This is a genomic window from Pseudomonas sp. SORGH_AS_0199 (genome assembly GCF_031453735.1).
GTDB classification, from domain to species: domain Bacteria; phylum Pseudomonadota; class Gammaproteobacteria; order Pseudomonadales; family Pseudomonadaceae; genus Chryseomonas; species Chryseomonas aestiva.
Genome location: NZ_JAVJAE010000001.1, coordinates 2433746 through 2488919 on the forward strand (window position 1 = coordinate 2433746; position 55174 = coordinate 2488919).

A 55174-nucleotide genomic window follows, 5' to 3' on the forward strand; every position below is an offset into this window, starting at 1 on the left:
CTCCTGGGGCGCGAAGTCGGTGACCCAGGTGGCGCCGTCGTCCAGCAGAAGGCGTTCGGCACTGGCCTCCAGACGTCCGCAGTGGGCGATCAGCACCTGGACGCCGAGTTGGCGACAGGCCTGGGCGATGCGGCGGAACAGCGGTAGCCGGCCACCCTGCAGGGTGCCGAAGGAGGCGAAGACGAAGGGCTGGCGCGGATCGATCTCCAGTTCCAGCCGTTGCTCACGCACCGCCGGCGAACGCAGCGGCCCGACCTCGTGAAAGTGCGGCGGCGGGGCATGACGCGGAAAGTCGAAGCCCGGCAGGCACTGGCTCAGCTGCAGATACGGCGAGAAGCAGTCGTCGAGCGTCCGTCGCTCGCCGAGGCCGAAGGCCTGGGCCTGGCGCTGGATGACCTTGCCCTGGCCGCGCATCATCAGGTCGAACACCTGGGTGGCGCCCTGGACAATCTGCCGCTCCCGCTCGGTGCCAGGATAGGCGAAGGGCAGGGTGGGCAGCGGCAGGTGGGGCTCGCGATTCATCGGCACGGCGCAGGCCAGTGATGCATAGGGCAGGCCCAGGTGGTCGCCGAGCAGTCCGCCGGCCGGTTCCATCTGGTCGGCGATCAGGCAGTCGACCCTGAGGTCACGCAAGGCGGCCGGGCCTTCGCGGCAGAACAGTTCGGTATTGCGCGCCATGTCGGCGATCACGCCAAATACCGACCAGGGCTTGTTGCTGGCGGTCCGCGCCAGCAGGGGCGCCAGGCTGCCACGTGGATGGCTGGTCGCGCCCAGGGCCTGGAACTGGATGCCTGCTGGCAGCGCCCGATCGCCCACTTCCACCTGGTGCAGCAGGGTGACCCGGTGGCCGAGCGCGACCAGCGCCTCGCCCAGCACCAGATGGGTGGACAGGTGGCTCGGCAGCGGCGGCGAGATCAGGGCGACATGCATGGCGGCGTCCGGTCGGGTGTCGGCCACTATGGGCACCGCCGCGGCGCGGCGTCCAGCAGCTCGGCCTGGCGCAAGCCGGCCAGATCCGCCGAGCCGGTACAGAAGCAGGCGATGCGCAGCTGTTCGATCACCACCTGGAAATGCGCGATCACCGCCTCGGTGGATTCAGTGGCGCCAGGCAGGGCCGCAGCGGCCTGGCCGGCCAGGTCCGCACCAAGGCGGATGGCCTTGGCCACGTCGATACCGTCGCGGATGCCGCCCGAGGCGATCACCGTCGCCCGGGGGCAGGCGGCGCGCACCTGGCGCAGGCTCTCGGCGGTGGGGATGCCCCAGTCGGTGAAGGCGCGGGCGATGGCGCGCTGCTGCTCGTCACGGGCGCGTTCGGCTTCCACCGCCGCCCAACTGGTGCCACCGGTTCCGGCGACATCCAGCACCGCCACGCCAGCCTCCAGCAGTTGCGTGGCGACCCGGCCCGACAGGCCGGCGCCGACTTCCTTGACGACCACCGGCACGGACAGTTGTGTAACCAGATTTTCCAGGGCTGCCAGAATGCCGCGCCAGCGGCGATCGCCACCGGCCTGCACGGCTTCCTGCAAGGGATTGAGATGCACGATCAGGGCGTCTGCCTCGATCATCTCCACCGCGCGCCGGGCCTCGTCGAGGCCGTAGCCGGCCACCAGCTGCGCGGCGCCGAAATTGGCCAGCAGCGGCACGTCCGGCGCCAGGCGGCGCAATTCGCCGGTCAGGCCCTGATCGCCACCCTGCTGCAGGGCGATGCGCTGGGAGCCGACTGCCAGGGCGATGCCCAGGGTCTGGGCCGCCTCGGCGAGGTGGCGATTGATCAGCGCGGCCCGCTCTGGCCCGCCGGTCATGGAGCTGATCAGCAGCGGCGCGGCCAGGGGACGACCGAACAGGCGGGTGCCCAGGTCGACCTCGTCGAGATTGAGCTCGGGCAGGGCGCAATGCGTGAAGCGATAGGCGTCGAAGCCCGTGGTGACGGCGCTACGGGCCTTGTGGGGATCCAGCACGATGTCCAGATGATCGTTCTTGCGGCTTGCCAGTTCCCAATCCACCATGTCTTCTAGAGTCCGCCCTGAATGACCTTTCGTCGGTCGTTGTGGTCTGGTAGGGGACGACGGGTTCGCTTTGCGAAGACCTAATCCACCGAGGTGCGACCGTTCGTCGGTTCCACATATGGAGTATCTCGACTCATGGCGACCGTATTAGTGCCGAACGCGACAGACAATTTTGCCGCTTCGCTGCAATGGCAGCGTACCCGTATCGACGAGCGTCTGGCAGAGCTATTGCCGGCCGGGACCGATCCGGTCGCCGCCGCCATCCGCAGTGGGGTCATGGCCCCGGGCAAGCGACTGCGTCCGCTGCTGATGGTGCTGGCCGCCGAGGATCTGGGTCAGTCCGACGAAGCCGTCCTCGATCTGGGTTGCGCCGTGGAAATGGTCCATGCCGCCTCGTTGTTCCTCGATGACATGCCCTGCATGGACGATGCTCGTCTGCGTCGCGGTCGGCCAACGCTGCACGTCGAATTCGGCGAAGACGTCGCCATGCTGGCCGCGGTGGCCCTGCTCAGCCATGCCCTGCGCCTGGTCGCGGGCCTCTCCGGCGTACCGGCGGAAACCCGTACCCAGATGGTCTGCCAACTGGCCGATGCGGTCGGCACCGCCGGTCTGGTCTGCGGCCAGTACCATGACCTGCACGGCGGTCGCCAGACGCGTCCGGCCGATGCCATCGCCCTGACCAACCAGCTCAAGACCGGTGCGCTGTTTTCCGCGGCCATGGGCATGGCCAGTGTCACCCTGGTTACCACCGCCACGCAGCGCGAAGCCTTCCAGGTGTTCGCCTGCCAGCTCGGCCTGGCCTTCCAGTTGCTCGACGATCTCGACGACGGCAAGGGCCTGGGCAAGGACGCCGGCAAGGATGGCGATAAGTCCACGCTGGTCAGCCTGCTCGGCCGCGACCATGCTCAACGCCAGTTACAAAGTCACCTCAGGCAGGCCCGCGAGGCTCTGGCCCAGGCCGATTGCGCCGAGGGCGCCCTCGCCGGCTTGCTGGATATCGTCTTTCGTCCGCGTTAGGGCGAATTACTGGGCATTCGGCCCTCTAATCTCTCGATAACCCTGTTTCCGTGCGAGGAGTCCTGAGATGTCGAAGTGGAAAATTGCTTATAGCAACGTTGACGGCAATACCTCGGTGGTCACCACCGACGCTGACCAAAAGCCGGACATGGAGCGGGTCGCCCAGATCGTCCGTGACGATGCCCTGGAAGAGTACGACGACAGTGAGGTGCCACGGGACTACGACGAACCCACGGTGGCCCTGCTGGAGCGCCATGGCATCACCATCACCGGGATCACCGAAGAAGGCTGATCTCCTGGGTATCTGGCTCTAGGACTTGTTTGATGGGTAGCCGAGCGAAGGTCAGACAAGACAAAAATCAACGAGGAAGCGGAGTTTACGAGTGGTAAATGAGCATTCCGAGTTGATTTTTAACGCAGTATGACTGAGCGCAGGCCCCTTTCAGACAAGGCCTAGCGCAGGGGCCAGATGCCGCCATCTCCCACCACGAAGATCCGCCGCGCCGGATCGGGTGCCAGCAGGTGCCCGCCAGTGAAATCGCCGAAGGCCGGCAGGATCAGCACCTCGCCATTTTCCAGGCAGAAGCAGGGCAGGCGCAGCGCCTGGCGCCCACGGCCCTGCAGCCGAAAGGCCGGATGGATATGCCCGGCCAACACCGGCAGTCTCGGGTGCGGATCGGGTTCGTGCTGCAACGACAGGCCATCCAGCTCCAGCGGTTCGCCCACCACGTCGATGCCCAGGGCGGTGGGCGGATCTCCCGCGCGACGATCGTGGTTGCCGCGGATCAACAGCAGGCGCAGATGGGCCTGGTGTTCCCGCCAGCGCTCCAGGGTGTCCAGGGTCAGGGGCGCGCGGGATTCCGGGGCGTGCAGGAAGTCACCGAGAAAGATGATCTCCTGGCAGTCGTAGCGCGCCAGCAGGCTGTCCAGCCGGGCGATGTTGCCCGCAGTGGTGCCGTGGGGTACCGGTTGGCCCAGGGCCCGGAAGGCCGCCGCCTTGCCGAAATGGATGTCCGCCACCAGCAACGCCCGGCGTGCCGGCCAATAGATGGCCTTTTCCGCGAGCAGCCAGAGTTCGACATCGGCGAGGATGAGGGAGTGATAGGCAGGCATGGGGTCTCCGGAAAGCGCTTCCTGCTCTGATGGCGGCCAGGTGTCAGGGTTCAGGCCTGTTGCAGGGTAGGCCTGTTGGCTAGCGCCCGCTCCCTGGGTGAGAAGGGCGACCCTGACCCGAATTCTTCAGTGGAAAAGGCCAGGCCGTTTTCTACGCTACGGGATACGCACCCGCGTAGGTTGGGTTGAGCGCAGCGAAGCCCAACAGCCCAATCCGGCATCGCCAACTCTGGGCTTCGAGCCAAACACAACCTATGGCCACCATTGAGTCAGGCCAGGTGCGCCGTCGCCGGCAGCCCGGTAAACTGGCGGATCACTAGAGTCCGGAGCGACCCATGTCGACATCCTTCGCCCAGATGCTGGAAAACATCACCCCCGATATCTACGAGGGCCTGAAGCTGGCCGTGGAGATCGGCAAGTGGCCGGACGGCCGCAAGCTCAGTCGCGACCAGGTCGAGCTCTGTCTTCAGGCAGTGATCGCCTACGAGGCCAAGCACCTGCCCGAAGATCAGCGGACCGGCTACATGGGGCCCCAGGAGTGCGCCTCCAAGTCGGTACCCATCGAGAACATCCTGTTCAAGTCCGACGCCATCCACTGACTGTCCGCGCCTTACCCCGACGAGGTGCCCTTCGGCGACGAAGAGGCACCTCGCGTCTTTTAGAAATCGAGAAATTTCTACCGTGATGACCGAACTGGGCCGTGGCGCCCTGCGCAAGATGGCCGTGACCCTGGCCGACCCCGTCAACTATGCCTTTCGCCTCGATGAGCGCGAGGTGCCGGTCAATCCGCTGATCGGCCGTCGCGTGCGGCTCGAGTACCTGGGTGCCATCCATTGCACCCATTGCGGACGCAAGACCCGCAAGAGCTTCAGCCAGGGCTACTGCTATCCCTGCTTCACCGCCCTGGCCCAGTGCGACAGCTGCATCGTCAGCCCAGAGAAGTGCCACTACGAGCACGGCACCTGCCGCCAGCCGGAGTGGGGCGAGGCCCATTGCATGGTGCCCCACATCGTCTACCTGGCCAATTCCTCGGGCCTCAAGGTCGGCATCACCCGCGCCACCCAGCTGCCCACCCGCTGGATCGACCAGGGCGCCTACCAGGCGCTGCCGATCCTGAGGGTGGCCACCCGCCAGCAATCCGGTCTGGTGGAAGATGTGCTGCGCAGCCAGGTAGGCGATCGCACCAACTGGCGGGCCATGCTCAAGGGCGTGGCCGCGCCGGAAGACTTGGTCGCGGTGCGCGAGCGGATCTTCGATGCCTGCGCCCAGGGCCTGGACGATCTCCAGGGTCGCTTCGGCCTGCAGGCGATCCAGCCGGTGGTCGACATGGCGCCCATCGAGATCCATTATCCGGTCACGGTCTATCCCACCAAGGTGGTCAGCCACGACCTGGAAAAGACCCCCGTGGTGGAAGGCACGCTGCTGGGCATCAAGGGTCAATACCTGATGTTCGACACCGGCGTGATCAACATTCGCAAGTACACGGCCTATCAGCTGGCCGTGTCCGCCTCCGCAGCAGAGATGTAAGGACGTAAGCCATGCGCACCGACCAGCCCCAGACCATCTACCTGAAGGACTACCAGGCGCCCGAGTACCTCATCGAGGAAACCCGCCTCCGCTTCGAGCTGCATGACGACCAGACCCTGGTGCATGCCGAGCTGCGCCTGCAGCGCAACCCGACGCGTGGCGCGGGCTTGCCGCCGCTGGTGTTGCACGGGGAGGAACTGGAACTGCTGGCGGTGGCGCTGGACGACCAGACCCTGGCGGCGGGCGACTACCAGGTCGAGGCGGGCAGCCTGACCCTGCAGCCGCAGGGCGAGGCCTTCGTGCTCAAGACCTCGGTACGCATCCATCCGGAAAGCAATACCGCCCTCGAAGGACTGTACGTCTCCGGCACCATGTTCTGCACCCAGTGCGAGGCCGAGGGCTTCCGCAAGATCACCTACTACCTGGACCGGCCGGACGTGATGAGCGTCTTCACCACCACGGTGGAGGCCGACAGGGGCAAGTACCCGATCCTGCTCTCCAACGGCAATCCCGTGGCCAGTGGCGATGCCGAGGGCGGACGTCACTGGGCCACCTGGGAAGATCCTTTCCCCAAGCCGGCCTATCTGTTCGCCCTGGTGGCCGGTGACCTCCGGTCCGTGGAAGACAGCTATCGCACCGGCAGCGGTCGCGACGTGACCCTGCGCATCTACGTCGAACCGGAAAACATCGGCAAGCTGCAGCACGCCATGGACAGCCTGAAGAAGTCCATGCGCTGGGACGAGGAGGTCTACGGCCGCGAATACGATCTGGACATCTTCATGATCGTGGCGGTGAACGACTTCAATATGGGCGCCATGGAGAACAAGGGGCTCAACATCTTCAACTCCAGCGCCGTGCTGGCCAGTCCGCGCACCGCCACCGACGCCGCTCACCAGCGCGTCGAGGCCATCGTCGCCCACGAGTACTTCCACAACTGGTCGGGCAACCGCGTGACCTGCCGCGACTGGTTCCAGCTGTCGCTCAAGGAAGGCTTCACCGTGTTCCGCGACGCCGGCTTCAGCTCCGACATGAATTCGCCCACGGTCAAGCGCATCGAGGACGTAGCCTTCCTGCGCACCAACCAGTTCGCCGAGGACGCCGGCCCCATGGCCCCACCCGGTGCGCCCGGATCACTTCATCGAGATCTCCAACTTCTACACCCTGACGGTGTACGAGAAGGGCGCCGAGGTGGTGCGGATGCTGCACACCCTGCTGGGGCCGGAGGGCTTCCGCAAGGGCACCGATCTCTACTTCGAGCGCCACGATGGCCAGGCCGTGACTTGCGACGACTTCATCAGGGCCCTGGAAGACGCCAACGGCGCCGATTTCAGCCAGTTCAAGCGCTGGTACAGCCAGTCCGGCACGCCACGCCTGGCGGTCAGCGAGCAGTACGATGCGGCGGCCAGGACCTATCGCCTGACCTTCCGTCAGAGCTGCCCGCCCACCCCGGGTCAGCCGACCAAGGAACCCTTCGTCATCCCGGTCCAGCTGGGGCTGCTGGACGGCCAGGGCCGCGACCTGCCGCTGCGCCTGGAAGGCGAGAGCGCGGCCCAGGGCAGCGACCGGGTGCTGTCGGTCACCCAGGCCGAGCAGACCTTCACCTTCGTCGACGTACCCGAGCAACCGCTGCCTTCGCTGCTGCGGGGCTTCTCCGCCCCGGTCAAGCTCAGCTTCCCCTACAGTCGCGAGCAGCTGACCTTCCTCATGCAGCACGACAGCGACGGCTTCAATCGCTGGGACGCCGGCCAGCAGCTGGCCGTTCAGGTGCTGCAGGGCATGATCGCTGGCGAGCCGCTGGACACCCGGCTGGTGGAGGCCCTGCGTACCGTGGCCGCGGACGAGTCCCTCGATCCGGCCATGGTCGCCGAGATGCTGTCGCTGCCGTCCGAAGCCTATCTGGTGGAGCTGTCCGAGCAGGCCGATCCGGGTGCCATCCATGGTGCTCGTCGCCAGGCGCGCCGGGCCATCGCCGAGTCCCTGCGCGACGTGCTCTGGCAGCGTTACCGCAGTGCCCGTGAAGCCTCGCGCGCCACGCCCTACCAGGCCAGCGCCGACCATATCGCCCGCCGCAGCCTGCAGAACGCCGCCCTCGGCTACCTGATGCTGCTGGAAGAGCCGGAGGCGCGCGATGCCGCCCTGGAGCAATTCGAGCACGCCGACAACATGACCGAGCGCCTGGCCGCACTGAGCGCCCTGGTCAATTCCGGCTTCGAGCAGGAAAAGGCCGAGGTGCTGGCGCGCTTCTTCGAGGAATTCAAGGCCGATCCGCTGGTGATGGACACCTGGCTCAGCGTCCAGGCCTCCAGTCCCTTGCCGGGCGGCCTGGCGCGCGTCCAGGCACTCATGCAGAACCCGGTCTTCACCCTGAAGAACCCCAACAAGGTGCGGGCGCTGATCGGTGCCTTCGCCAACGCCAACCTGGTCAACTTCCACGCCGAGGACGGCAGCGGCTATCGCTTCCTGGCCGACCAGATCATCACCCTCAACCGCCTCAATCCGCAGATCGCCTCGCGCCTGCTCACGCCCCTGACCCGCTGGAAGAAGTACGGTCCCGCGCGCCAGGCCCTCATGCGTGCCGAGCTGGAGCGGGTTCTGGCCAGCGGCGAGCTGTCCAGCGACGTCTACGAGGTGGTGAGCAAGAGTCTGGCGTAGGGCCATCCACAGGTTGGGTTGAGCTCCGCGAAGCCCGACCTCGCCCGCCTCTGCAAAGCCTGACGCCCAGCGTCAGGCTTTTTTTCGCCCAGCTTTTCTCCGCAGCCAAGGCTTCTGGCTCAGCCCGCGGACCGGCAGCGCATGCCCGTGCCCGGCAACTCGTCTCCGCTCTGGCGCCGCTGGGCTGATAGAAATGCTTTAGGCTGGCAGCTGTATTCAAATCAGCTGCAGAACGAGGCACCGCCGCCGACAGGGTGGGCAGGGTGTATCGAACGGCACCCAGGCCCTAATCACCGGAAGAGAGCGGAGCGGCAGATGAGTCATGCACAGCTGATGGATTGGGGATTCGTCCTGATAACCCTGTGCAACATCCTGCTGATCGCCCTGGTGGTGTTTCTCCTGTGGCAGCGCTATGTCGCCAGCGACGCGTCGGCCAAGGCCGAGGGTGCCAGCGAGGAGCAGCCGTTGCCGGTTCCCGAAGTGCTCGAGAGCCCGCCTGCCGATACCCCGCCGCCGCCGCTCCCCGCCAGCAGCGGCCCGGCGGTGAACCGTAACGTCGATCTCTTCGACGAGGGCCCGGAAGAGGTGTACGACGCCAACTATCCCGAGTGGAAGAAGAGCGACGACCCCTACGTCGAGGAATTGCTGTCGCACCGCGAAGCCCTGGAGCTCAAGGTGGACAACATGGTCATGCGGCTGACCCGGGCGCACAAGGTGGTGACCGGCCTGCGCGCGCAGAATCGCGAACTGCGCGCTTCGGAGGCCCACGCCCAGCGCCTGCAGGAAGAGCTGACCCGCACCCAGACCAGCCTTGCCCAGCTGCGCCAGGAGCGTGACGCCCTGCTGGCCGAGCTGCAGCCCGGTCGCAAGGCGGACTCGGCGCCCCGGCATCCGACCGACACGGGCGCGCCTTCCTCGTCCTGAACGGTGGTGTGCGGCGCCTGATTCGCCAGCCATCCCCTCAACCGTCGCATCCGTCGCGCTGCGCAACCGTTGGCGTGGCGTGCCCCTAGACTGGGGCTTCTCAGCACCTTCAAGGACGATTCGATGAAACTGCTGCTCCTGCTGGCTGCCCTGGTCGCCCTCGTCCTGTTCGCGATCAGCCTCTACAACGCCCTGATCACGGCGCGCAACGCCTATCGCAACGCCTTCGCCCAGATCGATGTTCAGCTCAATCGCCGATACGACCTCATCCCCAATCTGGTGGAAGCGGTGAAGGGCTATCTGCAGCACGAGCGCGAGACACTGCAGGCGGTGATGGCGGCGCGGCAGCAGGCGCAATCCGGTCTGCACCAGGCCAAGACCCGACCGGAGGATCCCGTCGCGCGGGCCGCCTTGGAGCAGGGCGAGCAGCGCCTCGGCAGCGCCCTCGGACGGCTGTTCGCCGTCAGCGAAGCCTATCCTGAGCTCAAGGCCAACGAGACCGTCCTGCAGCTGATGGAAGAGCTGAGCTCCACGGAGAATCGCCTGGCCTATGCGCGCCAGGCCCATAACGACGCGGTGATGGACTACAACAATCGCTGCGAGACCTTTCCCGGCTCGCTGGTCGCCAGGCGCTTCGGCTTCCGCCTGGCGCAGCCGCTGGCCCTGCCGGACGCAGACGCGCGTCAGGCACCGCGGATCAGCCTGAGCTGAGCGCGTGCGTTTCCTCGAGGACCAGGCCGCGGCGCGCCGGCGCACCCGGCTTTGTCTCGTCTTGCTGGCCCTGGTGGTGCTGGTCATGGCGCTGGCCAGCGCCGGCCTGGCCCTGGTGTTCCTGCCGCGGAAGGTGATCGACTATCTGGGCGGGCGCGAGGCGACGCTGGTGAAGACCGGCCTGACGTTCACCGGCGTCATCGCCGCGGCCTCCTGCTGGAAGGTCCGGCAACTCGCCCGCCTAGGTGGAGAGGCCGTGGTCAGGCGGCTGGGCGCGCTGCCCCTGGACGATCAGGCCGACCCCACGACGCGCCAGTTGCACAACGTGGTGGCAGAGATGGCCCTGGCCGCCGGCATCCCGGTGCCGCGCCTCTACCTGCTGCCGGACGAACCGGCCATCAATGCCTTCATCAGCGGCTACGGACCGGCCGATGCGACCCTGTGCCTGACTCGCGGCGCCCTTCACCAGCTGACCCGCGATGAATTGCAGGGGGTGGTCGCCCACGAATTCAGTCATCTGCTCAATGGCGACATGCGCCTGAATCTGCGTCTGCTGGGCTGGCTGCATGGCATCAGCCTGATCGCCGACCTGGGGCGGGAACTGTTCTTCGATCGCAGCTCGACCACCGGCCGGGGCAGTGGCAGCCCCCTGCTGGGCGGGTTGCTGGGCACCCTGCTGCTGGTGATCGGCGGCTGCGGACTGTTCTTCGCTAATCTGATCCAGGCCGCGGCGGCGCGCTCGCGCGAGCGCCTGGCGGATGCCTCCGCCGTGCAGTTCACCCGCCAGCCCCAGGGACTGGCCAATGCCCTTAAGAAGATCGCCGCCCATCCGCTGCAGGGGCGGCTATATCACCGCCGGGCACGTAGCGTCGCCCACATGGTGCTGGGCGATTCGGGCGCCTCCTGGTTCGCCACCCATCCCCCGGTGCTGGAGCGTATCCAGCAGCTGGAACCGGACTTTGACGAGTGGCAGCTCGAGCGACTCCGGGCCGAGGCCCTGCTGCCCATGGGCGTTGCCCATGTCGCGGGCAATCCGGCATTCGCTGCGCCGCCGCCGGTGTCCGGCGCGCCCCCGCTCGCGGCGGTAGCTACCCCCGCGCCCTGGCGGGACATTCCCGCGACCCTGCAGGCTTTCGTGCGGCAACCCCGGCAGGCGGCGGAGCTGCTGCTGGCGCTGGCCGCCAGTCCGTCGGCAGCCGACGGCGGGGCAGGGCAGCGCTGTGCCGACAGCCTGCATCCGTCGCTGCGCCTGCCGGTTGCCCAGCTGACCTTTCCGGCCATCCGCCAACTGCCGCGGCCGGTCCTACGCCAGCTGCTCGTCGACCTCAAGACAGGCTTCGCCGCTACGCCTGAGCTGGATCTCTCGCGCTACTGTCTGGCGCGCATCATCCAGCGCTAGCTGATCGGCAGTCTGGCGCCCGGGCGTCAGCGACTGTCGGGGCGGGGAACGCTGGCCCAGGCCCGGGTCGCGGTGCTCACCCTCTATGCGGTGGCCGCCGAACAGAATCACCGGGACGTCCAGGCCGCTCGGCGGGCCTTTCTGCTGGCCGTCGTCAGCACCTTTCCCGGCCTGCATTGTGCCTATGAGCCCCCGCACCCCTGGCGTCCGGCGCTGGACGGCGCCCTGGCGCGACTTGGCCTGCTGAGCATCGCGGCGCGCACCCTGGTGCTGGAGGGCCTGCTGTGCCTGGTCAAGGCGGACGAGCGCGTCCAAACCTCCGAGCTAGAGCTGCTAAGGTTATATTGTACGGTGCTCGAATTGCCGTATCCTGCGTTGGACGAATACCTTTCAGTTACCGATGACAAACTGTCGCAAAAAGGTCGCCGTTCAGCTGATACTGGCCATGTGATATCTGATGTGTGATCCATACTGGCGCCCGAGGCGAGTAATCGCCGAGGGATAACGCGGCGTTCATAATTCAGGGATGGAACATGAAGTTCCTCGTGGTAGACGACAGTCGAGCGGTCCAGACCATCATCAAGCGGATTCTGGCGAATACCGGCTACAGGGATATCGAATTGCGCGTGGCGTCCACCGGCGAGGAAGCCGTGGCGCTGCTGGAGACCTGGACCCCCAACCTGGTGCTCACCGACTGGCACATGCCTGGGATGACCGGTCTGGAATTGCTCCAGGCGATCCGCCAGCGGGTGGGCGCCGATATCCATGTGGGCTTTGTCACCACCGAGTCCTCGGCGCGCAACATCGAGGCGGCCTACCGCAACGGCGCGGCCTTCGTCGTGACCAAGCCCTTCGTCCAGGAGACCCTGCAGCAGGCGGTGCTCACCGTGCTGCAGGACGGCGCCAGTGCCGAACAGGCCATCGAATCCTCAGGTCGCGAGAGCCTGCTGATCCCGACCCGCTTCAATCCCGATCCACAGCGTATTCGCCAGTTGCTCGGTCTGTCCTCCATCGTCTGCCAGATCGAGCCCATGGCGCCGATCCCGGTCGATCGACTGGCCTTGCCCTATGTGATCGGCATCTATGGCCACCCGCAGAGCAAGGCGCTGGAAGCCGTCTGCCTGCTGGACCTCAATGCGGCCTGCATTCTCGGTGGCGCTCTGGCCGGGCTCTCGCCCGCCGCCATCCATGCGGCCATCGCCAGTGCGACCCTGAGCCGCGAGATCTACGAGAACGCCACCGCCTTCCTCGCCGACCTCAGCGGCATGATCTCCACCGGCAAGGGCGGGGCGCCGCTGGTGCTGAGCACCAGTCACCTGGTGCAGAAGCCCTTCGAAAAGCTCTACAGCCTCTGGCGACAGAACAATGGGCGCGCCGACTTCAGCCTGTCCTTTCCCGGGCTCGGCGACGGTTTCATCGCCTTCCTGTTGAGCTAGGGAATGAACGACTCGCGCTTCGTCGAATGGGGTTTCCTGCTGGTCACCCTGTCCAACGTGCTGCTCATCGCCCTGGTCCTGACGCTGCTCTGGCAGCGGCTCTTTCCGCGCCCTGAAGCGGCTGGCGAGAAAAGCGAGACTCCCGAGCCCGGTGAGCCGCAGTCGCTCACCAGCCAGGCCGAGACCGCGGCCGGCCTGATCGACGCGGCGCGGCAGGCGGATGTCGAGCCCCTGGGTCAGGCCATGAGCGACAGCCTGGACCTGGTGGGCCGTCTCGACGGGGTCGAGGGCGACGACTATCCGGACTGGAAAAAGACCAACCAACCCTATATCGACGACCTGCTGGCCCACCGCGAGAATCTCGAATTCAAGCTGGACGATCTCAAGTCCAAACTGGACCGGGCGCACAAGCTGGTCACCAATCTGCACGTGCAGAATCGCGAGATGCGCGGCGCCGAGGCGAAGCTGCAGCGCCTGAGTCTCGAGCATGACCGGGTCCAGGGCACCCTGCTGGAAATGCGTCGCGAGCGCGATCAGCTCAAGGCGACGGTCCAGCGACTCGGCGAAGACCTGCTGCGGCTGCGACAGCAGCCGACGACCCCGGCCGTTGCGGCCTCGCCGGAACTGGATGGGCACCTGCAGGAGGAGCTGGAGACCCTGCGCGAAAGCCTCGAAGCAGAACGGGCGAAGCTGTCGCGGACCCTGGTGGAAAAGGAATTCATCGAGCAGGTGTTCATCGATACCGATGCCGTGACCGACAGCTACCAGGCCCTGCAGCACGAGCATGCCGCGCTGCAGGAGCAGTTGCAGGCGCTCCAGGCCCGCCTGGAGTCCGCTCAGTCGCGGTAGAGGGCGGCGAGGATGGCCTCCGGGAAGGGCCCGCTCATGCCGGCGATCGCGGTGTTGGTCAGGATCACCACGCTGAGCTCCCGCGCCGGATCGATGAACCAGGCATTGCCGTAGACGCCGCCCCACTGCAGGGTGCCGGGCGCCTGCGGGGTCCTGGCCAGCCGGGCATCGCGCAGTACCGCCGCGCCCAGGCTGAAACCCCAGCCCGGCGCATCGTCGCGTTGCAGCCCCGGGATCTGGTCTTCCATGATCAGGCGCTGGCTGGCCGGCGTGAGCAGCCTACCCTGGCGGAGTGCCTCCAGAAAGGCGAGATAGTCGCCCGCGCTGCCCTGCATGCCACCGCCGCCCGAGGCGAAGGCCTGCGTCGAAAGGGCGCGCGCCGGCGAATAGAGGATGCCGCCCTTGGGCATCGGCAGCAGATAGGGCTCGCTCATGGGTTCGGGGCGCGGATAGCCGTCGCGATAGGCGGTGGCCAGGCGCTCGGCGTCGCTGACGTGGAAGCTCAGGTCGTGCAGGCCCAGCGGTGCGGCCACCTGCTGCTGGACGACCTCGGGCAGGGGCTGCCCGGTCGCGGCCGCCAGCACGCCGCCCATCACGTCCAGCCCGAGGGAGTAGCGCCACTGGGTGCCCGGTTTGAAGTCCAGCGGCACACCCGCCAGGCGCCGCAGATTCTCTTCCAGGGTCAGCGGAGCCCCATCCAGGCCGTCGGATACCCCGGCGCGATGATAGGGTCCGTTCGAATCTTCGCCGAAGCCGTAGTGCAGGCCGGCGGTATGACTGAGAAGCTGCGCCAGGGTGGGTACGGCCAGGGTGCCGTCGGCCAGCTGCGGGGTGAAGTAGGGCAGGTAGCGACTGACCGGGGCCTGCAGATCCAGGCGACCCTGGTCCGCCAGACGCAAGGCCGCCACGGCTACCAGCGGCTTGGTCAGGGAGGCGAAGCGAAACAGCTGATCTTCGCGCATCGGCCGCTGGACTTCGCGATCGGCGAAACCGGCCGCGCGCTGGTACACAACCCGGCCTTGGCGGGCGACCATGACCACCGTGCCAACGATGCGCTGCTGGGCGACGGCGCGTTCCAGGATCGGATCCAGGCGGGCGGCGAGGGTGGCGTCCTCGGCCTGGGCGAGGTTTGTACTCAGGCCGAGGCCGAGTGCGCTGGCGAGCAGTAGGGAAGACATCTGGTTTAAGCTCCTGGCGAAACGCCGGCGGCTGGACCGGCCAAAGGGAGGAATCCTCGCATGATTCGTGACATTTTGAAGATGGGCGATCCGCGCCTGCTGCGGGTGGCGCCGCCGGTAGCGGCAGAGCGCTTCGGCTCGGCCGAGCTGCACGGCCTTATCCAGGATATGTTCGACACCATGGCCACCGCCGGTGGCGTGGGCCTCGCGGCGCCCCAGATCGGCGAAGATCTGCAGCTGATGGTCTTTGGCTTCGAGCGCAATGCCCGCTATCCCGAGGCGGCGCCGGTGCCGCTGCAGGTGCTGATCAATCCGCGGATCGAGGTGCTGGACGCCCGCGAAGAACTCGGCTGGGAAGGCTGTCTGTCGATCCCCGGACTGCGCGGCGAGGTGCCGCGGCCACGGCGGATCCGCTACCGCGGCGTGGATGGCGATGGCCGCGCCGTCGACCAGGAAGCCGAGGGTTTTCACGCACGGGTGGTCCTGCACGAATACGATCACCTCATCGGCCGCCTCTATCCTTCGCGGATCCAGGATTTCGCCCGTTTCGGCTTTACCGAGGTGCTGTTCCCCGAGCTGACGCCGGACGCCCAGCGCTAGGCGCCGGCCGTCTCCAGCTGCGCCCTGACGGCCGCCGCCAACTGGGCGAAGGGCACCGCGCCATCCAGTGCCCGAGCCGCTTCGACGGGCGCCCCGGCGGAGCGCAGCAGCAGCGTCGGCACGGCGGTGATGCCCAGGGCTTCGGCGCGATCCTCGGCATGCAGCACCAGATCGGTGTGATCGCCACGGGCGAGACTGGCTTTCAGCGCCTCGCTGTCCAGACCCGTGCGCCGCGCCAGCTCCAGCAGCACGTCCAGCTCACCGATATCCCGACCCTCTTCGAAGAAGGCCTGGAAAACCGCCAGATGGAAGGCGTCGAAGCGATCGTGCTCGCGGGCGAATTCCGCCGCCTCTAGCGCCAGGCGACTGCGCGGTTGTACCGGCGGTAGGCGCAGCACCATGCCGTACTCCGCCGCCATGGGATAGACGGCGCGATCCCAGGTCCGGCGCAGGTAATCGCCGGCAGGATCGAGGGTAGGGGTGGGCTCGGGACGCAATTCGAAGGCATGCCACTCGATGGCCAGCTGGTCGCCGAATTCCTCCTGCAGACGCGCCAGCTGGGGCAGCTCCAGATAGCAGAAGGGGCAGACGTAATCGCTCCAGACATCCAGACGAACGCGCGGGGTGGCGGTCATGGCAGTGCTCCGGAAGGGCATGGTGTCCGTCGGACCGCACCTGGGCGCAGATGTTCGGTAAAGCTGCCGGTATCCCTGGGCAATCTGGTACCCGGTCAGCTCCTGTGGTCGCGAAGAGCCGCAGCCTGCGACCGGACAGCTCTTCATATCTGGAAATGGAATTGCCACCGGTCAATTGCGTGAAGTGGGCGGCGATCCGCGCTCCAGACGCTTGCCTTGAACCTGTTTCCGACCCCAGGTTCCTATGGCGGCACCCCTTCTTTCACGCGCTAAGGACTATCACCGTGGGCTATTTCCACCGCATCCTGACATTCCTTCGGCAAACCTTCACCTACGTCGGCTGGTCGGTTTTCTGGCTGCTGCTGTGGGACATCGCCGTTACCGCTGACTATATGCTGCTGGTGGAGAAACGGGCGGAGCTGCCCAATATCCCCCTGACGCTGATCGGCTCGGCGCTGATCGTGCTGACCAGTTTCCGCAATACCAGCGCCTACCAGCGCTGGTGGGAGGCGCGCACCCTCTGGGGTGGCATGGTCAACAGCTCGCGCAGCTTCACTCGCCAGGTGCTGACGCTCATCGACGACGGTGACGAGCATTTCAATGCGATCAAGACGGTGCTCATCGAGCGCCATCTCGCCTATGTGCGCTGCCTGGCCTGCCAGCTCAGCGGCGATCCCCTACCCAAGGAGGTGCGTACCTACCTGGGCAAGGAGGAGTGGTCGATGCGCAAGGAGACCAACAACTTCGCCAATGCCATCCTCAGTGGCTCCTCTAGCCTGATCGCCCTGGAATACCGCGCCGGCCGCCTGGACAGCATCCGCCTGGAGCGACTCGAAGCCACCTTCGTCGACATGTCCAACTGGCAGGGTGGCATGGAGCGCATCGCCAATACGCCCTTGCCCTATCCCTACGTGAACTTCCCGCGGCTGTTCATCTTCCTGTTCTGCGTGCTCATGCCCATCGGTCTGGTGGAAAGCCTGCAGTGGTACACACCGCTGGCCTCCACCGTGGTGGGCTTCATCTTCCTGGCGATGGAGAAGGTCGGTACCGATCTGCAGAATCCCTTCCAGCGCAGTCGGCACCAGATCACCATGGGCACCATCTGCAACACCATCGAAGGTAACCTGCGGACAATGTTGCGCGATGCGCGCGGGGGCTACGCCTCGGTCAGCGATATCGTCCGGGATTCGCGACTGACTTCACCGGAGCGGGATTCCGTCTGAGCAGCGCCCGGTGCCTGGCGGTCGCCGGCACCGGGCACGCGCTTCATTTGAAATCCCACTGCATCTGCGCCGGGATGCTGATGTCCCGCGAGGAATGCACGCAGACATCCAGGTAGTCGGTGAAGCGCGGCGGAGCGGCGATGCCTTCGTCGAGCAGACGCTGGTTGTCGAACAGGTAGTTCAGATCGGCGAAGCCGCCGTACAGCTTGAGCGCCCGCAGCACCAGGCGCGGATTGGCCGGGCCGATGCGCTCGTTGAAGTCGGCGGCCAGCTCTTTGAGGTCGGCGCTGTCCACCTGGCGATAGCGCTCGCCGACCGGGGCGTCGCCCATGGCGCCGGCATAGGCCTCGTCGATTTCGCCGAAGGTGCAGGCGCCGGCGTTACCCGCGGAGATGTGGTACAGGCTGTAGTTCAGCTTGGGCTTGAGCGCCAGTTCCACCAGGGCTTCGGCGCAGTAGTCCACCGGGATGACATCGATCTGCTCATCGAGGCCGCAGGTGAAGCGTTCCAGAGCGAAGCCCATGCGGAACACCCAGAAGATGCTGCCCGACGCCTTGCAACCCGAACGACGATGACCCACCACGATGGAGGGGCGCGCCACCACCAGCGGCAGCAGCGGCAACTCGTTGCGCAGCTTGAGTTCGATGGCGGCCTTGGAGGCGGTGTAATCCACCAGTTGCTGGTCCGGTTCGGGGAAATCCCAGGTTTCTGCGACCGGCGATTGGCGCTGCGGGCCGCAGGCCATGGCGGTGCTGACGTGCAGGAAGCGCTTCAGGCGCCGCGACTGGGCGCACGCCTCGGCAAGGGCGAAGGTGCCTTCGACGTTGACCGGCCAGATTTTCGGATTGCGCGAGAAGGAGGCCACCGCCGCGCAGTTGATGACCTCGTCCAGGGTCTGCAGGAGCGGCTTGGCGGCGTCGATCCAGTGGGTGTCGAGCAGGTCGCCACAGAGAATCTGTTCGGGCTTGAGCAGGGCCGCCAGGCGCTCGTCGATGTCATGGACGCGCAGATTCTGCAGCAGGCGCTCCAGGCCTTCCGCCGGGGTGGCGGCACGGACCAGGAATCGCAGCCCTTCGACATGGCCAAGCTCCAGCAGACGCAGGGTGACGGCACCGCCGAGAAAGCCGGTGGCACCGGTAACGAGGATGCGGCGCGGCGCGGCGGTAAATTGAATGGAAGAGACGGGAAGCGACATGGCAGAGGCCCTGGTTGGCGGAACGTGGGCGTACCTTAAGGCTCGTCGCTGAAGGATTTATTAAGGCAGGGGAACCCCTCAAGGCTGGCGTCTTTCTAGATACCTGAGCGTAACGACCGATAACTGCCTGGAGACTCCCATGGAACTTCCCGTTCACGACCTGACGACCCTCTTCGAGCAACTGGGCCTGGACTCCGATCCGGCTGCCATCGACGACTTCATCGCCAGCCATTCCCCGCTGCCGGACGCGGTCAAGGTATCCGAGGCCGAGTTCTGGTCGCCGGCGCAGAAGGCCTTTCTCAAGGACGAAATAATGGGCGACGCCGACTGGGCACCGATCGTCGACGAGCTGAACGTCCGTCTGCACAGTCATGACTAAACCTACAGGGCTGGAAGCATTCAGCCCTGCAGACCCTTCCCTGTCCGGAGACTTGCCATGAATGCCGTCCATGCCCAGCAGCAGCCCAACGATCCGCCCGTCGCCGACGATGAAGACGAGGTAAGCGAAGAGCAGCTCGACGAATCCGTCGAGGAAACCTTTCCCGCAAGTGATCCCATTTCGCCCTGATGGTTTCTTGGCGCCGCTTCGGCGGCGCTGACCCTACCCCTGATCCGCCTTTCTTGCACACTCGTCGTACCGTTTTCCGCCGTTGACCAGCCTTTCCCGCCGCGACTGCTAAGGTAATTGCGTCGCGCACGCACCGCGACCGGGGTCGCACGGGCGATCCGATGGATCGTTCAACGCAGGGAATCCCATGATCAAGACCTTCTTCGCCACCGTGGCCGGCTCGCTCCTTGCTCTGGCCGTGCCCCTTGCCGTGGCCGAGCCCATCGTCATCAAGTTCGCCCATGTGGTGACGGACGATACCCCCAAGGGCCGTGGAGCCCTGCAGGTACAGAAGCTGGTGCAGGAGCGGCTGGCCGGCAAGGTCAGGCTCGAGGTCTATCCCAACTCCAGCCTGGTGGGCGATGCCGACGAGCTGGAGGCCCTGCGCAGCAATCGGGTCCAGCTGCTGGCGCCCTCGGTTTCCAAGCTCAACGCCCTGGCCAAGCCGCTCAGGGTCTACGATCTGCCCTTTCTGTTCGACAACATCGAGGCGGTCAAGCGCTTCCAGCGCCGCGACAAGAGCCGCGAACTGCTGGGCAGCCTGGTCCCCCACGGCATCACCGGGCTGGCGTACTGGAACAACGGTGGCCGGCAGCTCTCGGCCACGCGGGAAATCCACGTCCCCGCCGACCTCAAGGGTCTGACCTTCCGCGTCGAGTCCTCCGATGTGCTGGCGGCCTACTACCAGCAACTGGGCGCCCAGGCGGTCAAGCTGCCCTTCGCCCAGGTCTACGACGCCTTGCGCACCGGCAAGGTCCAGGGCGCAGAGAATTCCTGGTCGAATCTGCTGGGGCAGAAGATCAACACCGTGCAGCCCTATATCGTCGAGGACAACCACAGCTTCCTCACCTATATGCTTATCACCAACACCACGTTCTGGAACGGGCTGCCCTTCGAGATCCGCAGCGAGCTGGAGGCCATCCTCGAAGAGGTGTCCCAAGGGGTGAATCGCGATGCCGAAGCCATCAACGCCAAAGCACGCGAGCGGGTGGTGGCGGCCAATACCAGCAAGATCCTGGTGCCGACGGCTGCCGAGCGCGATGCCTGGCGCGCGGCGGTGGCGCCTCTGATCAAACGGTATGAAAGCGAAGTGGGCAGCGACGTCCTGCGCGCCGCCGAGGCCGCCAATCGGCGCTGAGATTGCACGGGCGTCCACCCCGGATTTGCGGCAAACTGGCACGGCGTCATCCTGACAACAAGAGGAATAGCCGTGCAGCACGCGGTCATCAGCGGTAGTGGGCTCTATACGCCGCCCGAAAGCATTTCCAACGACGAGCTGGTTGCGTCCTTCAACCAGTGGGCTGGCCAGTGGAATGCCGAGCATGCCGAAGCCATCGCCCAGGGCAGCCTGGCGCCCCAGCCGGAATCCAGCGCCGCCTTCATCGAGAAGGCCTCCGGCATCCGCAGCCGTCATGTAGTCGACAAGGCCGGCATCCTCGATCCGGCGCGCATGGTGCCGCAGATCCCCGAGCGCTCCAACGACGAGCCCTCGATCCTCTGCGAGATGGGGACCGCCGCCGCGCGCGAGGCCCTGCAACGCGCCGGGCGGACGGCCGCCGACATCGATGGCGTCATCGTCGCCTGTTCCAACCTGCAGCGCCCTTATCCGGCGGTAGCCATCGAGGTCCAGGCCGCATTGGGCATCCAGGGCTACGGCTTCGACATGAACGTCGCCTGCTCCTCGGCGACCTTCGGTCTGCAGGCCGCGGCCAACGCCGTCCAACTGGGCCAGGCGCGGGCGGTACTGGTGATAGATCCGGAGATCTGCACCGGCCATTTGAATTTCCGCGACCGCGACAGCCATTTCATCTTTGGCGATGCCGCCACCGCCTTGGTGGTGGAGCGCGCCGACCAGGCGACCTCGGCGCACCGCTTCGAGATCCTCGGGACCCGGCTGTTCACCCAGTTCTCCAACAACATCCGCAACAACTTCGGCTTCCTCAACCGCGCGGCGGAGGAGGGCATGACCCACCCGGACAAGCTGTTCGTCCAGGAAGGGCGCAAGGTGTTCAAGGAGGTCTGCCCGCTGGTGGCCGAATTGATCGCCAATCACCTCGCCGAACTGGATATTCCCGTCGCACGGGTCTCGCGCTTCTGGCTGCATCAGGCCAACCTGGCGATGAATCAGCTCATCGTCAAACGCCTGCTGGGCCGCGAACCCGAGTCCGGCGAGGCGCCGGTCATCCTCGACACCTACGGCAACACCAGCTCGGCCGGTTCGGTCATTGCCCTGCATCTGCACCACGAGGATCTGGCCAGTGGCAGTCTGGGCGTGCTCAGCTCCTTTGGCGCCGGCTATTCCATCGGCAGTGTGGTGCTGCGCAAGGTCTGATCGACGGCAGGAGTCTTCCCGGGAGGACCGTTGTCGGACCTGGGAAGACCTCTCGAGAAAGGAAGACCCCGTGTCGCCAGGAAGCCTGCTCCGGGTGCAATTGCGCCAGCTGCGCCCCACCCAGCCCGCGATCGGCCATGACCAGGTGCTGTACAAGCTTGGCAAGTACGCCTGCGACCGGCGCAAGCTGTTCGACGACTACTGCGAAGCCAACGGCCAGCACCTGAGTGGCGGCGTCCAGCCGAGCACCAGTCTGCGCTCGGCCGGTGACGCCCTCGGTGTGCGGCCGCCCGGTACCTGTCCGGATGAGATGAAGACCGTGGTCATCGGCCCGGGACGGCAGCTCTATCTCACCGATGGCCACCACACCTTTTCAGCCTTCTGGGAACACCCCGGCGGTGGTCCGGACACCTCGGTATGGGTCAGGGTCACCGACGACTTCAGTGGCGCTGCCAGCATGGCGGAATTCTGGATTCGCCTGCTCGACGAGCGCAAGGCCTGGCTCAAGGACCCCCAGGGCCGCCCGATCCTCCCCGAGCAGCTCCCGGAAACCCTGGGGCTCACCGCCATGGCCGACGATCCCTACCGTGCGCTGGTGTATTTCACCCGCCAGATCGGCTACGACAAGCCGCGTACCCCGGACGGTCGGGTGCTGCCGTCGGAATTCCTCGAGTTCTACTGGGCCGAGTGGCTGCGCATGCTGCTGCCCCTGCAGGGCTACGATCTCGACGATCGCAAGAGCTACGCCAAGGCCGTGGAGCAAGCCGCCCGTCTGATGGTGGCCAATCCCGGCATGCTGATCGGCAGTTCGGGGCGCACAGCGCTGGAGATGGGTGGCTATCGTGCCCTGGACAAGAAGGTCCTGCGCAAGCTCTCTGCCAGCGACGGCAAGTTCACCTACCTGCTGGCGGCCCGCGCCCAGCGTGCGGCCCTGTCCCGGGCGATCTAGCCGTTTTCCAGCTTAAGTGTCTGTTACTAGCAGGTTTTTTTCTTATTGGTGTTGACAGGGGGGGCCGGGCCTCTTAACATGCGCCCCGTCCTGACCGACGGGGCTATAGCTCAGCTGGGAGAGCGCTTGCATGGCATGCAAGAGGTCGACGGTTCGATCCCGTCTAGCTCCACCAAATTTCGGTTTCGCCTGCGGGGGAAATCGGTAGAAGGTTTCGTCCCCTTCGTCTAGTGGCCTAGGACACCGCCCTTTCACGGCGGTAACAGGGGTTCGAGTCCCCTAGGGGACGCCATATCAGTCACGTATCCCAGACGTGGCGAATGTTGTACGCGGGGCTATAGCTCAGCTGGGAGAGCGCTTGCATGGCATGCAAGAGGTCGACGGTTCGATCCCGTCTAGCTCCACCAAATTCGTGATCCGCAAGGGTCGCACCAGGGTAACGTCCCCTTCGTCTAGTGGCCTAGGACACCGCCCTTTCACGGCGGTAACAGGGGTTCGAGTCCCCTAGGGGACGCCATATCGGTCACGCAGCCCAGGCGTGGCAGGATGCTGTACTTGGGGCTATAGCTCAGCTGGGAGAGCGCTTGCATGGCATGCAAGAGGTCGACGGTTCGATCCCGTCTAGCTCCACCAAATTCGTGATCCGCAGGGATCGCACCAGGGTAACGTCCCCTTCGTCTAGTGGCCTAGGACACCGCCCTTTCACGGCGGTAACAGGGGTTCGAGTCCCCTAGGGGACGCCACACTCGAAAGAAACCGCCTCACGGCGGTTTTTTTTCGTCCGCACGAAAGCCCGCCGCCAGAGTCTTTCACAGGTGCCCGTCCGGGTACTCATCTGTGTTAGACCTGTAGGCCGAGTCCAAGCAAGGGGAGTGGGATGATCGTCGAGTATCTCTACAGCCTGGCCCAGGTGCCTGCCGCCGCGTGGAACGCGCTGCTGGTGGACGACCAGCCCTTTCTGCGGCATGAATTCCTTGCCACCCTGGAAGACAGTGGCAGCCTGGGGCAGGGGACCGGCTGGCAGCCGGCGCACCAGATCCTCAAGGATGACCAGGGGCATCTACGAGCCGCGATGCCGGCCTATCTGAAGATGCATTCCTATGGCGAATACGTCTTCGACTGGGCCTGGGCCGATGCCTGCCGCCGTGCCGGGATCGACTACTATCCCAAGCTGCTGGCCGCGGTGCCCTTTTCACCGGTGCAGGGCGCGCGCCTGCTGGGTGATCCGGCTGCCTGCGCGACCCTGCTCGACGCCACCACGAGCAGCCTGGCCGATCTGGAGCTCTCCAGCCTGCATGTGAACTTCACCGATCCCAAGGCCGATGCCCTGCTCCAGGATCGCGAGGGCTGGCTGGCGCGGCTTGGCTGCCAGTTCCACTGGCATAACCGCGGCTATCGCGACTATGGCGACTTCCTCGCCGCCCTGACCTCGCGCAAGCGCAAGCAGCTGCGCAAGGAACGCGACCAGGTTGCCGGCCTGGGCGTGGGTTTCGAGTGGCGTAAGGGCGATGAGCTGAGCGAGGCGGAGTGGGACTTCGTCTATGCCTGCTACGCCAACACCTACGAGGTGCGTGGCCAGGATCCCTATCTGACCCGCGCCTTCTTCAGTCTGCTGGCCGAACGGCTGCCCGAGGCGATTCGGGTGGTGCTGGTCCGCCAGGGCAGTCGGCCGGTGGCCATGGCCTTCTATCTCAAGGACGGTGACACCCTCTATGGCCGTTACTGGGGTTGCCTGCAGGAATTCGACCAGCTGCATTTCGAGACCTGTTTCTACCAGGGCATCGAATACGCCATCGCCGAAGGGCTGCAGCGCTTCGACGCCGGCGCCCAGGGCGAACACAAGCTGATTCGCGGCTTCGAACCGACCCTGACCCGTTCCTGGCACTATCTGGTGCATCCAGGCCTGAGAGCGGCGGTGGCGGAGTTTCTCGACCAGGAGCGCGATGGCGTCCAGGCCTATGCGCAGCGAGCCGCCGAGGCCTTGCCCTATCGCCAGGAAGACGGCGCGGCGCCATGCTGAACTATCTCTGGTTCCTGCTGGCGGCGCTGTTCGAGATCGCCGGCTGCTATGCCTTCTGGCTCTGGCTACGGCTGGATCGCAGTCCCTGGTGGATAGCGCCCGGGCTTGCCAGCCTGGTGCTCTTCGCCCTGTTGCTGACGCGTATCGAGTCGGCCTACGCCGGGCGGGCCTATGCGGCCTATGGCGGCATCTATGTGGTGGCCTCGCTGGGCTGGCTGGCGCTGGTCGAGCGCACCCGGCCGACCTGGACGGATCTGGCGGGCGGTCTGCTGTGCGTGGCCGGGGCGCTGGTGATCCTGCTGGCGCCGCGCGGCAGTGCCTGACAGGCGCGAGATGCGCTAGTCGTTCAGCAGTTCGGGCGGCACGTCGCGGCGCAGCACCAGTTGGCACAGCGCACTGTCCGGATCAAAGAGGATGACGGCCTCGCCGGTTTCCAGGGCGCGGCGAGCGCGCTGGGTACGGGTCGCCAGGGGTGTCTCGTCACCGTTGTCGGTGCCGTCGCGGGTGACGAAGTCTTCAAGCAGGTTGTCCAGGGTGGCGGCAGCGAGCTGGTCGTGGGGGATGATCATCGAGAGGTGCCTGGAAAAAGGCGCCCAGGATACCCCAGGCGCTTGGTTCGAACGCTATTTGCTGCCGTCGCCGACGACCTCCTCCAGCGGCGGCAGGTGCGTCTGGTTGTCCATCTGGGTGTCTTCCGGTAGCAGCTGATGACCGAAGCGATCCAGCGAGCTGTCGGCCGGCTGCGCATCGCTGTCGAACACCGGCGGGCTGAGCATGTACCCGGTCAGCAGCTGGCTGAGCGCCGCCAGGCTGACGATATGGGTGCGCTCGTAGCCATGGGTGGCGTCGCAGCCGAATGCCAGCAGGGCGACCCGCACGTCCTGGCCGGAACTGATCGCCGAGTGGGCGTCGCTGTAGTAGTAGCGGAACAGGTCGCGGCGCACCGGGATGTCGTTGCGCTGCGCCAGGCGCAGCAGGTGCCGTGACAGGTGATAGTCGTAGGGACCAGCGGAGTCCTGCATGGCCACGCTGACGCGGTGCTCGTCGGAGCGCTGTCCGGGCGCCACGGGGGCGATGTCGATGCCGACGAATTCGCTGACGTCCCAGGGCAGGGCACCGGCGGCGCCCGAGCCCACCTCCTCGGTGATGGTGAACAGCGGGTGGCAGTCGATCGGTGGGGTCTGGCCGGTTTCCTTGAGCATCTTCAAGGCGGTGAGCAGGGCGGCGACGCCAGCCTTGTCGTCCAGATGGCGCGAACTGATGTAGCCGCTGTCGGTGAACTCCGGCAACGGATCGAAGGCGACGAAGTCGCCGACCTGCACGCCCAGTTGCTCGGTCTCGTGGCGACTCTTAGTCACGGCGTCCAGGCGCAATTCGATGTGGTCCCAGGTCACCGGCATCTTGTCGATTTCGGTGTTGAAGGCGTGGCCGGAGGCCAGCAGCGGCAGCACGCTGCCTCTCAGGGTACCGTCATCGGTGAACAGGCTGACGCGGCTGCCTTCGGCGAAGCGGCTCGACCAGTGGCCCACGGCCGCCAGGCCCAGACGGCCGTTGTCCTTGATCTCGCGGACGATGGCGCCAATGGTGTCCAGATGCGCGGAGACGGCGCGATCCGGACTCTCCTTGTGGCCCTTGATGGTGGCGCGAATGGTGCCGCGGCGGGTCAGCTCGAAGGGGATGTCCAGTTCGTTGAGCCGTTCGGCGACGTACATGACGATGGTGTCGGTGAAGCCCGTGGGGCTGGGGATCGCCAGCATGTCCAGCAGGACCTTGCGCAGGTAATCCAGATCGGGCTCGGGCAAGCGATTCATAGCGGAACCTCCCGGGACAGCGGGAACAGCAGGTCGATGAAGCGTTCGGCGGTGGGCCGCGGCTCGTGGTTGGCCAGGCCCGGTCGCTCGTTGGCTTCGATGATGACGTAGTCAGGTGAATCGGCGGCTGGGACCAGCAGGTCCATGCCGGTGACGGGGATGTCCAGAGCGCGCGCTGCCTGGATGGCCGCGTCGGCGAGCACCGGATGCAGACTGTCGGTGACATCCTCCAGGATGCCGCCGGTGTGCAGGTTGGCCGTCTTGCGTACGGGCAGGTGGGTGCCGGCGGGCAGCACGCTGTCCCAGTCGTGACCGGCACCGCGGATGGCGCGTTCGGTTTCCTCGTCCATCGGGATGCGCGACTCGCCGCCGGTAGCGGCCTGACGGCGGCGGCTCTGGGCTTCGATCAGGTCCCGGACGCTGTGCTGGCCATCGCCGACGATTTCCGCCGGCCGGCGAATGGCCGCGGCCACCACCTCGTGACCAATGACCACCACCCGCAGATCGAGGCCCTGGTGAAAGCTTTCCAGCAGCACACGATCGTCATGGCGCCGCGCCGCCTGGATGGCGGTGGCAAGGTGCTCGGCGTCGCGGATGTCCACGGCCACGCCCTTGCCCTGTTCGCCATTGACCGGCTTGACCACCAGGGCGCCATGCTTCTCCAGAAAGGCGGTGTTGTCTTCGTCGCTGCCCGCCATCTGCTGCTCGGGGACCTTCAGCCCGGCACGGGCCAGGGTGCGACTGGTCAGCACCTTGTCGGCGCAGAGGGTCATGGTCACGGCGGAGGTGAGATCGGTGAGGGATTCGCGGCAGCGGATGCGGCGGTTGCCCTGGATAAGGGTGAAAAGACCCCCTTCGGCATCGTCCACCTGCACCTCGATGCCACGCCGCAAGGCTTCGTCGACGATGATCCGTGCATAGGGATTCAGCTCGGCGGCAGGGCCGGGGCCGAGGAACAGCGTCTGGTTGATGCCGTTCTTGCACTTGATGGCGAAGGTCTGCAGCGGGCGGAAACCCAGCTTGTCGTAGAGTCGCTTGGCCTGCAGGTTGTCATGCAGCACCGACAGGTCCAGATAGGCCAGGCCGCGGCTGGCATAGTGCTCGATCAGGTGGCGAACCAGCGCCTCGCCGACACCGGGCCGGCTGCACTCGGGCGAGACCGCCAGGCACCACAGCGAGGAGCCGCCATCGGGATCCCTGAAGGCCTTGACGTGATTGAGGCCCATCACCGAGCCGATGATGGCGCCGCTGTCGTCGTCTTCCGCCAGCCAGTAGACCGGACCACCCTTGTGCCGCGGCGTCAGCCGCTCGGTGTCCACGGGCAGCATATGGCGCTGCTGATAGAGCCGATTGATCTCGCTCCAGTCCTGCGCGGAGCAGGCGCGGCGGATACGAAAGCCGCGATAGATCCGGCGTGCCGGGCGATAGTCGCTGAACCAGACCCGCAGGGTATCACTGGGGTCGAGAAACAGCTGTTGTGGCGCCTGGGCCAGCACCTGATGCGGAGCGGCCACGTAGAGGGCGATGTCGCGCTCGCCGGGCGTTTCGGTGAGCAATTCCTTGGCCAGACTGGCGGGATCGGGATAGGTGTGACCGATGAGCAGCCGTCCCCAGCCGCAATGGAGGCAGAGCGGCTGGGAGGTCGGATGGTCGCCTTCCGCCAGGCGCGCCTGCAGCCGTTCGTAGGAGGGCGTCTGGGCACGCTGGAGGCGCTGGTTGTAGCTGGTCGCTTTCATGCGTCTTGCACCCTCACAGTCCGTGTTCGCTCATCCAGAGGTTGAGCGCGGCGAGTTGCCAGAGCTTGGAACCGCGCAGAGGCGTGATGCGATCGGCCGGATTGGTCAGCAGGCGATCGATCTCGGCAGTGTCGAACAGGCCGCGATCCTGGCTGGGATCCAGCAGCAGCTCGCGTACCCAGGTCAGGGTGTTGCCTTCCAGGTGCTTGAGGCCCGGCACCGGGAAATAGCCCTTGGGTCGGTCGATCACCTCTTGAGGAATGACCTTGCGCGCGGCAGCCTTGAGTACCTGCTTGCCGCCATCGCCCAATTTGAATTCGGCGGGAATGCGCGCCGAGAGTTCGGCCAGGCGATAGTCGAGGAAGGGCACCCGGGCTTCCAGGCCCCACGCCATGGTCATGTTGTCGACCCGCTTGACCGGGTCATCCACCAGCATCACGGTGCTGTCCAGGCGCAGGGCCTTGTCGACCCCGGCGCTGGCGCCCGGCTTGGCGAAGTGCTGACGGACGAAGGCTTCGGCGGCGTCTTCCTCCAGGCGTACACCCGCCTGCACGGTGGCGGCGTACTGGGCGTAGTCGCGATCGAAGAAGGCGGCGCGGTAGGCGGCGAAGGGATCGGCGGCGCCATGTACCTGGGGATACCAGTGGTAGCCGGCGAAGAGTTCGTCCGCACCCTGACCGCTCTGCACCACCTTGCAGTGCTTGGAGACCTCACGCGAGAGCAGGTAGAAGGCGATGCAGTCGTGACTGACCATCGGCTCGCTCATGGCGGAGAAGGCACGCGGCAGCTGCTGGATGATCTCGTCTTCGGCGATGCGCATTTGATGGTGGCGAGTGCCGTAGTGGTTGGCGATCAGATCGGAATACTGGAATTCGTCGCCGCGCTCGCCACCGGCATCCTCGAAGCCGATGGAGAAGGTCAGCAGGTCCTTGACTCCCGAATCGTGCAGCAGGCCCACCAGCAGACTGGAATCCACCCCGCCGGAAAGCAGTACCCCAACCTCGCGCGCCGCACGCTGGCGAATCGCCACGGCGTCCTTGAGACCATGCAGGACCCGCTCGGCCCAGTCGTCCAGGGTATAGCGGCGCTCGTCTTCACGGGGACCGTAGTCCAGGTTCCACCAGGTCTCCTGGTGCTGCTGGCCGGACGCATCCACGGTCATCCAGGTCGCCGGCGGCAGCTTTTGCACGCCCTGCAGGATGGTACGCGGCGCCGGTACCACGGCATGGAAGTTCAGGTAGTGGTTGAGCGCGACCGGATCGATACGGGTGTCGATGTCACCGGCTTCCAGCAGGGCGGGCAGGCTGGAAGCGAATCTCAGGCGCCTGTCGGTGAACGAGAGATACAGCGGCTTGATCCCCAGGCGATCCCGGGCGATGAACAGCCGGCCACTGTCACGCTCCCAGATGGCGAAGGCGAACATGCCATTGAGCTTGGGCAGCATGTCCTTGCCCCAGGCGTGATAGGCCTTGAGCAGGATCTCGGTGTCACCCCCGGAATAAAAGCTATAACCCTTGGCTTCCAGCTCGGTACGCAGTTCCGGATAGTTGTAGATGGCGCCGTTGAACACCATGGACAGACCCAGTTCCGGCTCGATCATGGGTTGGCCCGAAGCTTCCGCCAGATCCATGATCTTCAGCCGGCGATGGCCCAGGGCGACCGGTCCCTGGCTATGGAAGCCCCAGGCATCGGGTCCGCGCTGTTCGAGGCGGTGGGTAATACGCTCCACCACGCTGATGGCTGCGGGTTGTTGATCGAAACGAAGCTCTCCGGCGATGCCGCACATGGTTCTGTGCCTCTTGAATCCTTGGGATGCGGCGCGGTGAGTTCAATCCCGAACCCGGCGTGCGCATCCAATGCGTGTGGACTTCTCGCGATCCTTGAGAAGCCAATGCAGGGGCGCGGTGCGTGTGGGAGGCGTGGAGCGGACAGGTCGTCTGTCTGGCGCTCCAGGTCTGAACGCACGCATTGACCGACAGCAGGTCTCAGAGAGGGTGGGGTGCCGCCGGTCAGGGCCTCAGGTTACGAGCCCCGGGCGCGGCGGATGGTTCCATCGAAAAGCCCGTGGCTGCCGCCACCGTCACAGGTGCGGCTGTCAAACTTGCTTGTTGATGTTATAATGTATCTTTATCGGGCCCAGCGATGACCTGTCGTCGTCGCTGCCCCAGACCAGGAGACGCCTCATGAGACCCGGTATCCATCCCAACTACCGTCCCGTGCTGTTCCACGACACCACCTCGGACACCTACTTCCTGATCCGCTCCACTGCCGAGAGCGATCGGACTCAGGAATACGAAGGGGAGACCTATCCCTACATCAGTCTGGACGTATCCAGCGCCTCCCACCCGATCTACACCGGCGAGCAGCGCCAGATGAAGGTCGAAGGTCGTGTCTCGAGCTTCAACAAGAAGTTCGCCGGCTTCCCGGGTGGCAACAGCAAGTAAGCCCCTCGCGAGCAGCGCGCCGACTCAGCGCGCGCTGCTGACCCCTTCCAGGGTGGCGAAGGAGGTGTCCTTGGCGGTCAGCAGGAAATCCTGCATGAAAGGCGCCTCCAGCATGTCTTCGCGGATCGCCGCATAGAGCGTCGCATACAGCCCCTTCTCACCGAGTCGGCGCGCGGTGACATAGCCGCGTGAGCTGTATTCGTGAATCGCCCAGTTGGGCAGGCAGCAGACGCCACGACCCGACGCCACCAGCTGCAGCATCATCACCGTCATCTCCGCCGTGCGTATCGACAACGGCTCGACGTCGGCCGGATCGAGAAAGCGGGTGAAGATATCCAGTCGATCGCGCTCCACCGGATAGGTGATCTGCGTTTCCTGGGCGAGGTCCTCAGGGACGATATAGGGACGCTGCGCCAGCGGATGCTGGTTGGCCACCGCCAGCAGGGCCTCGTAGGTGAACAGTGGCACGTAGGTGACGCCCGAAAGGTCCACCGGATCGGCCGTCACCACCAGATCCAGATCGCCTCGGGCCAGGGCCGGCAGGGGCGCGAAGGAGAACCCGGAGGCCAGGTCCAGCTCCACTTCCGGCCAGGAATCACGGAATTGGTCGATGGTGGGCATCAGCCACTGGAAGCAGCTGTGGCATTCGATGGCCATGTGCAGCCGTCCCGCGGTCCCGCCCACCAGCCGCGCCAGGTCCCGCTCGGCACTGCGCAGATGCGGCAACACCGCGTCCGCGGTCTGCAGCAGCCGCAGGCCGGCACTGGTGAAGCGGATGGGCTTGGTCTTGCGGATGAACAGTGGGGTACCCAGGCGCTCTTCCAGTTCCTTGAACTGATGGGAGAGGGCGGATTGGGTCAGGTGCAAACGCTCCGCCGCTTCCACCAGGCTGGAGGATTCGCGGAGAGCATGCAGGGTTTTCAGGTGACGGAGTTCGAACATGGCACTGGCGCTGGAAGTAAAGCCGCATCATGAAGACTTTTCATGGTACTGGCCATCTTCCGCCACGCCAGCCGCTGCAGAATCCACTGCGATTGATGAATCGAGTGCCCCCAACCAGATTGCCCGCCTGGGGACAGACCAGAACCCCACTCAGGCGGCGTTGCTGTCCTTGCTGTCCTGGGCCGGTTCCGAATGCGCCAGGAAGTCTTCCAGCGCAGCCCGTTCGGCATCGCTGAATACCAGGCCCAGCTTGGTCCGCCGCCAGAGCACGTCATCGGCACTGGTGACCCACTCGTATCGTTGCAGGTACTCGACTTCCCGCGCGTACAGGTCGGCACCTATCACCTTGCCCAGCGTCTCCACCGAGCGTCCGTCACCGAGCAGGGTCCAGACCCGGTTGCCATAGGTGGTTGCCCAACGCTGCGCGAGGGCTGGCGTCAGGCCACTGACCTTGTCCAGCAACTCGCGGGTCAGCGCCTGGGGTGTGGTCATGTTCTCGCCACCGGGCAGCGGTGCCGATGCGGTCCAGCTGTTGCCCAGCTGCGGGAAGAAGGGCTGCAACTGCGCCATCGCCGACTCGGCGAGCTTGCGGTAGGTGGTCAGCTTGCCCCCGAACACCGATAGCAGCGGGGCACCCTGCTCCTCGGCCAGCGACAGGGTGTAGTCGCGGGTGATGGCGGAAGGGTTGTCCGATTCGTCGTCGCACAGCGGGCGTACGCCGGAGAAGGTATGCAGAACATCGTCGCGGCTGAGCTGCTTGCGGAAGTGGGCATTGGCCACGCCCAGGACATAGTCGATTTCCTGGTCGGTGATGGTCACCTTGGCCGGATCGCCCTGGTACTCGCGATCCGTGGTACCGACCATGGTGTACTGGCCGAGATAGGGAATGGCGAAGACGATGCGGCGATCTTCGTTCTGCATGATGTAGGCCTGCTCGCCTTCGTACAGCTTGGGCACGATGACGTGACTGCCCTGGATCAGGCGGATCCCGTAAGGCGACTTCTGCTGCAGGTCCTGGCGAATGAAGCTTGCGACCCAGGGACCGGCGGCATTGACCAGGCCCTTGGCACGGATCTGCTGGCGACCCTGAGGACCTTCGACCTCGACCTCCCAGTGACCCTCGACGCGGCGGGCGCTGACGCAACGGGTGCGGGTCACGATGTCGGCACCCTTGTCACGCGCCTGCATGGCGTTGAGCACCACCAGGCGGGCATCGTCCACCCAGCAGTCGGAATATTCGAAGCCGCGCTTGATCTCGGCCTTGAGCGGCCCCTGGGCATCGAACTTCAGGCCACGGGAACCCGGCAGCTTTTCGCGCTTGCCGAGGTGGTCATAAAGGAAGAGACCGGCCCGGATCATCCACGCCGGACGCAGGTGCGGGCGGTGGGGCAGGACGAAGCGCATCGGCTTGACGATATGGGGCGCCTTGGCCAGCAGCACCTCACGCTCGGCGAGGGCTTCGCGCACCAGGCGGAATTCGTGATGTTCCAGGTAGCGCAGGCCGCCGTGGATCAGCTTGCTGCTGGCGGACGAGGTATGGCTCGCCAGGTCGTCGCGTTCACAGAGAAACACCGACAGACCCCGACCGGCGGCATCGGCCGCGATGCCTACGCCGTTGATGCCACCGCCGATGACGGCGAGATCGTAAGTCCGGGGAGTTGCAGTGGGTGCCTGGGCCATGATGCCTCCTGTGAAACGAACATAATTATTCGGTTTCGAACATAATAGCCCAGCAAAAACTCAGGTTCTAGCCAGGTCTGTGTCTTCAGACCGCTAAAACGAAAAAAAACGAATATAGAGAGAAGACAGGCGACGAATGGTCGTCGCCCGGGGAGCTCAGCGCGGGCGCGCCACTTCCACCTTGACCTGCCATTCCTGCAGGCAGCGGGCGAAGGCGGGTGACGGCTCGCGCTCGGTGAAGAGCTGGTCGATCTGCTCCAGGCTGCCCAGGCGGATCATGGCGTTGCGACCGAACTTGCTGGAATCGGCGGCAAGAAACACCTGGCGGGCGTTATGGATGATGGCCTGGGAGACGCAGACCTCCTGGTAGTCGAAGTCCAGCAGGGTGCCGTCTTCGTCGATGCCGCTGATGCCAACCAGGGCGTAGTCGACCTTGAACTGCTTGATGAAGTCGGCGGTCGCCTGGCCCACCACGCCGCCGTCGCTGCGCACCTTGCCGCTGGCGATCAGGACGTCGAAGTCGTCCTTGGCGCTGAGGATGTTGGCCACGTGCAGGTTGTTGGTGATGACCTTGAGGCTGCGATGCCCGAGCAGGGCATGGGCGATGGCCTCGGTGGTGGTGCCGATATTGATGAACAGCGAGGCATGGTCGGGTACGGCGGCGGCCACGGCTTCGGCGATCAGGCGCTTTTCCTCGCGCATCTGGCCGGCCCTCATGCTGTATTCGGTGTTCTCCACGCTGGAGTCGTGGGCAGCGCCGCCATGGTAGCGCCGCAGCAGGCCGGCCTCGGCGAGCTGGTTGATATCGCGGCGGATCGTCTGCGGGGTGACGGAGAAATGCTGGGCCAGCTCTTCGATGCTGACGTAGCCGCGCTCACGGACCAGTTCGAGAATCTGCTGTTGGCGAGGCGCCAGGCTCATTGCGGCTTCCTTGAGGTGATCGAGTAAATTCACAGAGGATGCCGTAGGTCTTTCCGGGTGGAAAGCGCTTGTCGCGCAAAGCAAGACCGGCGTCGGAAGACGCCGGTCTCATGGAGAGCCGTCCGGAAGGCCGCCGGGCAACCGCCGGCACCTTCCGCAACGGAGTCACTCAGTCCAGGGCCCAGCCGCGGGTGCGCTCGACGGCCTTTTTCCAGCCCTTGTACAGGGTGTCTCTCTTGGTCGGGTCGCATGCCGGTTCGAAGACCCGTTCGATGGTGCTCTTGCTGCGCAACTCGTCCAGGCTGCTCCAGAAACCGGTGGCGAGACCGGCCAGGTAGGCCGCGCCAAGGGCGGTGGTCTCCTTCATTACCGGCCGCTCGACCCGGGTACCGAGCACGTCCGACTGGAACTGCATGAGGAAGTTATTGGCGGTGGCGCCGCCGTCTACGCGCAGGGACTTCAGGGCTTCGCCAGCGTCCTGCTGCATGGCATCCAGCACATCGCGGGTCTGGAAGGCGATGGATTCCAGGGTGGCGCGGATGATGTGGTCCACCTTGACGCCACGGGTCAGGCCGAACAGCGCACCGCGGGCATAGGGATCCCAGTAGGGCGCGCCCAGGCCGGTGAAGGCCGGGACCAGGTAGACGCCGTTGCTGTCGGTCACCTTGGTGGCGAAGTACTCGGAGTCCAGGGAGTCGTTGATCACCTTGAGTTCGTCGCGCAGCCACTGGACGGTGGAGCCACCGTTGAAGATGGCGCCTTCCAGGGCGTAGTTGACCTCGCCGCGGGGACCGCAGGCGATGGTGGTCAGCAGGCCGTGCTGGGACTGTACCGCCTTCTCGCCGGTGTTCATCAGCAGGAAGCAACCGGTGCCATAGGTGTTCTTGGCCTGGCCGGGTTCCACGCACATCTGGCCGAACAGCGCCGCCTGCTGATCGCCGGCGATACCGGCGATGGGGATGCCGGTGGTCTGGCCGCTGCCCAGGTGCGCGTGGCCATAGACCTCGGAGGAGGACTTCACTTCCGGCAGCATCTCGCGCGGGATGTCCAGCACCTCGAGCATGGTGGCGTCCCACTCGCGCTTGTGGATATCGAACAGCAGGGTGCGCGAGGCGTTGGTGTAGTCGGTCACGTGGGCCTGACCCTGGGTCATCTTCCAGATCAGCCAGGTATCGACGGTGCCGAACAGCAGCTCGCCACGGCGGGCGCGTTCACGGCTGCCTTCGACATGATCGAGGATCCACTTGATCTTGGTGCCCGAGAAGTAGGGGTCGATCACCAGGCCGGTGGTCTTGCGGATATGGTCTTCCATGCCGTCGCGCTTGAGCTGGTCGCAGATCGCGGTGCTCTGGCGGCTCTGCCAGACGATGGCGTTGTAGATGGGACGGCCGGTGGTCTTGTCCCAGACGATGGCGGTTTCCCGCTGGTTGGTGATGCCGATGGCGGCGATCTGCTCGTTGCTGATGCTGGCCTGGGCCAGCGCCTCGACGAACACCGCGCTCTGGGTGGCCCAGATCTCCATGGGGTCGTGCTCGACCCAGCCGGCCTGCGGGTAGATCTGCGCGAATTCGCGCTGGGCGATGGTCACCACGTTGGCGTTACGGTCCAGCACGATGGCGCGCGAGCTGGTGGTGCCCTGGTCGAGCGCGACGATGTACTGCTTGTTCTGGTCGGTCATGGTCTTGTTCCTTATTGTGATTCGCGGCGATCAGGACGCTTTGGAGGCGGAGGTCACTTCGGTGCGGGCACTGTCCTCGGCCTTGGCCGGGACGTCGCAGGCACCCGAAGCCAGGCCGGGCAGATGGCGGCAAATCAGCGCCTTGTAACCGGCGGCGCCCAGGCAGGCACCGACGATGGGGCCGAAGATGGGCACCAGGAAGTAGGGGATGTCACGGCCACCGGTGAAGGCGATCTCGCCCCAGCCGGCAAAGAAGGTCATCAGCTTGGGTCCGAAATCGCGAGCCGGGTTCATGGCGAAGCCGGTCAGCGGACCCATGGAGCCACCGATCACGGCGATCAGCAGGCCGATCAGCAGGGGTGCGAGCGGACCGCGGGGCAGGCCGTTGCCGTCGTCGGTGAGGGCCATGATCATGGCCAGCAGGATGGCGGTGATGACGGCCTCGACCAGGAAGGCCTGGCCAACCGACAGGGACGGATGGGGATAGGTGGAGAAGACGCCGGCCAGCTCCAGGCTCGCCTGGCTGCCGCGGACCATGTGATGGGCCTGTTCATAATCGAAAAACAGGCTGCTGTAGAGGCCGTAGACCAGCGCCGCACCGCAGAAGGCGCCGGCCACCTGGGCCAGGATGTAGGCCGGGACCTTGCGTCTTTCGAAGCCACCGAACAGCCAGAGGGCGATGGTGACGGCCGGACTGAGATGCGCGCCGGAGACACCGGCGGACAGGTAGACCGCCATGCTCACGCCGACGCCCCAGATGATACTGATCTCCCAGAGGCCGAGAGTAGCGCCGCCGACCTTCGCGGCCGCCACGCAACCGGTACCGAAAAAGATGAGGAGGGCTGTGCCGAGGAATTCGGCGATGCATTGACCGCGTAGCGTTGGAGCCGGAAGAGTACTCATGGAGGAGCCTCGTGGTTGTTGTATTTATAGGTGGCCGGAGAGCCATTTGTTCGCAACCGAAAATCTAATTTCAAATATGAAAGCTGTCAAAGCTCCTGAGCGCAAAAACAGTGACGACGTTCGACAATTCATTGCCGATGCGACGCCGCCTGCTATTTTGGTCATAGGACTTCTGGCGACAACCGGCCGGTTGGCAGGTCTCAAGGTATAGCCGTTGCTGTCAGGGATCATCAGAGGCCGGGTGCCCGTGCGACGTCGATGCTTGCTGTTTCTCTTCTTCTGCTCAGGGTAGCGCGCATGCCCCTAGAATTTCATCAGGTCGATGCCTTCACCGATCAGTTCTTCCGTGGCAATCCCGCCGCGGTCTACCGCCTGGACAGCTGGCCGGCCGATGAGCTGCTGCAGCGGATCGCCACCGAGCACAATCTTTCGGAAACCGCCTTCGTGGTGTGGGAGGAGGACACCTGGCGCATCCGCTGGTTTACCCCGCGGACCGAGGTACCCCTGTGCGGTCATGCCACCCTGGCTGCCGCGCACATCCTGTTCGAAATCTATGGCGAAGCGGGTGATCGCCTGGAGTTCATCAGTCAGTCGGGCGTCCTGCGGGTGTTTCGCGAAGCCGATGGACTGCTGGCGCTGGATTTCCCCGCGCTGGTGCCCACGGAGCAGGGGGTGACTCCCGAGCTGGAACGTGCCCTGCGGGTCTCGCCGGTGGATGCCCTGGCGGCGGACAAGCTGCTGGTGCTGCTGGAGTCGGAGCAGGCGGTGCGTGACTGCAAGCCGGACCTGGCGGCCATCGCCCGGCTCCCCTGGCAAGGCGTCATCGTGACCGCGCGGGGGCAGGAGGTGGACTTCGTTTCGCGCTTCTTCGCCCCGGCAGTGGGTGTGGATGAAGATCCCGTCACCGGTTCGGCGCATTGCAGCCTGATTCCCTACTGGTCGCGACGACTGGCCAAGCGGATGCTCACCGCCCAGCAGCTTTCGGCCCGGGGCGGGCAGCTCAGGTGTCGACTGGAGGGCGACCGGGTCAGTATCGCCGGGCGGGCGGTGACGGTGCTGCGTGGACAGCTGTTGCTGTAGCGAAAGGGTCTCGACTGCCTGACGCAGCCGAGGCTTCTGCCGGGTTCAGGCGTGCAGCGGCGGCCTGATGAGAAATTCGAGCAGGGCCTTCTGGGCATGCAGGCGATTTTCGGCTTCGTCCCAGACCACGGCGCGGGCATCGTCCAGCAGGGTGTGGCTGATCTCTTCCCCGCGGTGGGCCGGCAGGCAGTGCATGAACAGCACATCGGGCGCGGCGCCATCGAGCAGTTGGGCGGTGACCTGGTAGGGCTTGAAGGCCGCCAGGCGCAGGCGGGTTTCCTCTTCCTGGCCCATGGAGGTCCAGACGTCGGTACTGACCAGGTGGGCCTGGGCCACCGCCTCGCGTGGATCCCGGGTCAGCTGCACGCGATCGCCGGCGCGTTCGAGGAAGCGCGGATTGGGCTCATAGCCTTCCGGGCAGGCGATGCGCAGGGTGAAATCGAGCTGCTCGGCCGCTTCGATGTAGCTGTTGCACATGTTGTTGCCATCGCCGATCCAGGCCACGGTCTTGCCGCGGATATCGCCCCGATGTTCGAAGAAGGTCTGCATGTCGGCGAGCAGCTGGCAGGGGTGCAGATCATCCGACAGGCCATTGATTACCGGCATCCTGGAATTGGCGGCGAAGGTGGTGAGCATCTCGTGAGCATAGGTACGGATCATCACGCCGTCGAGCATGCTCGACATGACGCGGGCGCTGTCCGGGACAGGTTCGCCGCGACCAAGTTGGGTATCACGGGAAGAGAGGAAGATCGCCTGGCCGCCGAGCTGGATCATGCCGGCCTCGAAGGAGAGGCGGGTACGGGTCGAGGCCTTTTCGAAGATCATGCCCAGGACGCGATTGCGCAGGGGCTCGTGCAGCACACCCCGGTTGCGCAGGGCCTTGAGCTCGATGCCGCGTGCGATGAGTTGCCGGAGTTCCTCGGGGGAACAGTCCATGAAAGAGAGAAAGTGGCGAACCGTCATTTCGTTACCCTAGCGTCCCGTCCCGGTAACGGCCGTCCATGGAGGACGCGGCGAACCTGAGAGCATGCCGTTTCAAACGGCGGAAAGACCAAAGGCGAAATGGTATAAGTTCATGTCGCATTTTACCACCATCGCAGGCCAGGCCCTTCAGGCAGGGCGGCTGGCCCGAGACGGATCAGTTGGCGGTAGCCTTACAGCAGGTCGGCGGGAACGTTGCCGCCGTTGTCGGCCAGCTTCTGCAGGACGGCCTTGTGCAGCCACATGTTCATCTGGGCGGAGTCGCCCAGCTTGTCGGCCGGACAGTTCAGTTCCTTAGCCAGTTCCTGGCGTGCGGTCAGGCTGCTGTCCAGGTCGAGGAGCTTGAGCAGGTCGACGATGGAGGTCTTCCAGTTGAGTTGCTCGCCTTTCTGAGCGGCCAGGCCGTCCAGCTTGGCGGCGACGTCCACCTGGCTCATATGGCTGCCAGCACCTGCGGAGGCGGTGCTACCGGCGGGCGTGGTGGTCTCGGTGGCACCGGTAGTGGGCGCGGCGGCAGGGGTGTCCGCGTGGGCTTCACCGATGCCGAGCTTGGATAGGATGGTGCTGAACAGGCTCATGGAGTTCTCCTGGGGGTCTTGGATCAGGCTTACCGAGCGGCGCCTACCCTTAACCTGACCACGGCCGCGTCCGCAAAGTTTGCTCGGCGGCGCGCCGGATCGTGGTCATGGCGGCGAACGGTGGTGCCGGAGCGTGGTCGATTTGCAGGTCGAGCCGCGCCTGTCATGGGCTGGACGTCGCGGAAATCCCGGCGTTCCACCGGCCTTTCCGTTACAATCGTCCCACCGTATTAGCGAGGTGCATCGTGGAAATCATCGATACCATCAAAGACCAGATTGCCAACAATCCCGTGCTGCTCTACATGAAGGGTTCGCCGAACGCGCCTCAGTGCGGCTTCTCTTCCCGCGCCGCGCAGGTGCTGATGGCCTGTGGCGAAAAATTCGCCTATGTCGACATCCTGCAGAATCCGGAAATCCGCGCCAACCTGCCCAAGTACGCCAACTGGCCGACCTTCCCCCAGCTGTGGGTCGGCGGTGAGCTGGTCGGCGGCAGCGACATCCTGGCTGAGCTCTATGAGAAGGGCGAGTTGCAGACCCTGATCAAGCAGGCCGTGGAAACCAAGGACGCCTGAGTCCCTGGCCCATAAAAAAAGCCCGCAGCGTGCGGGCTTTTTTTATGGGCGGCTGCCCGATCAATCGTCGTCGTGCATCTGCGACTGGATGTAGTTCTCGATCCCGACGCTGGCGATGAGGCTCAGCTGGGTCTCCAGCCAGTCGATATGTTCTTCCTCGGATTCGAGAATGCTCTTGAGCATGTCGCGACTCACATAGTCCCGCACGCTCTCGCAGTAGGTGATGGCTTCACGCAGGTCGGCCACGGCGCTGATTTCCAGGCGCAGGTCGCACTGGATCATCTCCTGGGTGTTCTCGCCGATCATCAGCTTGCCCAGGTCCTGCAGGTTGGGCAGGCCTTCCAGGAACAGAATGCGCTCGATCAGGCGATCGGCGTGCTTCATCTCGTCGATGGATTCCTTGTACTCGTGATGACCCAGCTTGCGGATACCCCAGTCGTTGTACATCCGCGAGTGCAGGAAATACTGGTTGATGGCCACCAGTTCGTTGCCGAGGATCTTGTTCAAATGCTGGATGACGGTGATATCGCCTTTCATGGCCGGACCTGCAAATCGGGTGGGATTGCCGGCAGTCTGAGCGTGGGAGGGCCCTTTGTCAAAAGCTTAAGTTGTTGAAAAATCGACGAAAATCGAACGGTAATCGAAAGCTTTTCCATCCTTTCCGTAAGCGTTTGATTAGACAATAAAAAAGCCGGACGCAAGGTCCGGCTTTTTTTGCAGGGGTATCGCTCAGGCGCGTGGGACGTCCAGCGCATAGGCGAGCTGCTGGGCGCCGTGCAGCTCACCGAGGGTTTCCTTGACCACCTGCTTGGCGAGGCAGGCGCACTTGCCGCACTGGGTGGCGCAACCCGTGCTTTCCCGGACTTCCCGATAACTGCAGCAGCCCTCATAGATGGCTTCGCGAATCTGCTTATCGGTCACGCCACGGCAAAGACACACGTACATGGATCGCCTGCTGTATGAGTGGAGGTGCCGCCAAAGCTAATGACAATGAGAATGATTGTCAAAGTTGTAGGCGGCAAAATCTCATTAACGGCAGGGCGGGCGACGGACGGTCAGTCGAGATCGACCCAGCCACCCATCTCCCGCCAGCGATTGACGATGCCGCAGAACAGCTCGGCGGTCTTCTCGGTGTCGTAGCGGGCCGAGTGGGCTTCGCGGTTATCGAACTCGATACCGGCGGCCTGGCAGGCCTTGGCCAGCACCGTCTGACCATAGGCCAGGCCGGCCAGGGTGGCGGTATCGAAGCTGGAGAAGGGGTGGAAGGGATTGCGCTTCAGGCCGCAGCGCAGCACAGCGGCATTGAGAAAGCCCAGGTCGAAGCTGCTGTTGTGACCGACCAGGATGGCTCTCTTGCAGCCGTTGGCCTTGAGCGACTTGCGCACGCCCTTGAAGATCTCGCTGAGCGCCTGCTCCTCGCCCACCGCCATGCGCAGCGGATGGTCGAGCTTGATGCCGGTGAACTCCAGCGCCGCCGGCTCGATATTGGCGCCGGCGAAGGGTTCGACGCGGAAGAAGTAGGTGTGGTCCGGGTAGAGCACCCCGTCCTCGTCCATGGCCACCGTGGTGGCGGCGATTTCCAGCAGGGCATCGGTGGCGGCATTGAAGCCACCGGTCTCGACATCCACCACCACTGGCAGGTAGCCACGGAAGCGGCGCGCCATGGGGATGCGCGAGTCGGACATCGGCTGGCTGGCGTCCAGTTCGTCGCTGAAGGTCTCGTCCATGCTCATGCGCCCACCTCCAGACGCCAGCGCAGGGTCTCGCCGGCGCGCAGCGGAATCACCTCGTGGTCACCGAAGGGCAGGGAGGCAGGGGCCTGCCAGTCCTCGCGGACCAGGGTGACGGTCTCGGTATTGCGCGGCAGGCCGTAGAAATCAGCGCCGAAATGGCTGGCGAAACCTTCCAGGCGGTCGAGGGCATTGCGGCTCTCGAAGGCCTCGGCATAGAGCTCCAGAGCGCCATAGGCGGTGTAGCAGCCGGCGCAGCCGCAGGCCGCTTCCTTGGCGTGGCGGGCATGGGGTGCCGAATCGGTGCCGAGGAAGAATTTGGGATTGCCGCTGGTGGCGGCGTCCAGCAGGGCGCTCTGGTGGGTGTTGCGCTTGAGGATCGGCAGGCAATAGAAGTGCGGCCGGATCCCGCCCACCAGCATGTGGTTGCGGTTGTACAGCAGGTGGTGGACGGTGATGGTGGCACCGACGTTGGCCGGGGCCTCGCGCACGAAGGCAGCGGCATCACCGGTGGTGATGTGCTCGAACACCACCTTCAGCGTCGGGAAGCGCTGGACGATACGCACCAGATGCTCGTCGATGAATTTCTTCTCGCGGTCGAAGACGTCCACCTCGGCATGGGTGACCTCGCCGTGCACCAGCAGCGGCAGGCCGATCTCGGCCATGGCTTCCAGGGTGGGAAAGAGGTTGTCCAGCGAGGTCACGCCGGAATCGGAATTGGTGGTAGCGCCGGCCGGATAGAGCTTGGCGGCGTGCACGAAGCCGCTGGCCTTGGCGCTGCGTACCTCTTCCGGGCTGGTGCGATCGGTGAGATAGAGCACCATCAGCGGTTCGAAGCGGCTGCCGGCCGGGCGCGCGGCCAGGATACGCTCGCGGTAGGCGGCGGCCTGCTCGGCATTGCGCACCGGTGGCACCAGGTTGGGCATGACGATGGCGCGACCGAATTCCCGGGCAGCGTCGGCGACGGTCTGCGGCAGGGCGGCGCCGTCGCGCAGGTGAATGTGCCAGTCATCGGGACGGGCAAGGGTGATCCGGTCGGTCATGCGGGATTCCAGGCTGCGGGAAAGTGGGGAAATGCTACCGGAAAAGGGGGTAGCCGGCATCCGTGCGGCGGGACCGTACTCAAGTTTTCCGCGCCTTCGACCGATAAGAAGCCCAGGTACTTTTTCTTTCCGGAGTCCGACGTGCGCTCGCGTTACCTCTTCCTTTCCTCTCTGCTGCTTGTCGTGCCGGCCTGGGGGATGACCTTCCAGAGCCGGCTCGAAAGCGTGGAATGGAAGGTCGAGGGCGACATCTTCGCCTGTCGCCTGCTGCAGCCCATTCCTCGTTTCGGCAGCGGCGGCTTCCTGCGTCGCGCGGGCGAGTCCACGGTGTTCGAGCTACGGCCCAATGGTCAGTGGCTGCCGGCGGGCAGTGCCAGCCTGAAGGCGGCGGCGGTGCCCTGGAAGCCGGGGCTGGGCGATATCAGCCTCGGCTCGGTCAAGGTCGTCGAGGGTGAGCAGGCGCTGGCCACCAGCGCGCAGCAGGCGCAGCGGCTGCTGGCGGGGTTGATGGAAGGGCGCATGCCCCAGGTCAGTCGCGCGGGCGCCCTGGACGACCGGGTCGAGGTCCGGCTGCTGCCGGTGCGCTTCGAGCCGGCCTACCAGCAGTTCCAGGCCTGTACCCAGAAGCTGCTGGCGGTCAATTTCGAGCAGATCCGCCATTCCCAGGTCAATTTTCCGGGCGGCGGGGATACCCTGGACGATCTGGCCAAGGCCAAGCTCGATCTCATCGATGAGTACCTGAAGGCCGATCCGACGGTCAATCACGTCATCGTCTCGGGCTACAGCGACAACCAGGGCACGCGCCTGGATAACCGCCAGGAGTCCCGGCTGCGCGCCATCGCGGTGATGGAGTACCTCAAGAGCAAGGGCTTCGCCGCGGAGCAGATCGAATTGCGCTTCTTTGGCGAGCAGTACCCCGTGGCGCCCAACAGCAGCAAGGCCAATCGCGCGCTCAATCGCCGGGTGACCCTGGTGTTCTCGCGGGTGCCGCCAAGCGCCGAGCCTCCAGCTGCGGCAACCACCAGCACCGCGGCCAATCCGGCCGAACCGCCGGCGCCCACCCCGGCACCGCCGGCCAAGCCCAAGGGCTGATCCGCCCCGACCGCATGTCGCCCAGACATCAGAGTGCGTCGCGCCCCTGTAAAAGCAGCGAGGCGACCAGTAGAATTGTCGCTTTCCGACTCAACGCAACACACGGGAGCGAACGGCATGGCGGATGTGAAGAAGGTAGTCCTGGCGTATTCCGGCGGCCTGGACACCTCGGTGATCCTCAAGTGGCTGCAGGATACCTATAACTGCGAAGTGGTGACCTTCACCGCTGACCTCGGCCAGGGCGAGGAAGTCGAACCGGCACGCGCCAAGGCCAAGGCCATGGGCGTCAAGGAAATCTACATCGACGACCTGCGCGAAGAGTTCGTCCGCGACTTCGTCTACCCGATGTTCCGTGCCAACACCGTCTACGAAGGCGAGTACCTGCTGGGTACCTCCATTGCCCGTCCGCTGATCGCCAAGCGCCTGATCGAGATCGCCAACGAGACCGGCGCCGACGCCATCTCCCACGGCGCCACCGGCAAGGGCAACGACCAGGTGCGTTTCGAGCTGGGCGCCTATGCGCTCAAGCCGGGCGTCAAGGTGATCGCACCCTGGCGCGAGTGGGACCTGCTGTCCCGCGAGAAGCTGATGGACTACGCCGAAAAGCACCAGATCCCGATTGAGCGCCACGGCAAGAAGAAGTCGCCGTACTCCATGGACGCCAACCTGCTGCACATCTCCTACGAGGGCGGCGTGCTGGAAGACACCTGGACCGAGCACGAAGAAGACATGTGGCGCTGGACCAAGTCTCCGGAAGCCGCGCCGGACACCCCGACCTACCTCGAGCTGACCTACCGCAATGGTGACATCGTCGCCATCGACGGCCAGGAGCTGAGCCCGGCCACCGTGCTGGCCGAACTGAACCGCATCGGCGGCGAGAACGGCATCGGTCGCCTGGACATCGTCGAGAACCGCTACGTCGGCATGAAGTCCCGTGGCTGCTACGAGACGCCTGGCGGCACCATCATGCTCAAGGCCCACCGCGCCATCGAGTCCATCACCCTCGACCGCGAGGTGGCTCACCTCAAGGACGAGCTGATGCCCAAGTACGCCAGCCTGATCTACACCGGCTACTGGTGGAGCCCCGAGCGGCTGATGCTGCAGAAGATGATCGACGCCTCCCAGGCCAGCGTGAACGGTGTGGTACGCCTGAAGCTGTACAAGGGCAACGTCATCGTCGTCGGCCGCAAGTCCGACGAGTCGCTGTTCGATGCCAACATCGCCACCTTCGAAGAAGACGGCGGCGCCTACAACCAGGCCGACGCGGCGGGCTTCATCAAGCTCAACGCCCTGCGCATGCGCATCGCTGCTGGCAAGGGTCGTACCCTGCTGTAAGGGTCGCCGCGCAACGCAAAACCCCAGCCTCGGCTGGGGTTTTTCATGGGCTACAGATCGAAGTCGTACTCGGAGATCTGCCGCTTCAGGCGACGCTCTTCGAGCATGTCGTCGATCAGACGCCGCTTGGTCAGATTGGTCTTGCTGATGACGATGGGCTCGACGGTTTCAGGCGTCTCGCCATCGGTCTCGAAATCTTCGTCTACATCGATGTCGCTTTTGTCTTCGGCCATGGGTAACTCCTGCAAGGCTGGACAGGGTCACACGCCAGTCATCGACGGGGCTGCGGACCTTTTCGCGCACCTTATAGCGACAAAGCAGGGGCCGGTAAAAAAGATTTTTTCAATCGCCAAAGGGCTTTGGTGCGCCCTTTTTCAATCGTCAGAGGCTTTTGCCTTGTATTCGCAGAGATCCTCGATGCGGCAGCTGCCGCAGCGGGGCTTGCGCGCCTGGCAGACATAGCGGCCGTGCAGGATCAGCCAGTGGTGGGCATCCAGCAGGAAATCCTTCGGCACCACCTTGAGCAGCTTGAGCTCGACCTCCACCACGTTCTTGCCCGGTGCCAGGTTGGTTCTGTTGCTGACGCGGAAGATATGGGTATCGACCGCCATGGCGAGCTGACGGAAAGCGGTGTTGAGCACTACGTTGGCGGTCTTGCGCCCCACGCCGGGCAGGGCCTCCAGTTCCTCGCGGGTCTCGGGTACCGCGCCCCCATGGCGCTCCAGCAGCAGCCGGCAGGTTTCGATGACGTTCTTGGCCTTGCTGTTGTAGAGCCCGATGGTCTTGATGTACTCCGACAATCCCGCCACGCCCAGGTCCAGGATGGCCTGGGGCGTGTTGGCCACCGGATAGAGGCGGGCGGTGGCCTTGTTGACGCTGACGTCGGTGGCCTGAGCCGAGAGGATCACCGCGATCAGCAGCTCGAACGGCGAGGCGTAGGCCAGTTCCGTCTTGGGATCGGGGTTGTCCTCGTGCAGCCGGCGAAAGATCTCCAGGCGTTTGGCGGCATTCATCGGTCGGTTCGCTCTTCCAGGGCCGTGAGGTGGTGAGCCGCCTGCTGAGCGGCGCTGCGCAGGGTTTCCAGCTGGGCGCTCTGCGGGGGTGTGGGCTCGCTACCGAAGGCCCGCTCGGCCTTGGTCAGCTGGGCGCGTGCCAGGGTGGCAGCGATCCGCGCCTGCCTGAGCGCAGCGGGGTCGGCGGCCGGCTGCGCCAGGGCCGGAGCACTGGCGCTGGCGGGCCCCTGCTGCGCCCTGTCGAGGGCCGTCTGCGCCTGCTGGGCCGCTTCACGCAACTGCTGCACCTGGGTTTCCAACGCGGGCGTACCGTACTGGACCAATTGCCGTTCGGCCTTCTGCAGGGCGACACGCGCCATGGCGGCAGCGATCTTCAGCGGCTTGAGCGAGGATTCCGCCGTGGCGAGGGGCTCCGCAGCCGTGGCGGTCGCAGGTGGCACCTGACGGCGCTGGCGCTCGGCGTCCAGTCGTTCGCGGTCCCGTTGCAGGCGGGACTGGCGGGCGTCGAAGCGGCGCCGATAGTACTGCGCGCGCTGACGCTCCGCCTGGCGGTCGACCGGCGCGGGTACGGGCACCAGATCGATGCAGTCCACCGGGCAGGGTGCCAGGCACAGCTCGCAACCGCTGCATTCGTTCTCGATCACCGTGTGCATCAGCTTGGCCGCGCCCAGGATGGCATCGGTGGGGCAGACCTGGATGCACTTGGTGCAGCCGATGCATTCATCCTCGCGGATCACCGCGCGCTGGCTGGGTGTGACCGGATAAGGCGAGTCCAGGGGCAGCGTCGGGCGCTGGAGCAGGGTCGAGAGTTCCAGGATGGTGGCCGCGCCACCGGGCGGGCACTTGTTGTGCGCCTCACCCGCGGCGATGCCCGCCGCATAGGGCTGGCAACCGGGGTGGCCGCATTTGCCGCACTGGGTCTGCGGCAGCAGGGCGTCGATGGCGGTGATGAGGGTGGCGTGAGCGTTCATGATCAGGGTCGGGGCTGGAGGAAGAACGGCGCCCTGAGAGCCTGCTCAAAGTCGGCTGCGCGTCGGCCAAACTGCGTTGAAAATGGCTTCGGAACGCTCATTTACGCTTTGTAAACTCCGCTTCCTCAGCCATGTTCGCCTTGTTTGTCGCTAGCTCGCTCGCCTTTGAGCAGGCTCTCGGCGCCGTCGCTGTCACATCACCCGCTGGCCGGGCTTGGCGCCGCTGTCGGGGCTGAGCAGGTGGATCTCGCTGCCGCCGGGGCCGGCGGCCAGGACCATGCCTTCGGAGACGCCGAACTTCATCTTGCGCGGCGCCAGGTTGGCGACGTACAGGGTCAGGCGGCCTTCGAGCTGGCTCGGCTCCGGGTAGGCGCTCTTGATGCCGGAGAAGACGTTGCGCTTGGCATCGCCGATGTCCAGGGTCAGACGCAGGAGCTTGTCGGCGCCTTCGACGAATTCGGCTTTCTCGATCAGGGCGATGCGCAGGTCGACCTTGGAAAAGGTATCGAAGTCGATGGTCTCGGCCAGCGGGGCCTTGCTCAGTTCGCCATTGCCGGCGGGCTGGGGGACGGCCTGGGCAGCCAGGTCTTCCTTGGAGGCGTCGATCATGGTCTGCACCTTGGCGGGTTCGATGCGGGTGAGCAGGGGTTGGAAGGCGTTGAGCTGATGATTGGCCAGGCGGGTGTCGAGGTCGGCCCAGGTCAGGGGAGCGACGTTGAGGAAGGCCTCGGCGGCGGCGGTCAGGTTGGGCAGTACCGGCTTGAGCAGGATCGCCAGCTGGCGGAACAGCTCGATGCCCTGGGCACAGATGGCCTGCACTTCGTCGGCCTTGCCGTCCTGCTTGGCCAGGCTCCAGGGCGCCTGGTCGGCGATCCAAGCGTTGGCGCGGTCGGCCAGGGCCATGATCTCGCGCATGGCGCGGCCAAAGTCACGGGTCTCGTAGGCCTCGGCGATGCTGGGCGTGGCGGCGCGGAAGGCGGCTTCCAGCTCGGGCGCGGCCTGGGCGTCCACCAGCAGGCCGGCATTGCCCTTGTGGATGAAGCCGGCGCAGCGGCTGGCGATGTTGACCACCTTGCCCACCAGGTCGGAATTGACCTTCTGCACGAAGTCCTCGAGGTTCAGGTCGATGTCCTCGACGTGGCGAGAGAGCTTGGCGGCGAAGTAGTAGCGCAGGTATTCGGGATTCAGGTGATCCAGGTAGGTGCGCGCCTTGATGAAGGTACCGCGGGACTTGGACATCTTCTGGCCGTCGACGGTGAGAAAACCGTGGACGCTCAGCGCGGTCGGCTTGCGGTAGCCGGCGCCTTCGAGCATGGCCGGCCAGAACAGCGCATGGAAGTTGACGATGTCCTTTCCGATGAAGTGGTACAGCTCGGCGGTGCTGTCCTTGTTCCAGTAAGCGTCGAAGTCCAGGTCGTCGCGACGATCGCAGAGATTCTTGAAGCTGGCCATGTAGCCGATGGGCGCGTCCAGCCAGACATAGAAGTACTTGCCCGGAGCGTCGGGGATCTCGAAGCCGAAGTAGGGCGCATCCCGGGAGATGTCCCATTCCTGCAGCCCGGCGTCCAGCCATTCGGCGATCTTGTTGGCCACCGATTCCTGCAGGGCACCGCTGCGGGTCCAGCCCTTGAGCATCTCGGCGAAGTCGGGAAGCTTGAAGAAGAAGTGCTCGGATTCACGCAGCACCGGGGTCGCGCCAGAGATGGCCGACTTGGGATCCTTCAGTTCGGTGGGCGCATAGGTGGCGCCGCACTTCTCGCAGTTGTCGCCGTACTGGTCGGCGCTGCCGCACTTGGGGCAGGTGCCCTTGATGAAGCGGTCGGCCAGGAACATCTGCTTGTCCGGGTCGAAATACTGGGTGACCGGCCGAGTGGCGATATGGCCGTTCTCGCGCAGCTTCAGGTAGATGGCGCGCGACAGCTCGCGATTCTCTTCCGCGTGGGTGGAGTGGAAGTTGTCGAAGGCCACGCCGAAGTCGGCAAAGTCGGCACTGTGCTCGCGCTTGACGTTGTCGATCAGCTGCTCGGGCGTGATGCCCTCGCGCTCGGCGCGCAGCATGATGGCCGAACCGTGGGCGTCGTCGGCGCAGACATAGATGCACTGGTTGCCGCGCAGCCGCTGGAAGCGGGCCCAGATGTCGGTCTGGATGTACTCGACCATGTGGCCGAGATGGATGGAGCCGTTGGCATAGGGCAGGGCGCTGGTGACGAGAATCTTGCGGGGCTCGGTCATGGTCTTGGCTGGATCGCGGCGCTGATAAATTGACCGACCATCATAGCGAAATGGCCGGTCGGTTTCATCCGTGGGGATGGGCGATGACTGGAGCTGGCCTAGAGATCGGCCAGTTGCCAGTAAAGAGCGTTGACCATGGCCGCGCCCAGGGCGGCGCTGCGGGCACCGTTCCAGCCGACGTCCGGGCGGGGATCGTTGGCGTTGTCCTTGAATGGCAGCTCCAGGGTCAGGGCCAGGCAGCCGTGGGTATGGCCGACGTACTTGGTGGCGAGCTTGAGGGTCTCGCTGCCGAAATGACCGCGGGGATAGCCGTACCGGGTCTGGAAATCCGGGCTGGCGCGCTGGAAGCGCTGCAGGAAGGCCTGCTGCTCGGCTTCCTCGCGCTCGCCGAAGGTGGGCAGACCGTTGCAGCCGTCGACGAAGACATAGGGCAGGGCCTCGTCGCCGTGGATGTCGAGGAACAGGTCGCAGCCGCTCGCAGCGATGGCGCGGCGTACCGCCAGCACCTCGGGACTGCGTCCTTCGTCCGGCTCCAGCCATTCGCGGTTGAGGTTGGCGCCGGCGGCGTTGGTGCGCAGATTGCCCAGCGCCGAGCCGTCGGGATTCATGTTGGGCACCACGTGCAGTACCGCATGCTCCAGCAGCTTGGCACCGACCGGGTCGCCCTGGTGTTCGCCCAGGCCGAGCAGGCGGCGCAGCAGGCCTTCGACGAACCACTCGGCCATGGGCTCACCGGGGTGCTGGCGGGCGATGATCCAGATGTTCTTCTTGCCAGCGCCTGGCGTGCCGATGCGCAGCAGGTCCAGCGAACGTCCCAGCAGCGAACGGCCGACGGTTTCCAGACGGACGGCGGGATGGTGTTGCGCCTCGCCCATGAAGGCCAGGTGACGGCTCTCCGGATAGGGTTCGAAATAGGCGAAGAACAGGCTGTCGTGTTCCGGGGTGACGGTCCAGCTCAGGGTCTTGCCGTCATAGCGGCTGGGAATGCGGAACCACTCCTGGCCGCAATAGCTGGCGACCACGCCATAGTCGCGCCAGCCCTCTGGGTAGGCGCACTCGCCGGCGTTGTCGAAGCTCAGCTGGCAGGGCAGGCCGCGGGCGCCTTCGAGACGGAAATGGAACCACTGGGTGAAGGGCGAGGCGGTATCCGGGCGGATGCGCAGGCGGATGTCCGCGTGATCGGCCAGGGACAGCACCTCGACGGCGCCGCTGTCGAAGGTGGAACTGATGTGCAGGGAAGAGGCGTTCACGCAGGACTCCACGGGCGAGGGGAAAGCCGGGAGTGTAGCGCCGCGTGGATAGGCTTTAGCAAGGACAGTGGGTAGCATAGGCCGCAGCTTCTCTTTCCTATCCGCTGTTTCCGGGAGTCCGCATGACCGCTCCGACTCGCGAGGCCATCGAGGCCGCGCTGCGCCAGTATCACGATCCCTATCTCGAACAGGACCTGCTCAGCGCTGGCGCCCTGCGCGACCTCGCGCTGGACGGTGGCCGGGTGCGCGCCCGCTTCGAGCTGGGCTATGCCGCCGGACTGTTCAAGGGTGGCCTGGCCCAGGTGCTCAAGACCGCGTTGGAGAACGTGCCCGGGGTCGAGACCGCCGAGATCCAGGTCGATTGCATCATCGCGCCTCACGCCGCCCAGCCGCAGCTGGAGGCCATGGGCAACGTCAAGAACATCATTGCCGTGGCCTCGGGCAAGGGCGGGGTGGGCAAGTCCACCACCGCCGCCAACCTGGCCCTGGCGCTGGCCCGCGAAGGGGCCCGGGTCGGCGTGCTGGACGCCGACATCTATGGCCCCAGCCAGGGCATCATGTTCGGTTTCGCCGAGGGCACCCGTCCCGAGGTGCGCGATGAGAAGTGGTTCATCCCGCTGCAGGCCCATGGTGTCGAGGTCATGTCCATGGCCTTCCTGACCAATGACAAGACCCCGGTGGCCTGGCGTGGCCCGATGGTCTCCGGCGCCCTGATCCAACTGATCACCCAGACCGCCTGGAACGACCTCGACTACCTGGTGATCGACATGCCGCCCGGTACCGGCGATATCCAGCTGACCCTTGCGCAGAAGGTGCCGGTGGCCGGCGCGGTGATCGTCACCACGCCCCAGGACCTTGCCCTGCTGGACGCCAGGAAGGGTGTGGAGATGTTCCAGAAGGTCAACATCCCGGTGATCGGGGTGGTGGAGAACATGGCGGTGCACATCTGCTCCAACTGCGGCCACGCCGAGCACCTGTTCGGCGAAGGCGGCGGCAGCAAGCTGGCCGAGCAGTACGGCGTGGATCTCCTGGCTTCCTTGCCGCTCGCCATGGCCATCCGCGAGCAGGCCGACGCCGGACGTCCCACCGCCATCGCCGATCCCGACAGCCAGATCGCGCTGATCTACCAGGAACTGGCGCGCAAGGTCGGCGCCCGCATCGCCCAGGGCGGCCAGGCCGGCGGCGGCATGCCGACCATCACCGTCAGCGACGACTGATTTCGTCCGTTCGCCTTTGAGACCGCGCCGCTATCCAATACAATGCGCGGTCAATTTTTCGCCCCGGAGCTAGACCTGCCATGAGCATCAAATCGGACAAGTGGATTCGCCGCATGGCCCAGGAGCACGGCATGATCGAGCCCTTCGTCGAGCGCCAGATGCGCGGTGCGGACGACAGCCGGGTGATCTCCTACGGGGTGTCCAGCTACGGCTACGACGTGCGCTGCGCCAACGAGTTCAAGGTGTTCACCAACATCCATTCGGCGGTGGTGGACCCGAAAAACTTCGACGACAAGAGCTTCGTCGACGTGGTCAGCGACGTCTGCATCATTCCGCCGAACTCCTTCGCCCTGGCCCGCACCGTGGAATACTTCCGCATCCCGCGCGACGTCCTGACCATCTGCCTGGGCAAGAGCACCTATGCCCGCTGCGGCATCATCGTCAACGTCACCCCGCTGGAGCCCGAGTGGGAAGGCCACGTGACCCTGGAGTTCTCCAACACCACGACCCTGCCGGCCAAGATCTACGCCAACGAGGGCGTGGCCCAGATGCTGTTCCTGCAGTCCGACGAGGCCTGCGAGGTCTCCTACAAGGATCGCGGTGGCAAGTACCAGGGCCAGCGCGGCGTGACCCTGCCACGCGCCTGATCCGCAGCTGTTCGAGCGAAGCCGCCTGTTGGGCGGCTTCGCTGTTTCCGGGCCTCAAGAATCGACCGCTGCCGCCGATAGCCTGTGACCTGAATTATCTTTGGAGTGGACTTTCCATGGCCGGCATTCTCGACACCGTCGATCAACGCACCCAGCTGGTTGGCGAGAATCGTCTGGAAATTCTCATGTTTCAGCTGTCCAGCCGGCAGATGTTCGCCATCAACGTGTTCAAGGTGCAGGAAGTCCTCAAGCTGCCGCGCCTGACCCAGATGCCCAAGCGCCATCCGATGATCTGCGGCGTCGTCCACCTGCGGGGTCAGACCCTGCCGGTGATCGATCTGGCCGCCGCCATCGGCATGCGACCCATCACGCCCGACGAGAACAGCACCATCATCGTTACCGAGTACAACCGCTCGGTGCAGGCCTTCCTGGTCGGCAGCGTCGATCGCATCATCAATCTCAACTGGGACAGCATCCAGGCCCCGCCCGGCGGCGCTGGACGCCAGCACTACCTGACCGCCATCACCCGCATCGAAGACCGTCTGGTGGAGGTGATCGACGTGGAAAAGGTGCTGGCCGAGATCGCCCCCTACAACGTCAAGGTCTCCCAGGAACGCCTGGCCGATCCGCTGCTGGCCAAGGCCCGCGGTCGCGAGGTGCTGCTGGTGGACGACTCCAGCACCGCCATCGGCCAGCTGCGCGACACCCTGGTGCAGCTGGATCTGAAATTCCACGTCGCCACCGATGGACTGCAGGCCCTGCGCAAGCTCAAGGCCTGGGCCGACGAGGGCGTGGTGCTGACTGACAAGCTGCTGATGGTGCTGACCGATGCCGAGATGCCGGAAATGGACGGCTATCGCCTGACCACCGAGATCCGCCAGGACCCGCGGCTCGCCGACCTCTATGTGGTGCTGCACACCTCGCTGTCGGGCAGCTTCAACGAAGCCATGGTGAAAAAGGTGGGCTGCAACGCCTTCCTCTCCAAGTTCCAGCCCGATCAACTGGTCGAGGAAGTGCGCCGGCGCCTGGCGCTGGCCGAGGAGTAATCCTCGCGGTTTCGCCGCTCCGGCGCCTCCCTTACACTGGCGGCCTTTTTCCGCCGCCAGGAAGCCGCGCCCATGTCGCACCTCAGTGCCCTCTATCGTTATCCCGTCAAGTCGACGGCCGTGGAATCCCTCGTCCAGGCCGAGGTGGATGCCCTGGGCCTGGTGGGTGACCGCCGCTGGATGGTGGTGGATGCCGACACCGGCCGCTTCCTGACGCTGCGCCAGCTGGCGCAGATGAATCACATCGAGGCGCGCTGGCTGGCTGCCGACCGGCTGCGCCTGAGCGCGCCCGGCCGGACGCCGCTTGAGGTGACGGTGCCGGATACCACCGGCGAACAACTGGGCGTGACCATCTGGCGCGACACCCTGCAGGCGCCGGTCGCCGCGGCGGCGGATGCCTGGTTGAGCGACTTCCTCGGTCGCCGCTGCCGCCTGGTGCACATCGCCGAAAGCCATGCCCGGCAGATCAATACCGATTTCGCCGAGCCGGGGCAGAAGGTGCATTTCGCCGACGGCTTCCCCTTGCTGCTGACCAGCGAGGCCTCCCTGGCCGATCTGGTGGCGCGGGTAGGCAAGCCGCTGGACATGCTGCGCTTCCGGCCAAATCTGGTGGTGGAGGGTACGCCCGCATACGCCGAAGATGGCTGGAAGCGCCTGCGCATCGGCGCGGTGGACTTCGCCGTCGCCTGTCCCTGCTCGCGCTGCATCGTCATCACCCAGGATCCGCTGACCGGTGAAAAGGATCCGGATCGACAGCCGCTCACGGCCTTGCGCGAATACCGCTTCCAGGACAATCGCATGCTGTTCGGCATGAACGTCATCCCCCTGGGGCGCGGCACCATCGAAGCCGGCATGCCGGTGGAGGTGCTGGAATGAATCCCGTGCGGCGTGTGGCGCTGGTCAGTCCGGCGGGTGCGGTCAAGGAAGAGCTGGTCACGGTGGCGATCGAGCAACTGCAGGCCGCCGGCATCGAAGCGGTGCTGGGCGAACAGGCGCTCAAGCGCCATCGCTATCTCGCCGGTACCGCCGAGGAGCGCGCCGCCGATCTGCACTGGGCTTTCAGCCAGGCGGACGTGGATGCGGTCTGGTGCCTGCGCGGCGGTTACGGATCCGCGCAACTGCTGCCCTGGCTGGACTGGTCGCGGCTGTCCAGCAGCAAGGGCCGGCCGCTGATCGGCTATTCCGACCTGACGGTGCTGCTGGAGGCCTTTCACCGCCGCGGTCTCACCGCCATCCACGGCCCGGGCGCCCTGGATTGGGGGCGTCGTGACGAGGATCCGGCTACCCAGGCGGCCCGTACCCGCTCGCTGGAATCGGTCCTGGAACTGTGCGCGGGCAGCCGTCCGGCCTGGCAGCTGGAGCGCCTGGCCGGCCCGACCCAGGTGCCTGCCGGCGAACTGATCGGCGGCAACCTGACTACCCTGGCCAGCGTGGTCGGGACCGCCGCTGCCCTGCGCCCCCACGACGGCGCTATCCTCATGCTGGAAGACGTCGGCGAGCCCTACTATCGACTGGAGCGCAGCCTCTGCCAGTTGCTCGGCAACCTCACCGAGCACCGCATCGGCGCGGTCTGCCTGGGCACCTTCACCGACTGCCCGCCGCGTAACGTCGAGCAGTCGCTGGAAGAGATCTTCGCCGAATGGCTGGCGCCGCGCGGCATCGCCCTCTATCGCGGCCTGCCCAGCGGCCATGGGCCGGAAAACCAGGCCTGGCCCTATGGCGCCCGCGTGCGTCTGGAAGCGGGTCGCCTGCAGGTGCTTTAAGCCTGACCAGCCCCTGGGCGGATCAGTCCGCCCAGGGCGAAGCCAGTTCCAGCTTGCGCAGCAGCTGGCGCTTCTTGCTGTTGTAGCCCTGCATCCGCACCAGCAGTTCATCCAGGGTGGCGACCGCCTTGAGGAT

55 protein-coding genes, 6 tRNA genes and 2 pseudogenes (2 of these 63 cut by a window edge) are annotated in these 55174 nt (G+C 65.4%); 36 read left to right on the plus strand and 27 right to left on the minus strand.

Features of this window, described 5'->3' with window-relative positions:
• Together QE444_RS11385 and fni are read right to left on the minus strand one after the other, a co-directional pair.
• Positions 1 to 957, minus strand: the 5' portion of a protein-coding gene (locus tag QE444_RS11385) for a glycosyltransferase (RefSeq protein ID WP_309738567.1). It extends 339 nt beyond the left edge of the window; 957 of the gene's 1296 nt are visible here — the first part of the coding sequence; it begins with the start codon at positions 955 to 957; its stop codon lies beyond the left edge, outside the window.
• Positions 957 to 2006, minus strand: a complete 1050-nt coding sequence (fni, locus tag QE444_RS11390) for a type 2 isopentenyl-diphosphate Delta-isomerase (protein ID WP_309738569.1) — start codon at positions 2004 to 2006, stop codon at positions 957 to 959. The genes QE444_RS11385 and fni overlap by 1 nt, the downstream gene beginning before the upstream one ends.
• Before the next feature lie 135 nt (positions 2007 to 2141).
• Between fni and QE444_RS11395 the strand changes: the two genes are divergently transcribed.
• Together QE444_RS11395 and QE444_RS11400 are read left to right on the plus strand one after the other, a co-directional pair.
• On the plus strand, positions 2142 to 3023 hold the full coding sequence (locus QE444_RS11395; protein WP_309738571.1) for a polyprenyl synthetase family protein: 882 nt from the start codon (positions 2142 to 2144) through the stop codon (positions 3021 to 3023).
• A gap of 67 nt (positions 3024 to 3090) precedes the next feature.
• Positions 3091 to 3315 (plus strand): hypothetical protein, encoded by a 225-nt coding sequence (locus tag QE444_RS11400; RefSeq protein WP_027602825.1) that lies wholly within the window; start codon positions 3091 to 3093, stop codon positions 3313 to 3315.
• A gap of 161 nt (positions 3316 to 3476) precedes the next feature.
• Here the strand turns inward: QE444_RS11400 and pdeM are convergent, their stop codons facing one another.
• Positions 3477 to 4136: a ligase-associated DNA damage response endonuclease PdeM gene (gene pdeM / locus QE444_RS11405; RefSeq protein WP_309738578.1), complete on the minus strand. Its 660-nt coding sequence runs from the start codon at positions 4134 to 4136 to the stop codon at positions 3477 to 3479.
• A 335-nt stretch (positions 4137 to 4471) separates the two neighbouring features.
• On the opposite strand from pdeM, the gene QE444_RS11410 reads away from it, so the two are divergent.
• From QE444_RS11410 to QE444_RS11450, 9 genes and pseudogenes are all read left to right on the plus strand, one after another.
• Positions 4472 to 4735, plus strand: a complete 264-nt coding sequence (locus tag QE444_RS11410; RefSeq protein WP_007162881.1) for a YeaC family protein — start codon at positions 4472 to 4474, stop codon at positions 4733 to 4735.
• An 85-nt stretch (positions 4736 to 4820) separates the two neighbouring features.
• Positions 4821 to 5663, plus strand: a complete 843-nt coding sequence (locus QE444_RS11415; RefSeq protein WP_133859983.1) for a DUF2797 domain-containing protein — start codon at positions 4821 to 4823, stop codon at positions 5661 to 5663.
• An 11-nt stretch (positions 5664 to 5674) separates the two neighbouring features.
• Positions 5675 to 8315 (plus strand): annotated as a pseudogene (gene pepN / locus QE444_RS11420) (aminopeptidase N).
• 315 nt (positions 8316 to 8630) lie between these two features.
• Positions 8631 to 9239: a hypothetical protein gene (locus tag QE444_RS11425; protein ID WP_285389843.1), complete on the plus strand. Its 609-nt coding sequence runs from the start codon at positions 8631 to 8633 to the stop codon at positions 9237 to 9239.
• Between the two features lie 123 nt (positions 9240 to 9362).
• Positions 9363 to 9950 (plus strand): LemA family protein, encoded by a 588-nt coding sequence (locus tag QE444_RS11430; RefSeq protein ID WP_285389845.1) that lies wholly within the window; start codon positions 9363 to 9365, stop codon positions 9948 to 9950.
• A 4-nt stretch (positions 9951 to 9954) separates the two neighbouring features.
• Positions 9955 to 11349, plus strand: coding sequence for a M48 family metalloprotease (locus QE444_RS11435; RefSeq protein WP_309738585.1), 1395 nt, complete (start codon positions 9955 to 9957; stop codon positions 11347 to 11349).
• A gap of 72 nt (positions 11350 to 11421) precedes the next feature.
• Positions 11422 to 11814 carry a hypothetical protein gene (locus QE444_RS11440; RefSeq protein ID WP_309738586.1) on the plus strand — a complete coding sequence of 131 codons (393 nt, stop codon included), beginning with the start codon at positions 11422 to 11424 and terminating at the stop codon, positions 11812 to 11814.
• Positions 11815 to 11882: 68 nt separating this feature from the next.
• Positions 11883 to 12785, plus strand: a complete 903-nt coding sequence (locus QE444_RS11445; RefSeq protein ID WP_309738588.1) for a response regulator — start codon at positions 11883 to 11885, stop codon at positions 12783 to 12785.
• 3 nt (positions 12786 to 12788) lie between these two features.
• On the plus strand, positions 12789 to 13634 hold the full coding sequence (locus QE444_RS11450) for a hypothetical protein (protein ID WP_133859445.1): 846 nt from the start codon (positions 12789 to 12791) through the stop codon (positions 13632 to 13634).
• On the opposite strand, the gene QE444_RS11455 is transcribed toward QE444_RS11450, so the two are convergent.
• Positions 13622 to 14812 (minus strand): serine hydrolase, encoded by a 1191-nt coding sequence (locus tag QE444_RS11455; RefSeq protein WP_273861107.1) that lies wholly within the window; start codon positions 14810 to 14812, stop codon positions 13622 to 13624. The genes QE444_RS11450 and QE444_RS11455 overlap by 13 nt on opposite strands.
• Before the next feature lie 60 nt (positions 14813 to 14872).
• Between QE444_RS11455 and def the strand changes: the two genes are divergently transcribed.
• Positions 14873 to 15412 carry a peptide deformylase gene (gene def / locus QE444_RS11460; protein WP_133859443.1) on the plus strand — a complete coding sequence of 180 codons (540 nt, stop codon included), beginning with the start codon at positions 14873 to 14875 and terminating at the stop codon, positions 15410 to 15412.
• On the opposite strand, the gene QE444_RS11465 is transcribed toward def, so the two are convergent.
• Positions 15409 to 16047, minus strand: a complete 639-nt coding sequence (locus tag QE444_RS11465; RefSeq protein WP_187978961.1) for a DsbA family protein — start codon at positions 16045 to 16047, stop codon at positions 15409 to 15411. The genes def and QE444_RS11465 overlap by 4 nt on opposite strands.
• A 284-nt stretch (positions 16048 to 16331) precedes the next feature.
• Here QE444_RS11465 and QE444_RS11470 point away from each other — a divergent pair, with 284 nt between their 5' ends.
• Complete coding sequence (locus tag QE444_RS11470; protein WP_252977103.1) at positions 16332 to 17270, plus strand: bestrophin family protein; 939 nt, start codon at positions 16332 to 16334, stop codon at positions 17268 to 17270.
• A gap of 43 nt (positions 17271 to 17313) precedes the next feature.
• Here QE444_RS11470 and cprA read toward each other — a convergent pair whose 3' ends face one another.
• Positions 17314 to 18465, minus strand: a complete 1152-nt coding sequence (gene cprA, locus QE444_RS11475) for a cationic peptide resistance protein CprA (protein WP_309738594.1) — start codon at positions 18463 to 18465, stop codon at positions 17314 to 17316.
• Between the two features lie 139 nt (positions 18466 to 18604).
• Between cprA and QE444_RS11480 the strand changes: the two genes are divergently transcribed.
• The 13 genes from QE444_RS11480 to QE444_RS11540 all read left to right on the plus strand — a co-directional run bounded on the left by QE444_RS11480 (position 18605) and on the right by QE444_RS11540 (position 24696).
• Positions 18605 to 18844: a DUF2789 domain-containing protein gene (locus QE444_RS11480; protein ID WP_208694744.1), complete on the plus strand. Its 240-nt coding sequence runs from the start codon at positions 18605 to 18607 to the stop codon at positions 18842 to 18844.
• Positions 18845 to 18901: 57 nt separating this feature from the next.
• Positions 18902 to 19033 carry a hypothetical protein gene (locus tag QE444_RS11485; RefSeq protein WP_007162893.1) on the plus strand — a complete coding sequence of 44 codons (132 nt, stop codon included), beginning with the start codon at positions 18902 to 18904 and terminating at the stop codon, positions 19031 to 19033.
• A 187-nt stretch (positions 19034 to 19220) separates the two neighbouring features.
• Positions 19221 to 20210, plus strand: a complete 990-nt coding sequence (locus QE444_RS11490) for a DctP family TRAP transporter solute-binding subunit (RefSeq protein WP_309738599.1) — start codon at positions 19221 to 19223, stop codon at positions 20208 to 20210.
• Between the two features lie 72 nt (positions 20211 to 20282).
• Positions 20283 to 21404, plus strand: a complete 1122-nt coding sequence (locus tag QE444_RS11495; protein ID WP_309738600.1) for a beta-ketoacyl-ACP synthase III — start codon at positions 20283 to 20285, stop codon at positions 21402 to 21404.
• A 70-nt stretch (positions 21405 to 21474) separates the two neighbouring features.
• Positions 21475 to 22353 carry a ParB/Srx family N-terminal domain-containing protein gene (locus QE444_RS11500; protein ID WP_309738602.1) on the plus strand — a complete coding sequence of 293 codons (879 nt, stop codon included), beginning with the start codon at positions 21475 to 21477 and terminating at the stop codon, positions 22351 to 22353.
• A gap of 99 nt (positions 22354 to 22452) precedes the next feature.
• Positions 22453 to 22528, plus strand: a tRNA-Ala gene (locus tag QE444_RS11505).
• A 41-nt stretch (positions 22529 to 22569) separates the two neighbouring features.
• Positions 22570 to 22645, plus strand: a tRNA-Glu gene (locus QE444_RS11510).
• 39 nt (positions 22646 to 22684) lie between these two features.
• A tRNA-Ala gene (locus QE444_RS11515) sits at positions 22685 to 22760 on the plus strand.
• Between the two features lie 34 nt (positions 22761 to 22794).
• Positions 22795 to 22870: transfer RNA gene (locus QE444_RS11520), tRNA-Glu, on the plus strand.
• A 40-nt stretch (positions 22871 to 22910) separates the two neighbouring features.
• A tRNA-Ala gene (locus QE444_RS11525) sits at positions 22911 to 22986 on the plus strand.
• A gap of 34 nt (positions 22987 to 23020) precedes the next feature.
• Positions 23021 to 23096, plus strand: a tRNA-Glu gene (locus tag QE444_RS11530).
• A 134-nt stretch (positions 23097 to 23230) separates the two neighbouring features.
• Positions 23231 to 24373 carry a GNAT family N-acetyltransferase gene (locus tag QE444_RS11535; protein ID WP_208694748.1) on the plus strand — a complete coding sequence of 381 codons (1143 nt, stop codon included), beginning with the start codon at positions 23231 to 23233 and terminating at the stop codon, positions 24371 to 24373.
• On the plus strand, positions 24367 to 24696 hold the full coding sequence (locus tag QE444_RS11540; RefSeq protein ID WP_133859435.1) for a YnfA family protein: 330 nt from the start codon (positions 24367 to 24369) through the stop codon (positions 24694 to 24696). The genes QE444_RS11535 and QE444_RS11540 overlap by 7 nt, the downstream gene beginning before the upstream one ends.
• A 15-nt stretch (positions 24697 to 24711) precedes the next feature.
• On the opposite strand, the gene QE444_RS11545 is transcribed toward QE444_RS11540, so the two are convergent.
• The 4 genes from QE444_RS11545 to QE444_RS11560 are packed head-to-tail and all read right to left on the minus strand — an operon-like array spanning position 24712 to position 29706.
• Positions 24712 to 24942, minus strand: coding sequence for a YheU family protein (locus QE444_RS11545; RefSeq protein WP_158896618.1), 231 nt, complete (start codon positions 24940 to 24942; stop codon positions 24712 to 24714).
• Positions 24943 to 24996: 54 nt separating this feature from the next.
• Positions 24997 to 26184, minus strand: coding sequence for an osmoprotectant NAGGN system M42 family peptidase (locus tag QE444_RS11550; RefSeq protein ID WP_017640298.1), 1188 nt, complete (start codon positions 26182 to 26184; stop codon positions 24997 to 24999).
• Positions 26181 to 27920: an N-acetylglutaminylglutamine synthetase gene (ngg, locus tag QE444_RS11555; RefSeq protein WP_309738609.1), complete on the minus strand. Its 1740-nt coding sequence runs from the start codon at positions 27918 to 27920 to the stop codon at positions 26181 to 26183. Before ngg ends, QE444_RS11550 begins: the two co-directional genes overlap by 4 nt.
• Positions 27921 to 27933: 13 nt before the next feature.
• Entirely contained in the window at positions 27934 to 29706 is a 1773-nt protein-coding gene (locus QE444_RS11560; RefSeq protein WP_309738611.1) for an N-acetylglutaminylglutamine amidotransferase, read from the minus strand.
• 397 nt (positions 29707 to 30103) lie between these two features.
• Between QE444_RS11560 and QE444_RS11565 the strand changes: the two genes are divergently transcribed.
• A complete protein-coding gene (locus QE444_RS11565) occupies positions 30104 to 30364 on the plus strand; it encodes a type B 50S ribosomal protein L31 (protein ID WP_133859431.1) in 261 nt (86 codons plus the stop codon).
• A gap of 24 nt (positions 30365 to 30388) precedes the next feature.
• On the opposite strand, the gene metR is transcribed toward QE444_RS11565, so the two are convergent.
• From metR to QE444_RS11590, 5 genes are all read right to left on the minus strand, one after another.
• Positions 30389 to 31306, minus strand: a complete 918-nt coding sequence (gene metR / locus QE444_RS11570; protein ID WP_059227569.1) for a transcriptional regulator MetR — start codon at positions 31304 to 31306, stop codon at positions 30389 to 30391.
• Positions 31307 to 31456: 150 nt separating this feature from the next.
• On the minus strand, positions 31457 to 32986 hold the full coding sequence (glpD, locus tag QE444_RS11575; RefSeq protein WP_309738616.1) for a glycerol-3-phosphate dehydrogenase: 1530 nt from the start codon (positions 32984 to 32986) through the stop codon (positions 31457 to 31459).
• 156 nt (positions 32987 to 33142) lie between these two features.
• Positions 33143 to 33907 (minus strand): DeoR/GlpR family DNA-binding transcription regulator, encoded by a 765-nt coding sequence (locus QE444_RS11580; protein ID WP_133859428.1) that lies wholly within the window; start codon positions 33905 to 33907, stop codon positions 33143 to 33145.
• Between the two features lie 169 nt (positions 33908 to 34076).
• Positions 34077 to 35585, minus strand: coding sequence for a glycerol kinase GlpK (gene glpK, locus QE444_RS11585; protein WP_187978971.1), 1509 nt, complete (start codon positions 35583 to 35585; stop codon positions 34077 to 34079).
• Positions 35586 to 35615: 30 nt separating this feature from the next.
• Complete coding sequence (locus QE444_RS11590; protein WP_133859426.1) at positions 35616 to 36488, minus strand: MIP/aquaporin family protein; 873 nt, start codon at positions 36486 to 36488, stop codon at positions 35616 to 35618.
• Positions 36489 to 36785: 297 nt separating this feature from the next.
• On the opposite strand from QE444_RS11590, the gene QE444_RS11595 reads away from it, so the two are divergent.
• A complete protein-coding gene (locus tag QE444_RS11595; protein ID WP_273862919.1) occupies positions 36786 to 37568 on the plus strand; it encodes a PhzF family phenazine biosynthesis protein in 783 nt (260 codons plus the stop codon).
• Between the two features lie 45 nt (positions 37569 to 37613).
• On the opposite strand, the gene argF is transcribed toward QE444_RS11595, so the two are convergent.
• A complete protein-coding gene (argF, locus tag QE444_RS11600; protein ID WP_309738621.1) occupies positions 37614 to 38531 on the minus strand; it encodes an ornithine carbamoyltransferase in 918 nt (305 codons plus the stop codon).
• A 191-nt stretch (positions 38532 to 38722) separates the two neighbouring features.
• Complete coding sequence (locus QE444_RS11605; protein WP_187978974.1) at positions 38723 to 39127, minus strand: DUF3597 domain-containing protein; 405 nt, start codon at positions 39125 to 39127, stop codon at positions 38723 to 38725.
• Positions 39128 to 39372: 245 nt separating this feature from the next.
• On the opposite strand from QE444_RS11605, the gene grxD reads away from it, so the two are divergent.
• Positions 39373 to 39699 carry a Grx4 family monothiol glutaredoxin gene (gene grxD / locus QE444_RS11610; RefSeq protein ID WP_017640308.1) on the plus strand — a complete coding sequence of 109 codons (327 nt, stop codon included), beginning with the start codon at positions 39373 to 39375 and terminating at the stop codon, positions 39697 to 39699.
• A gap of 60 nt (positions 39700 to 39759) precedes the next feature.
• Here grxD and bfr read toward each other — a convergent pair whose 3' ends face one another.
• From bfr to pyrC, 4 genes are all read right to left on the minus strand, one after another.
• The gene (bfr, locus tag QE444_RS11615) at positions 39760 to 40236 is read right to left on the minus strand and encodes a bacterioferritin (RefSeq protein WP_017640309.1); all 477 of its coding nucleotides are present in this window, start codon (positions 40234 to 40236) and stop codon (positions 39760 to 39762) included.
• A 192-nt stretch (positions 40237 to 40428) separates the two neighbouring features.
• Positions 40429 to 40644, minus strand: coding sequence for a bacterioferritin-associated ferredoxin (locus tag QE444_RS11620; RefSeq protein ID WP_007162750.1), 216 nt, complete (start codon positions 40642 to 40644; stop codon positions 40429 to 40431).
• 110 nt (positions 40645 to 40754) lie between these two features.
• Entirely contained in the window at positions 40755 to 41426 is a 672-nt protein-coding gene (gene rnt / locus QE444_RS11625; protein ID WP_405046278.1) for a ribonuclease T, read from the minus strand.
• Between the two features lie 2 nt (positions 41427 to 41428).
• Positions 41429 to 42472 carry a dihydroorotase gene (pyrC, locus tag QE444_RS11630; RefSeq protein ID WP_309738629.1) on the minus strand — a complete coding sequence of 348 codons (1044 nt, stop codon included), beginning with the start codon at positions 42470 to 42472 and terminating at the stop codon, positions 41429 to 41431.
• Between the two features lie 141 nt (positions 42473 to 42613).
• Between pyrC and QE444_RS11635 the strand changes: the two genes are divergently transcribed.
• Complete coding sequence (locus QE444_RS11635) at positions 42614 to 43564, plus strand: OmpA family protein (RefSeq protein WP_309738630.1); 951 nt, start codon at positions 42614 to 42616, stop codon at positions 43562 to 43564.
• A 117-nt stretch (positions 43565 to 43681) separates the two neighbouring features.
• Positions 43682 to 44899 (plus strand): argininosuccinate synthase, encoded by a 1218-nt coding sequence (locus QE444_RS11640; RefSeq protein WP_133859418.1) that lies wholly within the window; start codon positions 43682 to 43684, stop codon positions 44897 to 44899.
• A gap of 50 nt (positions 44900 to 44949) precedes the next feature.
• On the opposite strand, the gene QE444_RS11645 is transcribed toward QE444_RS11640, so the two are convergent.
• The 5 genes and pseudogenes from QE444_RS11645 to QE444_RS11665 all read right to left on the minus strand — a co-directional run bounded on the left by QE444_RS11645 (position 44950) and on the right by QE444_RS11665 (position 50365).
• On the minus strand, positions 44950 to 45132 hold the full coding sequence (locus tag QE444_RS11645) for a PA3496 family putative envelope integrity protein (protein WP_064307213.1): 183 nt from the start codon (positions 45130 to 45132) through the stop codon (positions 44950 to 44952).
• A gap of 141 nt (positions 45133 to 45273) precedes the next feature.
• Positions 45274 to 45912, minus strand: coding sequence for an endonuclease III (gene nth / locus QE444_RS11650; protein ID WP_309738633.1), 639 nt, complete (start codon positions 45910 to 45912; stop codon positions 45274 to 45276).
• Positions 45909 to 46904 (minus strand): annotated as a pseudogene (locus QE444_RS11655) (RnfABCDGE type electron transport complex subunit B); the annotation flags it as partial. The pseudogene QE444_RS11655 and the gene nth, both read right to left, overlap by 4 nt.
• Before the next feature lie 171 nt (positions 46905 to 47075).
• Positions 47076 to 49115, minus strand: coding sequence for a methionine--tRNA ligase (metG, locus tag QE444_RS11660; protein ID WP_285389456.1), 2040 nt, complete (start codon positions 49113 to 49115; stop codon positions 47076 to 47078).
• Between the two features lie 98 nt (positions 49116 to 49213).
• Entirely contained in the window at positions 49214 to 50365 is a 1152-nt protein-coding gene (locus tag QE444_RS11665; RefSeq protein WP_309738634.1) for a M14-type cytosolic carboxypeptidase, read from the minus strand.
• 122 nt (positions 50366 to 50487) lie between these two features.
• On the opposite strand from QE444_RS11665, the gene apbC reads away from it, so the two are divergent.
• The 5 genes from apbC to QE444_RS11690 all read left to right on the plus strand — a co-directional run bounded on the left by apbC (position 50488) and on the right by QE444_RS11690 (position 55038).
• Positions 50488 to 51582: an iron-sulfur cluster carrier protein ApbC gene (gene apbC / locus QE444_RS11670; RefSeq protein ID WP_309738636.1), complete on the plus strand. Its 1095-nt coding sequence runs from the start codon at positions 50488 to 50490 to the stop codon at positions 51580 to 51582.
• A gap of 80 nt (positions 51583 to 51662) precedes the next feature.
• Positions 51663 to 52229 carry a dCTP deaminase gene (gene dcd, locus QE444_RS11675; RefSeq protein ID WP_007162761.1) on the plus strand — a complete coding sequence of 189 codons (567 nt, stop codon included), beginning with the start codon at positions 51663 to 51665 and terminating at the stop codon, positions 52227 to 52229.
• A gap of 116 nt (positions 52230 to 52345) precedes the next feature.
• Positions 52346 to 53275 (plus strand): chemotaxis protein CheV, encoded by a 930-nt coding sequence (locus QE444_RS11680; RefSeq protein WP_273809473.1) that lies wholly within the window; start codon positions 52346 to 52348, stop codon positions 53273 to 53275.
• 72 nt (positions 53276 to 53347) lie between these two features.
• Positions 53348 to 54151 carry an MOSC domain-containing protein gene (locus QE444_RS11685; protein WP_309738641.1) on the plus strand — a complete coding sequence of 268 codons (804 nt, stop codon included), beginning with the start codon at positions 53348 to 53350 and terminating at the stop codon, positions 54149 to 54151.
• Complete coding sequence (locus tag QE444_RS11690) at positions 54148 to 55038, plus strand: LD-carboxypeptidase (RefSeq protein WP_285389446.1); 891 nt, start codon at positions 54148 to 54150, stop codon at positions 55036 to 55038. Before QE444_RS11685 ends, QE444_RS11690 begins: the two co-directional genes overlap by 4 nt.
• A gap of 22 nt (positions 55039 to 55060) precedes the next feature.
• On the opposite strand, the gene QE444_RS11695 is transcribed toward QE444_RS11690, so the two are convergent.
• Positions 55061 to 55174, minus strand: the end of a protein-coding gene (locus tag QE444_RS11695) for a pyruvate kinase (RefSeq protein WP_309738646.1). The gene runs 1740 nt beyond the window's last position; only the last 114 of its 1854 coding nucleotides appear in the window; the start codon falls outside the window, past its right edge; the stop codon is at positions 55061 to 55063.

Excerpts from the sequence above, each read along its gene's own strand:
- glpD (WP_309738616.1), bottom strand. The coding sequence starts at position 32,986 with ATGGCCCAGGCACCCACTGCAACTCCCCGGACTTACGATCTCGCCGTC.
- pdeM (WP_309738578.1), bottom strand. The coding sequence starts at position 4,136 with ATGCCTGCCTATCACTCCCTCATCCTCGCCGATGTCGAACTCTGGCTG.
- QE444_RS11430 (WP_285389845.1), top strand. The coding sequence starts at position 9,363 with ATGAAACTGCTGCTCCTGCTGGCTGCCCTGGTCGCCCTCGTCCTGTTC.
- metR (WP_059227569.1), bottom strand. The coding sequence starts at position 31,306 with ATGTTCGAACTCCGTCACCTGAAAACCCTGCATGCTCTCCGCGAATCC.
- QE444_RS11680 (WP_273809473.1), top strand. The coding sequence starts at position 52,346 with ATGGCCGGCATTCTCGACACCGTCGATCAACGCACCCAGCTGGTTGGC.
- QE444_RS11455 (WP_273861107.1), bottom strand. The coding sequence starts at position 14,812 with ATGTCTTCCCTACTGCTCGCCAGCGCACTCGGCCTCGGCCTGAGTACA.
- QE444_RS11540 (WP_133859435.1), top strand. The coding sequence starts at position 24,367 with ATGCTGAACTATCTCTGGTTCCTGCTGGCGGCGCTGTTCGAGATCGCC.
- ngg (WP_309738609.1), bottom strand. The coding sequence starts at position 27,920 with ATGAAAGCGACCAGCTACAACCAGCGCCTCCAGCGTGCCCAGACGCCC.
- pyrC (WP_309738629.1), bottom strand. The coding sequence starts at position 42,472 with ATGACCGACCGGATCACCCTTGCCCGTCCCGATGACTGGCACATTCAC.
- QE444_RS11400 (WP_027602825.1), top strand. The coding sequence starts at position 3,091 with ATGTCGAAGTGGAAAATTGCTTATAGCAACGTTGACGGCAATACCTCG.
- QE444_RS11545 (WP_158896618.1), bottom strand. The coding sequence starts at position 24,942 with ATGATCATCCCCCACGACCAGCTCGCTGCCGCCACCCTGGACAACCTG.
- dcd (WP_007162761.1), top strand. The coding sequence starts at position 51,663 with ATGAGCATCAAATCGGACAAGTGGATTCGCCGCATGGCCCAGGAGCAC.
- cprA (WP_309738594.1), bottom strand. The coding sequence starts at position 18,465 with ATGTCGCTTCCCGTCTCTTCCATTCAATTTACCGCCGCGCCGCGCCGC.
- rnt (WP_405046278.1), bottom strand. The coding sequence starts at position 41,426 with ATGGACGAGACCTTCAGCGACGAACTGGACGCCAGCCAGCCGATGTCC.
- QE444_RS11560 (WP_309738611.1), bottom strand. The coding sequence starts at position 29,706 with ATGTGCGGCATCGCCGGAGAGCTTCGTTTCGATCAACAACCCGCAGCC.
- QE444_RS11595 (WP_273862919.1), top strand. The coding sequence starts at position 36,786 with ATGCCCCTAGAATTTCATCAGGTCGATGCCTTCACCGATCAGTTCTTC.
- QE444_RS11485 (WP_007162893.1), top strand. The coding sequence starts at position 18,902 with ATGAATGCCGTCCATGCCCAGCAGCAGCCCAACGATCCGCCCGTCGCC.
- QE444_RS11415 (WP_133859983.1), top strand. The coding sequence starts at position 4,821 with ATGACCGAACTGGGCCGTGGCGCCCTGCGCAAGATGGCCGTGACCCTG.
- QE444_RS11450 (WP_133859445.1), top strand. The coding sequence starts at position 12,789 with ATGAACGACTCGCGCTTCGTCGAATGGGGTTTCCTGCTGGTCACCCTG.
- bfr (WP_017640309.1), bottom strand. The coding sequence starts at position 40,236 with ATGAAAGGCGATATCACCGTCATCCAGCATTTGAACAAGATCCTCGGC.
- QE444_RS11535 (WP_208694748.1), top strand. The coding sequence starts at position 23,231 with ATGATCGTCGAGTATCTCTACAGCCTGGCCCAGGTGCCTGCCGCCGCG.
- fni (WP_309738569.1), bottom strand. The coding sequence starts at position 2,006 with ATGGTGGATTGGGAACTGGCAAGCCGCAAGAACGATCATCTGGACATC.
- QE444_RS11690 (WP_285389446.1), top strand. The coding sequence starts at position 54,148 with ATGAATCCCGTGCGGCGTGTGGCGCTGGTCAGTCCGGCGGGTGCGGTC.
- glpK (WP_187978971.1), bottom strand. The coding sequence starts at position 35,585 with ATGACCGACCAGAACAAGCAGTACATCGTCGCGCTCGACCAGGGCACC.
- QE444_RS11580 (WP_133859428.1), bottom strand. The coding sequence starts at position 33,907 with ATGAGCCTGGCGCCTCGCCAACAGCAGATTCTCGAACTGGTCCGTGAG.
- QE444_RS11685 (WP_309738641.1), top strand. The coding sequence starts at position 53,348 with ATGTCGCACCTCAGTGCCCTCTATCGTTATCCCGTCAAGTCGACGGCC.
- QE444_RS11640 (WP_133859418.1), top strand. The coding sequence starts at position 43,682 with ATGGCGGATGTGAAGAAGGTAGTCCTGGCGTATTCCGGCGGCCTGGAC.
- QE444_RS11645 (WP_064307213.1), bottom strand. The coding sequence starts at position 45,132 with ATGGCCGAAGACAAAAGCGACATCGATGTAGACGAAGATTTCGAGACC.
- nth (WP_309738633.1), bottom strand. The coding sequence starts at position 45,912 with ATGAATGCCGCCAAACGCCTGGAGATCTTTCGCCGGCTGCACGAGGAC.
- QE444_RS11480 (WP_208694744.1), top strand. The coding sequence starts at position 18,605 with ATGGAACTTCCCGTTCACGACCTGACGACCCTCTTCGAGCAACTGGGC.
- QE444_RS11565 (WP_133859431.1), top strand. The coding sequence starts at position 30,104 with ATGAGACCCGGTATCCATCCCAACTACCGTCCCGTGCTGTTCCACGAC.
- QE444_RS11425 (WP_285389843.1), top strand. The coding sequence starts at position 8,631 with ATGAGTCATGCACAGCTGATGGATTGGGGATTCGTCCTGATAACCCTG.
- argF (WP_309738621.1), bottom strand. The coding sequence starts at position 38,531 with ATGACGGTTCGCCACTTTCTCTCTTTCATGGACTGTTCCCCCGAGGAA.
- QE444_RS11465 (WP_187978961.1), bottom strand. The coding sequence starts at position 16,047 with ATGACCGCCACCCCGCGCGTTCGTCTGGATGTCTGGAGCGATTACGTC.
- QE444_RS11590 (WP_133859426.1), bottom strand. The coding sequence starts at position 36,488 with ATGAGTACTCTTCCGGCTCCAACGCTACGCGGTCAATGCATCGCCGAA.
- apbC (WP_309738636.1), top strand. The coding sequence starts at position 50,488 with ATGACCGCTCCGACTCGCGAGGCCATCGAGGCCGCGCTGCGCCAGTAT.
- metG (WP_285389456.1), bottom strand. The coding sequence starts at position 49,115 with ATGACCGAGCCCCGCAAGATTCTCGTCACCAGCGCCCTGCCCTATGCC.
- QE444_RS11445 (WP_309738588.1), top strand. The coding sequence starts at position 11,883 with ATGAAGTTCCTCGTGGTAGACGACAGTCGAGCGGTCCAGACCATCATC.
- QE444_RS11410 (WP_007162881.1), top strand. The coding sequence starts at position 4,472 with ATGTCGACATCCTTCGCCCAGATGCTGGAAAACATCACCCCCGATATC.
- QE444_RS11605 (WP_187978974.1), bottom strand. The coding sequence starts at position 39,127 with ATGAGCCTGTTCAGCACCATCCTATCCAAGCTCGGCATCGGTGAAGCC.
- QE444_RS11395 (WP_309738571.1), top strand. The coding sequence starts at position 2,142 with ATGGCGACCGTATTAGTGCCGAACGCGACAGACAATTTTGCCGCTTCG.
- def (WP_133859443.1), top strand. The coding sequence starts at position 14,873 with ATGATTCGTGACATTTTGAAGATGGGCGATCCGCGCCTGCTGCGGGTG.
- QE444_RS11490 (WP_309738599.1), top strand. The coding sequence starts at position 19,221 with ATGATCAAGACCTTCTTCGCCACCGTGGCCGGCTCGCTCCTTGCTCTG.
- QE444_RS11550 (WP_017640298.1), bottom strand. The coding sequence starts at position 26,184 with ATGAATCGCTTGCCCGAGCCCGATCTGGATTACCTGCGCAAGGTCCTG.
- QE444_RS11620 (WP_007162750.1), bottom strand. The coding sequence starts at position 40,644 with ATGTACGTGTGTCTTTGCCGTGGCGTGACCGATAAGCAGATTCGCGAA.